Genomic DNA, 56418 nt, shown 5'->3' with positions numbered 1-56418 from the left:
ATGATGACCTTGTGATAGCGCAGCTTGTCGATGTTGAATTCGTCGCGCCCGATGCCGGTGCCAAGCGCCATGACAAGATTGCCGATTTCCTGACTGGACAGCATCCGGTCGAACCGCGCGCGTTCCACGTTCAGGATCTTGCCCTTCAGCGGCAGGATCGCCTGCGTGCCACGGTCACGGCCGGTCTGGGCGGACCCACCGGCGCTGTCACCCTCCACAAGGAACACTTCGGTCTTGGACGGGTCCTTTTCGGAACAATCCTTGAGCTTGGAGGCATTGAAATTCACATCCATCGCCGATTTACGGCGGATTTCACGGGCCTTGCGCGCGGCTTCACGGGCGGCAGCAGCCTCGACGATCTTGGAGATGATCGCTTTGGCGGTGGCGGGGTTTTCCTCGAACCATTCGTTCAGCTTTTCGCCCATCAGGTTTTCGACGGCAGGCCGCACCTCGGAGCTGACAAGCTTGTCCTTGGTCTGGCTGGAAAACTTCGGATCGGGCACCTTGACCGACAGCACGCAGGTCAGACCTTCGCGGGCGTCGTCGCCTGTCAGCGCGATCTTTTCCTTTTTGGTGATGCCGGTTTCGGTCGCATATTTGGTGATGGCACGGGTCAGCGCGCCACGGAAACCCGCCAGATGCGTGCCGCCATCGCGCTGCGGAATGTTGTTGGTGAACGGCAGCACCATTTCGTTATAGCTGTCGTTCCACCACATCGCGACCTCGACCCCGATGTCATCGCGTTCGCCGGTCACATAGATCGGCGTCTGCATCAGCGGGGTTTTGGACCGGTCCAGATATTTGACGAATTCGCGCACGCCACCTTCATAGAACAGGTCCGTACGCAGGGGTTCGGCTGGGCGCAGGTCTTCCAGAATGATCCGCACGCCGGAATTCAGGAACGCCAGTTCGCGCAGACGCTTTTCCAGAATGTGGAAATCGAAATCGCGGTTGGAAAAGGTCGTCAGCGCGGCAAGAAAGGTGATCTCTGTGCCTTTGCGGCCATCGGCATCACCGACCACACGGAGGGATTCCACAGTGAAGCCACCCTCGAACCGGGCGTAATGCTCCTTGCCCTCGCGCCAGATGCGCAGTTCCAGAAAATCCGACAGGGCGTTGACGACGGACACGCCGACGCCGTGCAGACCGCCCGAGACCTTGTAGGAATTACTGTCGAATTTACCACCCGCGTGCAGCTGGGTCATGATGACTTCGGCGGCGGACACGCCTTCGCCTTCGTGGATGCCGACAGGAATACCGCGCCCGTTGTCGCCCACGGTGACAGAGCTGTCGGCGTTGATCCGCACATAGACATGATCGGCGTGACCGGCCAAAGCCTCGTCAATGCCGTTGTCCACGACCTCATAGACCATATGGTGCAGGCCGGACCCGTCGTCAGTGTCACCGATATACATGCCGGGACGCTTGCGAACAGCCTCTAACCCTTTGAGAACCTTAATGGAATCGGCGCCATATTCTTCTTGTTTCTTGTCGTCATCGGCCATGGGGTCAGTCCTGTTCATCTATCCGCAAAATATATGCGGAATATGCGGGGATGTCACGCGAATGGCACCATATTTTGTGGCATTTCAAAGCGCTTAGCTGACGGCGATCACGCCGCCGACGGCCACCAGCAAACAGCCCGCCACGATATTGATCCGGCGCAGCGTTTCAGGCGACTTGAGCGCGCCGCGCATCCGCCCGATAAAGCCCGCAAGCACCAGATTGCCCACCAGCGGCACCATGAAGCTGAGCGTGCAAATCACCACGATATCGGCCAGCGTCACCCGCGTCAGATCAAAGAAGCCCGGCAGCACGCCCATGTAGAACAGCACCGCCTTGGGGTTGCCAAGGATTACCGCAACGCCCGCGACAAAGCCCGCCCAGCGCCCCGGACGTGTCAGGCGACTGTCCGCGCTGAGCGTGTGCCCGCCCGACCGGATCAGCCCGATCCCCATGACGATGAACACGGCGACGGCGATCCATTTCATCACCAGCATGACCTCGGCAAAGGCCGAGACCAGCCATGTGACCCCGAGGATCGCGACCAGCGGCCAAAAGATATCACCCAGCGCAACCCCCACCGCCAGGGGCCATGCGGCGGTAAACCCACCCGACAGCGAGCGCGCGAGCAGCGCGACCCAGACCGGACCGGGGGTAATGAACAGGATCAGCAAGGCACCGGCATACAGCACAAGGCCCGAGGCGGTAACGGTCATAGTGAGTCTTTGCGTTCCACTGCCGACTGGCCGTGCGTTTCGGTGACTTCGGCGTATTGCGCGCGGGACCCCAGTTCGGCGAACAATTCCGGCCCGGTGCCTGTCATGAACGCCTGTGCGCCCAGCGCGCAGATTTCGTCATAGAGCGCGGCACGGCGGGTGGCGTCAAGATGGGCTGCGACCTCGTCCAGCAAAAGGATCGGCGGCGCGCCGAAATCCTGCGCCAGCGCGCGCGCATTGGCCAGGATCAGGCTGATCAGCAGGGCTTTCTGCTCTCCGGTTGAACAATCGCGGGCGGGCACGTTCTTGTCAGCGTAAACGGCGTCAAGATCGGCGCGGTGCGGCCCCAGCAACGTCCGCCCCGCCGCCATGTCGCGGCTGCGATGATCGGCCAGTGCCGCTTGCAGATCATCGGGCAGCGGGTCGGCATAGGTGAGCGACAGCAGCGCAGTCGGAAAGGCGCTGACAGCCTCGGCCTGTGCGGCTGTCAGCGCCGCGATGGCCTGCGTGCGGTTCGCGGTGATCTGGGCTGCGGCCTCGGCCATCTGGCCTTCGATCGCGGCATACCAATGCGGGTCGCGCACCATGTCTTTGAGCAGGCGATTGCGTTCGCGCATCGCCTTTTCATAGGTCAGCACGGCATCGGCATGGCTTGGCTCGAAACTCAGCGTTGCGCGATCCAGAAACCGGCGCCGCCCATCGGCCCCTTCGATCCAGAGCCGGTCCATCGCGGGCACCAGCCACAGCACCCGCGCGATCCGGCCCAGGGCCACCTGCGGCGCTGTCTTGCCGTCGATGCGCAACTGGCGCGGCTGGCCTGTTTCGGCCCAGGATTCGACTTCGTGGACCTGATACAGCGATTGCAGGACGCCCGTGATCTTCCACCCCAGCGCCTCTGGCCTGCGCGCCAGATCGTCAGCCCCCGCACGGCGCAACCCGCGCCCCGGCGACAACAGCGAGACAGCCTCGAGGATATTGGTCTTGCCCGCGCCATTCGGCCCGTAAATCGCCAGTGGGCGTGGATCAAGGTCCAGCACCGCGCGTTTATGCGACCTGAAATGCGACAGGGTCAGTTGCGAAAGCGCCAGCCGGGTCATGGCCAGCGCGAAGAATTTTCACGAAAATTCTTCCCCCGGCAAAATTCTTCGCGAAGAATTTTGCGCCCCGTCACACGCGCATCGGCATGACGACATAGATCGCCGACATGTCGTTGCCTTCGCGCATCAGGGTCGGATCGCCCGAGGAATTGAACATGAAAACGGCGTTCTCGCGGTCTACCTGGCTCGCGATTTCCAGCAGGTATTTGGCGTTGAACCCGATTTCGAGCCGTTCGTCGGAATAGGCGACGGCCAGTTCTTCCTCGGCGGCACCGGAATCAGGCGAATTGACGGACAGGATCAAGCGGTCTTCGTCCAGCGACAGTTTCACGGCGCGCGACCGTTCGGACGACACGGTCGCCACGCGGTCCACGGCGCGGGCGAATTCGCTGGCGTCGACTTCCAGCCTGCGCGTGTTGCCCTGCGGGATGACGCGGGTGTAATCGGGGAAGGTGCCGTCGATCACCTTGGAGGTCAGCGTGATATCGGGCGTGGCAAAGCGGATCTTGGTTTCGGACACCGACACCGCGATCTTCATGTCGTCATCATCCAGAAGCTTGCGCAATTCGCCCACGGTCTTGCGCGGCACGATCACGCCGGCCATGCTTTCGGCACCCATCGGCAGTTCCGCGTCGATCCGCGCCAGACGGTGGCCGTCGGTCGCGACACAGCGCAGCACCTTGCCGTTTTCGCCATCGGCCACATGCATGTAGACGCCGTTGAGGTAATAGCGTGTTTCTTCGGTCGAGATCGCGAATTTGGACTTGTCGAACAGCCGCCGCAGCACGGGGGCCTTGGCCGAGAAATTGGCCGCGTAATCGGACGAGGCCATCACGGGGAAATCTTCCTTGGGCAGCGTCGCGAGCGAGAAATTGGACCGCCCCGCCTCGATCGTCAGGCGGCCTGTCGCGCTTTCCTCGGTCAGGCTGACAAGCGCGCCATCGGGTAGCTTGCGCACGATCTCGTTCAGGGTCACTGCCGATACGGTCGTGGCACCCGCGCGTTCGACCTTGGCGGGTGCCTTGTCGACGATTTCGATATCAAGGTCGGTGGCGCGGAAATGCACTTCGTCGCCCTGCGCCTCGATCAGCACGTTGGCAAGGATCGGGATCGTGTTGCGCCGTTCGACGACGGATTGGGCCTGCGCGACCGCCTTGAGCAATACCGCGCGTTCAATGCTGAATTTCATGTCCCAATCTCCGCCTATCCTGTTGCCGGACAAGGCCGGGACGCGAAATCTACTGCATTCCGGCGCGGCCTCAAGTGTTTTGTTTCTGATGCAGGTCCCAGCGTCAAGCGCGGCTATGCTTCCAAGGCACGGCGCAGCAGTTCCAGATCGTCCGCGATCTGGCTGTCCAGCTGTTTCAGTTCCTCGATCTTGCGGACGCCGTGCATGACGGTCGTGTGGTCGCGGCCGCCGAACCGCCGCCCGATTTCCGGCAGGGACCTGTTGGTCATCTGCTTGGCCAGATACATCGCCATCTGCCGGGGGCGGGCATAGTTGCGCACGCGCTTTGGCCCGATCATGTCGGACAGGCGGATGTTGTAATGTTCGGACACCTTGCGCTGGATTTCCTCGACTGTGACCTTGCGATCCGACGCCTTCAACACGTCGGACAGGCAATCCTGTGTCAGTTCCAGATTGATCTCGCGGCCGACCAGGGATGCGAAGGCGAATAGACGGGTCAGCGCGCCTTCCAGCACGCGCACGTTGGTCGAAATGCGATGCGCAAGGAATTCCAGCACACCGGGGGCGACCGCGAGACCGGGGTATTGCGCCGAGAACGCCTCGACCTTGGATTGCAGAATGCCAAGGCGCAATTCATAGTCGGTCGGGTGCAGATCGACAACCAGCCCGCATTGCAGGCGCGACCGGATACGGTCTTCGAGGTCCTTGATCTCGCCGGGCGCGCGGTCGGCGGAAATGATGATCTGCTTGTGGCCGTCCACCAGCGCGTTGAAGGTGTGGAAAAACTCTTCCTGCGTGCTGTCCTTGCCCGCGATGAATTGCACGTCATCGACCATCAGCACATCGACGGACCGGAACAATTGTTTGAAATCCATCATCTTGCGTTCGCGCAGCGCGGTAATGAAACGGTACATGAATTGTTCAGCGGACAGGTAGAGCACGTTCAGTTCCGGCGACCGGCGCTGCAATTCATGCGCGATGGCATGCATCAGGTGCGTCTTGCCCAGCCCGACGCCGCCATAAAGAAACAGCGGGTTGAAGGTCACAGGCCCGCCATCGGCCACGCGGCGCGCGGCGGCATGGGCCAATTCGTTGGGCTTGCCGACGACAAACGTATCGAACGTGAACCGCGCATCCAGAGGTGAGCCAGAGATTTCATCGACGCTGGCAGTCCGCGTCGCAGGCTTGGGCGCGGGTTTCGGGGCCGTCTGCGCCATCGCAGGCACCTTGAATTGCAGGCGCTGCACGTCTTCGCCCTGCTGGCTCAGATGGTATATGATCTGGTCCCCAAAATTCTGGGACACGTAATTGCCGATGAAATTGGTCGGGACATGAAAAACGGCGACACCTTCCGCCAAGCGAGAGAATTCCAGGGGTTCGATCCAGTTGGAGAAATTATTGACCCCAAGGGCCCCCTTCAGTGAAAGCAGCACCTTTGCCCAGATATCGTTCGTCATTCTTTTCTTTACCCTAAACCCCGCACAACCCCACCGCAGAGCCGCACACCTTTAAACGACCACACATCGCACCCGGCAAAAGCGATCCGTACGCTCGGAGTGTCCCTCTCCGACCGGAATACGCTTTGCCAAACTACGGTCCATTGACGGCACGCGACGTCAGGTCGCGGCCATAACGGCAGATGAAGAGAGACATGATAGCGATGGTCATCAAGGAGCAGCCCCTAATGACCAAGCAGACACAAATGTCGGGCGCCCCCCGCTTGCGCAGATTACCCCTGTCACATTTGCATGGGGTCGGTCCCCGAATACCTGACAGCCGCAGCCCAAAGAACGGGTTTCAGCGTATCAGATCGGACCGATCCCCCCATGTCCCCCCGGAACGATGTGAATCGCATCGTCAAGCTAGCAAGGGGTTTGGGGCCGCTTCAACAGAACAACGTGCTTGACTCTGACTTTGCCTGAAAAGAATCTTCGTCCGCTTTGTTTTCCGCCAAAATCTCGGCAGTGGTGCAACACCTGCATAAAAAAAGACGCACCCGAATGGGGCGCGTCTTCGTCGATTCTGGTCGGATGTGGCCCGTGGATCAGCCGATTGCCTTGACCCGTGCGGACAGGCGCGACATTTTCCGCGCGGCAGTGTTCTTGTGAACGACGCCTTTGGTCACGCCGCGCATCAGTTCTGGCTGCGCCGCGCGCAGAGCTGCGATCGCTGCGGCCTGATCGCCAGAGGTGATCGCCTCTTCGACTTTGCGCAGGAATGTGCGGATACGCGAACGGCGCATCTTGTTAACCTGGAAACGGGCGTCGTTCTGACGGGCCCGTTTTTTGGACTGTGGTGAGTTTGCCATGGGTCTTTCCCTTCGTCGGGTCAAAATGTTCTGTTAAGCGCAAAAAGCCCCGACCGGGTTCAGTACCGGTGATTCTGGCCTAGGCGGGCCTCTCGCGCATGTGCGCTTCGCCTTAGTGCAGTTTTGCCCCGAAGGAAACCCGAAATCTTAGCGGTCGCGGAACTGCGCCTCGCGCTTTTCCAGAAAGGCGGTCATGCCTTCGGTCTGGTCGTCGGTCGCGAACAGCGACTGGAACAGGCGGCGTTCGTATTGCAGCCCTTCGGCCAGCGTCGTCTCATAGGCGCGGTTGACGGCATCCTTGGCGGCCATCGCCGCGATCAGGGACTTTGCGGCGATCTTGGCAGCCGACTTGCGCGCTTCGGTCAGCAGATCCTTGGCAGGGACAACGCGGCTGACCAGCCCGCTGCGTTCAGCCTCGGCGGCATCCATGAAACGGCCGGTCAGATGCATGTCCATCGACTTGGCCTTGCCCACGAAACGGGTCAGGCGCTGCGTGCCACCAAGGCCCGCGATGACGCCAAGGTTGATCTCGGGCTGGCCGAATTTTGCGGTATCGGCAGCGATGATGAAATCGCACATCATCGCCAGTTCACACCCACCGCCCAGCGCATAGCCCGCAACAGCAGCGATGATCGGCTTGCGCGTGCGGTTGAAGCGGTCGGTTTCATTCTCGAAGAACCGCGTGGTGTAGAGGTCGACGAATGATTTATCCGCCATCTCGGAAATATCCGCACCGGCCGCAAAGGCCTTTTCGGATCCGGTGATGATGATGCAGCGCACCTTGTCGCTGGCGTCAGCCTCTTCCAGCGCGGTGCACAATTCGCGCAGCAGATCGCCGTTCAGCGCATTCAGGGCATCGGGCCGGTTCAGCGTGATGGTCGCCACGTCGTCGCGCATATCCACGATGATAGTCTCATAGGCCATGCTGCCGTCCTTTTGCTGATGGTCAGACCTCTGTGCTTAACAAAGGCTGCGCATCGTTCAAGTTATCTTTGGCATTGCGCACAAAAGAAAGACGACCGACCCGATTGCACGACTCGGCTGATCGGCCTGCCACAATCAGGCGTGAGGCAAGGGGCGCCTTCGCGGTCATAGACCTGAAACCCGTGCTGGAAATAGCCCAGTTCACCGTCGCTTTGGCGGTAATCCCGCAAGCTGGACCCGCCCGCCGCGATCGCCTCGTTCAACACGTCGCGGATCAAGGGCACCAGCGTCGCCACACGGCGCGCCGCGATTTGGCCCGCCTTGCGCCTTGGGTTAATGCCCGCGCGGAACAGCACCTCGCAGACATAGATATTGCCCAGCCCCGCCACGATCCGCTGGTCGAGCAGGGCCGATTTGACCGGCGTATTGCGCCCCTTCAGCCGTGCGATCAGATAGGTTTCGTCGAACGCATTGCCCAAGGGTTCCGGCCCCAGATCGCGGATCAGCCAGTGATCGTCCTGTGCCGCCGTCGGCATCAGGTCCATCGCGCCGAAACGGCGGGCGTCGTTGAAGGTGATCCGCGCGCCGCCGTCCATATGCAACACAACATGGTCGTGTTTCGCGGGTGCCGGATGCGGGTGATAGAACGCACCCTGCGCCGCCCCCGACACCAGCATCCGCCCCGACATGCCCAGATGGATCAGCAACGTCTCTGCGCTGTCCAGATCGACAAGGATGTATTTCGACCGCCGCCGCAGGCCAAGCACACGCCGCCCGGTCAGACGATCCGCCATGTTTTCAGGAAACGGCCAGCGCAGATCAGGGCGGTTAACCTCGGCCCGCGCGATCACCCGCCCTGCCATGACGGGGGCTATTCCGGCCTTGACGGTTTCAACCTCGGGCAATTCGGGCATGGCGCACTTTCTATCGGCGGGTCGGCGTTGTAAGCCTCTCTCTGCGCCCTATAGTTGGGACGAGCGCAAAGGACCACAAGCCCCGATGACCGACGAGACAGACAAGACGACCCATTTCGGTTTCGACACCGTCCGCGAAGATGAAAAGGCAGGCCGCGTGCAGGGCGTGTTTTCCTCTGTCGCCAGCAAATACGACATCATGAACGACGTGATGTCCGGCGGGATCCACCGTCTCTGGAAAGACGCGATGATGGATTGGCTGGCCCCGCGGCCAGGCCAGCGTTTGCTGGACGTCGCAGGCGGGACCGGCGATGTGTCGTTCCGGTTCCTCAAACGGGCAGGGCGCGGGCATGCGACCGTGCTTGACCTGACCGAACCCATGCTGATCGAAGGGCGCAAACGCGCCGAGGCGGCGCAAATGTCCGACAGCCTTGACTGGGTGGTGGGCGACGCGATGGCGCTGCCGTTCGAGGCCAACACCTTCGACGTCTATACGATCTCCTTCGGGATCAGAAACGTGACGCGGCCGCAGGATGCCCTGAAAGAAGCGTACCGCGTGCTGAAACCCGGCGGGCGGCTGATGGTGCTGGAATTCAGCCAGATCCCCAACCCGATGATGCAGGCGGCCTATGACGCCTATTCCTTCAACGTGATCCCCCGGATGGGCCAGATCATCGCGGGCGATCGCGACAGTTACCAGTATCTCGTCGAATCGATCCGACAATTCCCCGATCAGGACACGTTCCTTGGCATGGTCCGCGACGCGGGCTTCGGCAATGCGAAATACCGCAACCTGACGATGGGCGTCGCCGCCCTGCATTCGGGGTGGAAACTCTAGGGTGCGCGGACCTCACAACATCATCCGGCTGATCAGGACCGGCGCCACGCTGGAACGCACCGGCGCGATGAAGGTGATCCTTGACGCTTTCGACGTCGGTCCGTTCCTGCGTGCCACCCTGCGGTCGCTCGTCTGGCCGTTCCAATGGTTGGGCTACAAGGGCGATCCGGCCATGCCGCCCGCGCCCCGCGCGCTGACGGCGCTTGGCCCCGCCTATATCAAATTCGGGCAAATCCTGTCGACCCGGCCGGATGTCGTCGGCGATGACATGGCGGTGCAGTTGCGCGTGCTGCAGGACAAGATGCCGCCCTTTTCGATGGCCGAGGCGAAGGCCGAAATCCAGCGAGAGCTGGGGATGCCGGTGGAAAAACTGTTTTCCACCTTCTCCGCCCCTGTTGCCGCCGCATCGCTGGCGCAGGTCCACAAGGCCCATCTGGCTGACACCGGCGAGGCCGTCGCCGTCAAGATCCTGCGCCCCGGCATCGAACGCGCGTTTCGGCGCGACATCGACGCCTTCTACTTTGTCGCCCGCACGATCGAGGTCCTGTCGCCATCGTCGCGCCGGTTGCGGCCAATGGATGTGATCGCGCATTTCGAAGGTGTGGTGATGGGCGAGCTTGACCTGCGGCTGGAAAGCTCTGCCGCCGCAGAATTCGCCGCCAATACAAAGGATGACGCCGGTTTCACCGTGCCGCAGGTCCGCTGGCATCTCTCGGGACGCAGGGTCATGACGCTGGACTGGGCCGAAGGGATCGGGATCGGTGACAATGCAGCCCTTGATGCGGCGGGGCATGACCGGCGGGTGTTGGCGAACCGCGTGCTGGGGCTGTTCCTGAATCACGCGCTGCGCGACGGCTATTTTCATGGCGACATGCATCAGGGTAACCTGAAGGTCAGCGCTAATGGCGACATCATCGCCTATGATTTCGGGATCATGGGGCGGATCGACGAATATACCCGCCGCGTCTATGCCGAAATCCTGTTCGGGTTCATCCGCAAGGATTACCAGCGCGTCGCAGAGGTCCATTTCGAGGCAGGCTATGTCCCGCCGAACCGCGACGTCGATGAATTCGCCCGTGCCCTGCGGGCGGTGGGTGAGCCGATCTTCGGCATGGATGCCAGCCGCATTTCGATGGCGCGGCTTTTGTCCTATCTGTTCGAAGTGACCGAACGCTTTGGCATGGAGACCCGCACCGAACTGATCCATCTGCAACGCACGATGGTGGTGGTCGAAGGTGTCGCGCGCTCGCTTGATCCGCGGATGAACATCTGGGAAGTCGCCAAACCCGTGGTCGAGGATTACATCAAGCAGAGCATCGGACCAAAGGCGCTGCTGCGCGATCTGGGGCGCACGGCGATGATCCTGTCACGCTTTGGTCCGCAATTGCCGCGTTTGGCGGAACAGGCCCTGATCCGCCTGAATAACCCCCCGCCGGAACCGAAACCGCAACGCGGCATTGCGCGGCTGTCGTGGATGGCGCTTGGCGGGGTTCTGGTGGGCGGCGCGATGTGGCTCGGCCAGATAATCTGATCCCAATACAGCGCAAAGCCGCAGCCTGTCGCTGCCCTGGCCGATGCCTCACGATGCGCGATTGCGCGCGGCCCTGCAAAAGAAAGCACGGCGTTGCCTTGCGCACCGGCGGGGACAGACAGCCGCCACAGCCCCGGCTCGTGATCGGTCGGTCTTTTCGTCGCCCGCGCTGCGCATGGACAGTGCTTAAGACCGCGGGCGTTGCGCGTGACATCCTCGGCATCTCTGGAAATGTGCAGGGACAGGTCACGATCCCGACGACATCATGCACCGTGAGCGACGTGACGCCTGCCAAAATCAGTGCATCATCGCTGCCCCCGACGACGATTGCAGGGATGACCCGATTGGCCGGAATTGTCCGACAGGGTATCTGATCGGCACTGCCGTGAAGCGCGACGCCCGCGATGCAAGTGTTCTTCTTGCGTTTCTTGCCGCAAGCGCGATGCGCATCATCCTGCGTCGATGTGCCGAGCGCCGGGATGGCCAAGGGCCTTCGCCAAAAGGGTCAGGACAATGCGCGCAGCGCTGTGACGTCACCCGCCGGTATCGCAATACCCCCTTTGACGATCAGGTTTGTCTGTCCACCTTCAGACCGAACCTCTGTCACTCGGCTATAGACGTCCACAGCAGCCTCACCCATTGGTTGGCCATCGATCTTGCTGACATAGACGAAATCATACACGCCCGGCGGAAGTGGAAAGCCGCCCGCCCCAAGACCGTTCCATTGCACCGGGTCCGTGGTGGGCGGGGACGCAAAGCGCTGTACCTCCATCCCGCTGGCGTCGCGCACCACGATTTCGCCGGCATCGGCAAGGATCATGGGGTTCGGGTAAAGTGTGACGGGGGTCCCGTCAAAATAGGCTGGTGAGGCAGCGCGCACCTCCTTGCCTACCCACCCTGCAAGATCGGCAAGCCCCGCGACACCCATCTGCGCCGACAAGGCTTTGAGCAGGTCATTTGTCAGCACGGCCTGTTCGACACCGGAAAAGGTCGCCAACTGGGTTGCGAAATCGCTGGATTCAACAGGATTGAGCGGATCCTGATTTTTCATCTGTGCTGTAAGCATCCTGAGGAATGTCTCGAAATCGGAACTGATCTTCGTCTTTGCTGCCGGTTGGACCGGATCGATTGTCACAGGGCGGGCGGTCTGGGCGATTTCCATCATCTCTCCTTACAAGCGCAGATCAAGGCCGACGGTCACCCGCCGTGTTGCGGTGGGTTCCGGTTCAACGGTGCCAGACATATTGTCGGGGTGTTCGGTCAGCGGGTCTGCATCACGGCCATCCTGGCCCGGCTTCCGGCCGTCGCCGAAATCAAACGTGATGTCGTTATACCCCAAGCTGCGAAATTCTTGCGCCAAGGTATCAATGTGGCGGCGCAACAAGTCTGTCGTTTCAGGCCGATCCGCAGTGATATGCAACATCAGGGTGCCATCGCTCGTCGACATGCTCATCCGGACACGACCCAGTTCTTCCGGGTTCAGGGCGATTTCCGTGGGTTGCCCCGCAGTCTGCGTCACGGTGACGGCGATCTGCTGGGCAACATGGCGCGCAACAGTCGGCGCACCATGCAAGTCCCCGGTCTTTGCCGCCCCGACGACCGACGCCGTGTCGGTGGAAAGACCGAATGGCGTGTCCGACGGGTCCGCACCCATCGCAAGGCCGACCTTGGGCGCCGGCGGTTTCACCGCTGCGACCGCCGGTTCGGGGCGCTGCATGCCGGCGACGACGGGCAGCGGCTGTGTCGGTTGGTCGTGCACGGCGACAGGTGGTGCCGATCGCGGTATGTCCGGTTCTGGGGGAACTGCGGGCGTCGGTAACGCGATTGATGGCGCAGCGAGAGCAGCTGGCACCGCGACGGACGGGATCGCAGGAACCGGTGGGGTGGCGGCTTTGGCCGTGGCGCCGGGTTGCGGGGCATTGCCAGCAGCCTCATCATGCACCCCGCCCCGCGCGGTTTTGTCCGTCAGCAAGCCCTGCTGCAACCCGGCCAATGACCCGGAAGGCGACACAGGCAATGTCCTGCCGTCGACCTGCTGCGTCGCCGCGGCAACCGGCCGGTCGAACATCATCTGGACCAAAAGATGCTGCGTCATTTTCATCGGCATCCGCGGGTCGTCGGCCGACCGGTCCGGCAGCGCTGCTTTCGGAAGGATGTCTGCCGGAACAGGCGTCACATTGGCGACGGTCACGCGTTCAGGCGCCGGCATTTCAGCGGCGCCATCACTATCGTCGAACGGGAGGCGCTGGGTCGGATCAAGCGCCGGAAAATCGGTTGGATCGGGCACGGGCAACGCCGCATCGGCACCAAGGGGCTGTTCGGGCACAAGCGCGTCAACCAACGCGTCATAGGCAAGTTGAAAACCGTCTTGACCGTCGGCGGCAACGGCCCCGGGCGGCGGAATTTGCGGGGCAGGCGCAGAAGGCACCAACAGAGGCACTAACATTCGGTTTCCTGTCCGATGTGGTCACGCGCTGTTTTTGGCACAAGAAACTTACTGAATGTTTACAGCTTTGCCGCAGTCTGAAAAAAATTCCAGACGGAGCCGAACATGACCGCCATTCCTGTACTGCCGCCCCCCCGCTGGCCGGTGTCGCTGCCAGAATCGCTGAGTGCTGACAACAAACTACGCGAAGCCGCCCAAAAGCTGGAAGCGACGTTTCTGGCAGAAATGCTGAAATCTGCCAGTCTTGGTGCCAGCCGTTCCGCGTTCGGTGGGGGAATCGGTGAAGACCAGTTTTCGTCCTTTCTCCGCGACGCCCAATCACTTGAACTTGCGAAATCAGGGGGCATCGGTCTGGCCGAATCCCTGTTCAACGCGATGAAGCTGTCCGCCGATGCGTGACGACTCATTGGCCGATCTGGTGGCATTGCTTGAAACCGAAACCGCAGCCATCATCGCGGGGGAGTACGCGGTGCTTGATGACCTTGCTGGGCGCAAGCAAGATTTGTTGACCCATCTGCAACACATACCAACGGCGACTGGCGACCTGCAAACGATCGGGCGGTTGCTTGCCAGGAACCAGTCCCTTCTGGCTGCCGCAATCAAGGGCATCAGCGCAGCCCGGGTACGGCTTGCTGCATTGCAGGCGGTGCGGGACGGGCTGCAAGTCTACGATCAGTCGGGGCAGTTTGCCGTTGCCCCGGTTTCGCGCCCCGAATTGGTGAAAAAGGCATAATTTCATTCAAATGGGCTGAATTTCCACCTTTGGCGTTAATCCGTTGTTCAGGCTACGGCGCTTAAGTCCAAGGCACTGCCCGAACGGCAGGTGACGGACACCGCGGTGACCGAAGCAACGTCAGAATGGCGCGTCAACCTGCAAATCTGCAGATTTCTGAACCAATCAGGCGCAAAGCGCCCCCTAAAGGACCGACATTCATGTCCAGTATTCTGACGAACAACGGCGCGATGGTCGCGCTGCAAACCCTCAAATCCATCAACAACGACCTGACCAAGACACAGTCGATGATCTCCACCGGCAAAGAGGTGGGATCAGCAAGAGACAATTCCGCCGTCTGGGCAATCTCGAAGGTCATGGAATCCGACGTTCGTGGCTTTAAAGCCATCTCTGAGAGCCTTTCGCTCGGGCAGTCTTCGGTGGCTGTGGCGCGAAACGGCGCGGAAACGGTGACCGACCTACTGACCTCGATGAAAGAGAAAATCGTCGCCGCACAGGGCAAGAACGTGGATCGGAGCAAGTTGCAGGCCGATATCACGGCTTTGACCGACCAAATCAAATCTGTGGTTGGTGCAGCGCAATTCAACGGCCTGAACTTGCTCAAAGGCTCTGACGATGTCGACGTGCTTTCCTCGCTCGACCGCGCAAGCGACGGAACTGTGACGGCAAGCAACATCACGGTGGCGCGGCAGGACCTGAGCTTTGATGCCGGTGTTTACGGTACAGGTGCCGATCTTGGAGGCAACGTAACCACCACGCTGGGGGGTAACATTGCGCCCGGCGGAACAGGCGATGCATTCTCCAACGGCGCGAACCAATTGGCGGCAACGGTCGCCGGCACGATCGTCGCGGGAGAGACATACACCTTCCAGGTCGCTGGCAAGACGGCAACGTTCGTGACGACAACAACCGCCGTCAACGATCTGGCGGCCGGTCTGACGGCAGCAATCAACGCTGCTGGCATCGAAGGGGTCAGCGCCGGTGTCACAGGTGCCGTCATCACGATCGATTCGGTATCCAAATTCGACGACGTCACCGTGAACACCAGCGGAAGCGGAGCAGCAACATTTGCGTTGCAGGCGAATGGTGTCACGGCTGCAGCCGCGACCACCAACACCCAAACCATTACAGCGCGCGCATCGGAACTTACGTTTTCGGCGACCGCCGGCGTGGCAGAGGGCGACGGGTATCGCGCAAGCATCGGCAGCATGAACTTCGACTATATCGCCGGAAAAGGTGAGACGTTCGAAGACGTCGCGCGCGGCCTGAAGTCGATCATTGATGGCGCTGGCCTGGCCGACATCAGCACGAACGTCCGTCAGGATGCAACGACCGGCGCTTGGTCGCTGCAAATCGACAATGACGGTACTGCGCTGACCCTCTCAGACGCAGGGGCGGCCGGTGGCACCGCAACCGGCGGCCTGGTCGGGCTCAACAAGCTGGACGTGACGGAGGAAAGCAAGGTTTCAGCGGCACTCTCGAACATCGAAACGATGATCAACACATCAATCGATGCAGCCGCGGCGTTTGGCTCAAGCCAGGGCCGGATCGACACCCAGTCCAACTTCATCTCGCAACTGACGGATTCGCTTCGGTCGGGCATCGGCGCATTGGTCGACGCCAACATGGAAGAGGCCTCTGCGCGGTTGCAGGCTTTGCAAGTGCAACAGCAGCTTGGTGTTCAGTCGTTGTCGATTGCGAACCAAGCACCGCAGACCATCCTGTCGCTGTTCAGGTAAGGCCGCACAAAGGGCGGTGCCGCAGCAGCGGCACCGTTACCCCGTTACTGCATGAAAACAGCAGATTGTTCAGCAAAGTCCTGAAAGGACCTCCCCTGTGAATGTTATTGAACAAGCCCGGCAAGCCTATGCCCCGACCCAGATGGCTATTCGAACGGACCGTGCGATCGAATCGCAGCTGCTCAGCCAAGTCACTGCTCGGTTACGCCGCACCCTGTCGGATGATGTCGTGAATTTCCCTGCACTTGCCTCCGCGATTTATGATAACCGGCGCATCTGGGCCGCGCTTGCCGCGAGTGTCGCTGATCAGGATAACCACTTGCCGCCTGATTTGCGCGCGAAACTCTTCTATCTTGCTGAATTCACGGATCGGCACAGCCAAAAGGTGCTGGCAGGGAAAGCTGATGTCCAGGCGTTGGTCGACATCAATGTGTCCGTGATGCGCGGCTTGAACGGTCAGGTTGAACCTTGATGTCGGGCCTCGTTCTCAAACTCAACCCGCGCGAACGGATTTTGGTGAATGGCGCAGTTATCGAAAACGGCGATCGGCGCACACGTTTGTCGATATTGACACCAAACGCGAACATCCTGCGTTTGCGCGACGCCATCCGCCCTGACGAGGTCAATACGCCGGTGCGACGAGTCTGTTACATCGCACAGCTTGCCCTGTCCGGGGACGCCACCCCTGTCGACGCAAGGCGGCAGTTGTTGCTGGGCATCGAACAATTGAGCCAAGCCTTGCGTGACGACGACAGCCGGGCCAGCCTGACCGCAGCGACCGTTGCCGTTACCGAAAACGATTTCTATCGGACCTTGAAGTCCCTCCGCAATTTGCTGCCACGCGAAGCGCGGCTTCTTGCGGCGTCTACATGATGAGTTTCCAACCGGTTGTTCCACTGACGGGATATGTCGGTTGGCGTTTTCTTGAACGTACGCTGGAACCTCAACAGGCGGCCTTTGCAAAAAGCCAACCCGTGGTACGCGCGACTGATTACTTCCGCGAGAATATCGGCAACGTCACCAGCGCAGCTGACCTTGTCAATGATCGGCGGCTTCTGTCCGTCGCCCTTGGCGCATTCGGCCTTGATGACGACATCAACAACAGGTTTTTCATCCGTAAAGTGCTTGAGGATGGCACGATCAAGGACGACGCCCTCGCAAACCGCCTGGCTGATAATCGCTATGCGGAATTCAGCCGCGCTTTCGGATTTGGGGACCGTCCTGTTCCGCGTACGATTCTATCCGGTTTTGCCTCGGAAATGACGACCAGGTATGAAAAACGCCAGTTCGAAAGAGCGGTCGGCGTACAGAACAACGACCTGAGACTGGCTTTGAACCTGCAATCGGGCATCGCCGATATCGTTTCACGCAACTCCAGCGATGGGGCACAATGGTTTTCAATGATGGGCAATACGCCGTTGCGCAAAGTATTCGAAACGGCGCTTGGCCTGCCCGCGAGCATTGCCAGCATCGATATCGACAAGCAACGAGACATCTTCAAATCGCGGGCACAGGCGAACTTCGGGACTCAGACGATGGCTGATTTTTCGGACCCGGCACAGCAGGAAAAGCTTATACGCATGTTTCTGGTCCGATCCGAAGCATCACAATCTGCAGCACTGTCCGGCGCATCCGCTGCGCTGAGCCTGCTTCAGTCGATGCCACGGGTGGGCCGCTTGGCCTAGGGCTGCCGCATTTCGCAATGGCCGCAGGATCGTTCGTGGTAATCATGCCGTTGCACATCACAGTGACAGCGCAACAACGACGATCTGAGGTGAAACTGTCGGAGCGCGGCTACTGACTCGGGAACCATCTCGCGCACTCGCAAGCGTCAGAACCTCAGGCAGGCTCTTTTCGACCCGACCGCGTCGCAATCAGCAGATTGTAATCTTTGCTGCCGCTGTCGAAAAGCAACCGGATCGCCCCCAGCTTCAAGACCAGGGCGGATCCACCCACCCAGGTTACGACACGTTGTCCGTCCGGATGGGCTAGATCAAGCACGCTTGCCGACGTCACCAAATGTTGTCTTCATTTCACCGCCATTGCCCGCCATCGCCTGGCGCAGTTTTGCGAAATGGGCCAGCGTTCCGCGGCCGTCCTTGATTGTAAGAAAACTGTCCAAGGCTGGATAGCAGGCAATTGCAGCATCAATCGATTTGTCCGAACCCGGTGCGTAAAGGCCTGCCTGGATCATCAGCGCCGATTTTTCATAGACCGCCAGATGTGACCGCGCCTGCGCAATCATGCTGTTTTCCTGGGGCGTTGCTGCCGCAGGCAAAGCACGGGACACCGACCGCAGCACATCAATAGCCGGAAAACGGCCACGTTCGGCAATTTCCCGATCCATCACGACATGCCCGTCAAGTACACCGCGCAACATATCGGCGACGGGTTCATCCATATCCGACCCCGCGACCAGAACCGAAAAGACAGCCGTGATGTCGCCCATGTCGCCGGCACCGGGACCCGCGCGTTCGCAAAGGCCCGCTATCGCGGCGCCGGTCGAAACAGGATAGCCGCGCAAATTGGCGGGTTCGCCTGCGGCGACCGCGACCTCACGATGGGCTTCGCAGAACCGCGTCACCGAATCGATGATCAGCAGAACCTGTTTGCCGGCATCGCGAAAATGCTCTGCCAATGTCATCGCGGCCCATGCGCAGCGACGCCGGACCTGCGGGGCGCGGTCCGACGTGGCCGCCACAATAACCGATTTCGCCATGCCTTCGGAGCCGAGTACGTCATCGACAAAATGCCGCAATTCGCGCCCCCGTTCACCAACCAGCCCGATCACGATGACATCCGCCGAATTGCCGCGCACCAGATCGCCCAAAAGCGTGGATTTGCCAACGCCAGACCCGGCGAACAGGCCGATCCGCTGGCCCTGAACGATAGGCAAGAGCGTGTTGAAAACCGCGAGATCCGTTTCCAGACGGACACCCAAGCCCCGGCGATGATGCGGTGCAGGCGGCGCGGATCGCAACGACCGCGGCAGCGGCCCCGGCAGCAAGCTGCGCGCATCCAGCGGGTTGCCGTCCGGGTCGATCACGCGCCCGATCCAGCTATCATCCGGCGCGAAAGCCACCGGAGGATCAATGATCACGCGGTCACCGATCGACACGCCATCGACCGCGCCATCGGCCAGCACATGCGCGGATCCAAGATCAAGCCGCACGATTTCCCCCGACAGATTGATTGGTCGTGCGAGAATGCGGACACGATCGCCGATCTGAACATGCGACGGCAGGGCGCCGATCTGGACAGTCCCACCCGCGACACCACAAACACGGCCACCGGCATGGACCGGATCAAGCCGGCCGACCGCATTGCGGACCTGATCAAGCAGATAATGTGACATGAAGGCTTCCTTTGGATGAACTGCACACCTGTTCTTAAGGAATCGCCCTTAATCAATGATTGAAACCAGCAGAGGAGAATCCTCGATGTATCAATCACTGGAGCTGTTCCAGACCGCCGGCGCGATGGCCCGTCATGCAGGGGCACGTCAGGCCGTTGTCACGCGCAATATCGCGAATGCCGACACGCCGGGTTACCATGCGCAAGAGATCGCCCCGTTCCGCGACGTGTATGGCAGTAATCCCGCACCGACCTTGCGCCAAACACGGCCCGGGCATCAGGCTCCTGACGTTACGCCAATAGCCGCCCGCCCTGTCGCGGGACGCAGCGAACCATCCCCGAACGGCAACAACGTGTCACTGGAAGACGAAATGTTGGCGTCGGTTGCGGTCGCGCGTGAACACAGCCGCGCGCTCGCCATCTATCGGCATGGCATGACGATTCTGCGCACAACGCTTGGTCGGGGGTGACGCGCATGAACGATTTCTCAGATGCCATGTCCGTTGCGACCAGCGGCATGAAAGCCCAAGCAAACCGTTTACGGCATGTGTCCGAAAACATCGCGAACACCGATACACCCGGTTTTCGTCGCAAGATCGTTTCGTTCGAGGAACAGGTCACCCAAGGGCAGCGCACCGGATCGGTGACAACGGGCCCCATGCGCCTGGACCAGACCGACCTCGCGCGGATCTACGATCCGGCACATCCGTTGGCCGACGGTAGCGGCTATTACCAAGGGTCCAATGTCAACCTGCTGCTGGAAATCGCCGACGCACGAGAGGCGCAGCGCAGCTATGAAGCCAACCTCAAGATGTTCGATCAGGTCAGGCAGATGTCCTCGGCCTTGATGGACCTTCTTCGGAAATAAGGAGATTCAGAATGGAACTCAGCGCACTTGTTGCCCAGAATTACGCCGCCAGCAAATCCGCAATGGCGCCGGATCCAGGGTCATCGGGCGCGGCTTTCGCAAGCGTTGCGCAGGATTTCATGGCCACATTGCGGGCCGGCGAAACCATCGCAATGCAGTCCATGACCAGCGGGGCCGACCCACATGCCCTTGTGCAGGCCTTGGCCCAGACCGAATTGGCGGTGCAGACGGCAGTGACGGTCCGTGACCGCGTGGTCGAGGCGTATCAGGAAATCCTGCGGATGCCGGTATAATGTCAGAGGCATTGTTTTACGACACCCTGCGTCAGGGACTTTGGGTCGCCTTCGTGATCTCTATCCCCATTCTGACCGTCGCTTTGGCGGCCGGGCTGGTTGTTGGCCTGTTCCAGGCGCTGACATCGGTGCAGGAAATGACGCTGACCTTCGTCCCGAAACTGGCCGCGATCATCGGGATTTTCTGGATCACCATGGCGTTCATGTCCGAGACCCTTGTCGACCTGTTCAAGAATACGCTCATCCCGATCATTGCCGGAGGCTAGGCATGGACAATGCGACGTATACAACGCTGACCCGGCAATCTGGTCTTTTGCAGGAAATGCAGGTCATTGCGAACAATATCGCCAATGCCTCGACCACCGGGTACCGCGCAGAGGGCATCCTGTTTTCGGAATACATCACGGCGCTGGGTCCCGGTAACGAATCGCTGTCGATGGCGACAGCGCGGGTTCGGGATACTGTCATGACCCAAGGAAGCCTTGCGCAGACAGGCGGCACCTTTGATCTTGCGATCGAAGGGGATGGGTTTTTCCTGATCGAGACACCGCAAGGGCAGCGCCTGACGCGGTCCGGCGTCTTTGGCCCGAATGAGCTTGGCGATCTGGTTACCGCGGACGGATATCAGGTGCTTGATGCAGGGGGCGCACCGGTTTTCGTGCCTGTCGGTGCGGGGCCCATCGGGATCGGCGCGGATGGCACGATCAGCGCCGATGGGGCGCCCATCGGGCAGATCGGTCTGTTCACGCCCGCGGATCCCAACCAGATGATCCGCGAAAGCGGGACTCTGTTCGATCCCCGTGGCGGGATCGACGCCGCACCGGATGGGCGCATCCTGCAAGGGTTTCTGGAAAGCGCGAACGTCAATCCGATCCAGCAGATCAGCCGCATGATCGAAGTCCAGCGCGCCTATGAGCTGGGTCAAAGCTTTCTGGAAAAAGAACATGACCGCATTCGTAGCGTGATCGAAGCGATCCGGTCGTAAAGGAGAAAAGACATGCGTGCCTTGAAAATTGCCGCTGCGGGCATGACGGCCCAGCAAATGCGGGTCGAGGTGATTTCCAACAACCTCGCCAACATGAACACGACGGGCTACAACGCCCGCCGCGCGGAATTCGCCGATCTGCATTATCAGCAACTTGTCCGGCCTGGCACGATCAACGCCTCGGACGGAACCGCCGTGCCGACCGGCGTGCAGCTTGGCCTTGGCGTCCGGGCAAGCGCGGTGACCGTGATGCTAAGTCAAGGCGCCCTCGGCGCGACCGGCGGCGATCTGGACCTTGCCATCGAAGGTGACGGGTATCTTGAGGTGACGTTGCCGAACGGTCAGGCCGCCTTTACCAGGGATGGCGGGCTGAAGTTGACCGGCGATGGCCTGATCGTCACATCCGACGGCTACCCCGTTGTGCCCGACATCACGGTTCCCCGCGACACGCGGTCGGTTGCGATCAACGCCGAAGGCGAGGTCTACGGCTTTTTCGACGACCAGATCGAACCCCAATTGTTGGGGCAATTCACGCTGGCCGGCTTTACCAACCCAAAAGGATTGGAGGCGATCGGATCGAACCTGTTTCTTGAAACCCCGGCATCCGGTCCGTCCGCGGTGGGCACCCCCGGCGAGGATGGGTTGGGCGCGCTACGACAGGGCTATCTTGAAAACAGCTCCGTCGATCCGGTGCGTGAAATCACCGATCTGATCGAGGCGCAGCGGGGCTACGAACTCAACTCCAAGGTGATATCCGCCGCCGACCAGATGCTCGGGTCCATGGTCCAACTGCGATGAGGCCGTACATCCTGATCATGGCGCTGATTTCGGGGCCAGCAACGGCCGAGACGTTGCTGGCCGCGCGCACCATTCCCGCCCAATCCATTATCACCGCCGAGGATCTGGTGGCCTCCAACCAGGTCATCCCCGGAAGCGTGTCAGACCCAACAAGCATCATTGGCATGGAAACCCGCGTCGCGCTTTATGCCGGACGCCCGATCCGTCAGGGTGATGTCGGTTTTCCCGCAGTCGTGGAACGCAACCAGATCATCATCCTGACCTATCAACACGACGGATTGTCAATTTCGACCGATGGCCGCGCGCTTGGCCGGGGCGGGCCGGGCGACCTGATCCGCGTCATGAACCTGACCTCGCGCGCGACGGTCACTGCGCGGATCGGCCTCGATGGTGCGGGATATGTGTCGCAATGATGAAAGGACATCGTATGCGCCCTGCTTTTGTGTTGCTTGTGTGCCTTGCTGGGTGCAGCACCACGCCGATCGGTGCGCCGCCGCCTTTCACACCGCAGCAGTTCAACTCGGAACGCGATGCGATGATCAATCCGGGCATGCCCGAGATCGTGTCGACCACCCAGCTCGGTCCGTCACCGCAGGCATCCTTGTGGACCGGAGAGCGCGGATCATTGCTGGGCGACAACCGGGCCCGCCAGCGCGGCGACATCATGACCGTCGTGATCGAGATCGACGACAGCGCATCGATCACCAATACCTCCAACCGGTCCCGGTCGGCGTCGCAGCAGGCAGGCGTGCCGCAACTTTTGGGCATCCCACAGCGACTTGGGCCGCGTTTGCCGGACGGCGCCACGTTCGGGTCGCTTGTGGATCTGAATTCGCAAAGCAACGCAACCGGCAACGGGACCGTGCGCCGCAACGAACAATTGACCCTGCGCGTCGCCGTGACCGTGACGGATGTGCTGCCCAATGGCGTCCTGGCCATCGTCGGACAACAAGAGGTTCGCGTAAATTACGAATTGCGCGAATTGATCGTCACCGGTTTTGTCAGGCCAGCGGACATCAGCCGCCAGAACGAGATCACCTATGACAAGATCGCCTCGGCGCGGATTTCATATGGCGGTCGCGGCCAGATCACCGACATGCAGCAACCCAGATACGGCCAGCAGACACTTGAAAGATTGCTACCGTTTTAAGGAGACACCATGAAAGCCATTCTTATTCCGGCGATCCTGACCCTCGTCGGTACCGGGGCTGGTATCGGCGCCGGCCTGATGTTGCAGCCCGATGAAAAGGACCTTGCCCTGCAGGAAACAGGGCCTTGCGGTGACATTTCGGAAGGCCACGCCGCCACCGCAGCGGCCGAACCGGACATCGGACCGGCACGCGAATATGCCCGGTTGAACAACCAGTTCGTCATTCCGGTCGTAGAGAATGGCCGCGTCGCGGCGATGGTGGTCTTGTCGCTGAACCTTGAGGTCGTTCCAGGCAGTATCGCGAACGTCTTTGCGGCCGAACCGAAACTCCGCGACGGGCTTTTGCAGGACATGTTCGACCATGCCAATATCGGCGGGTTTTCCGGTAACTTCACCGAAGGCACCAATATGCGGGCTTTGCGGAACGAATTGCTACAGACAGCCCGCAGCGTGATCGGCGATGACGTCACCGATGTGCTGATCATGGATATCGTCCGTCAGGATTCGTAGTCTGTGGCGCGCCGCATCAGCCGCATACGGTCCTTCCGCACCTGGTCGGCCAGTGCGCGGGCGGCTTGATCCCGACCGAACAGGCCACGCAAGCGCCGCTGGCTGTTGTCGATCAGCGCCATGACTTGTGCCAGCTCGGCATTGATCGCGGCACGGCGCTGATCCACCCAACGCTGCCACCGCAAATCTGCCCCTGCGACCAGCGCCGGGTCATGCAAGGGCCGCGGATCACGGGTCTTTTGCCCCGACAAAGCAATCAGGTTCTGGCGCAAATCCGCTTCTTTGGCCTTGAGCGCGGCCAAATCGGCCTGCGCCGCCCGCAGCGCAAGATCTGTGAGATTTTGCAGGTCGGTGATCCTGCCAAGACGTCGGGTCACCGCTTACGCGCCTTCTGACGGATAGCCTCGGCAAATCGGATCGCGGCAGCAACCGCTTGATAATGATCGGGTGCGATTTCCTGGCCGATTGCGACAGCGGCATGCAGTGCCCGCGCGGTCGGCGGGTCGGAATGGACGGGTACTGCATGCTCGTGCGCCAATTCCCTGATCCGCGCGGCGATTTCGTCCACACCTTTTGCCACACAGACCGGCGCGGAGGCTGCCTGTCGATCCCATCGCAGGGCGACAGCATAATGGGTCGGATTCACGATGACGACGTCGGCTTGGGGGACATCCGCCAGCATTTTGTTCATCGCGATTTCCTGACCCCGCATGCGGCGCTGCTGCTTCATCATCGGATCGCCTTCGGATTGCTTGAGCTCATCCATCATTTCCTTGCGGCTCATCCTGTTCTTGCGCAGGTGTTCGCCCGCCTGCCACAGATAGTCGATTCCCCCCATCAGCAGCGCGACAACACAGACGATCCCGACCAGCAGAACCACCATGTCGCCCAACGTCGCCATGACCAAGGCAGACGGCAAATGGACCGATCCGATGATCACGTCGATCTGCGCATAGAGAAACGCACCCATGATCACCGTGTAGATGATCAGCTTGACCATGCTCTTGAAAAACTCGAACAACCCCAGACGCCCGAACTTGTTCTTGATGCCGGCCAAAGGCGAAATTCGACTAAGCTTGGGCGCGATCTTGGACGGGGTAAAAACCAGTGCGCGCTGCGCAACGACCATCAGCAACGCCAGCACCGCGGGCACCGCGAACCACGGCAACACGGGGGCCGCTGCCGACCAGATGATGCCCCCGATGATCGCTGTACCTGATCCGTCAAAGACCAATGCCGCGGTTTCCGTGGATTGTTCCAGCATAACGAGCATCGAATCGCCCAGCGCCACAAGCGTGACCTGACCGATCGACAGGCAGACCAGAAAGAAACCGCCGTACCCCGCAGCTGCCGTCAGATCGACGGATTTTGCAAATTCGCCTTTGGCACGGGCGTCGTCCAGTTTTTTCTGGCTTGGTTCGAACGGTTTGTCAGCGCCTTCTTCATCATCGCTCATCGGGGGGTCCCAAACGGGTTGCTCATGAAATCTGTGAACGCCAGGATCCAGACGCTCAGCATCAAGGGCGCGGCCAGAAGCAGCAACAGCAATCCGCCAGCGGTCAAGGCGGGCGCACCGACGAAAGACACCATCAGTTGCGGCATCGCGCGGTTGATCACGCCAAGCACGACATTATAGATCAATGATGCAATCAAGAACGGCGCGGCCAGTGAAAAGCCAAGGCTGAACGTGCGGGCGACCTGCTCTACCCCGGTTTGCGCGACAAGCCGCGGGTCCAACCCGGTGCCGAATGGGACCAGCATATAACTGTGGATCATATAGGCCGCCGCCTGAACATGCAGACCCGACAATGCCGCAAGGGCGGTACCCGCCACGACAAGCATGTGCCCGATGGCAGGTTGCGGGTCGACACCTGCGGTGCCCCCGAAAATCTGGGATAACGACGTGGCCTGTGCAGCGATCGAGCCCGCGATTTGCAAGACCAGAATAAAAAAACGCAAAAACAAACCAAAAAAAAGCCCGGTCAGGACTTCAGGTGCCAGCAAGATCACCGCAGCAGGCATCGTCGCAGGCAAAGATCCGATACCCTCGCTGACCGCCGGTGCTACAATCAAGGTAAACATGATCCCCAACACCAGACGCACCCTGATCGGAACCGGCTGATCACCAAACGCGGGCAACACCGCCATCATCGCCCCGACCCGGATGAAAACGGCAAAGCCCGCCCAAAGATAGGCCTGCGAAAACGGGACCAGCGGTAGCAGTTCCGCGATCATGCAGGCACCAGGCCCACAAGCGCCGGACGTGCATCTATCCCGATTTCCTCAAAGGACAAAACAGGGTTCATGATGCCCTTCGCCGTCATCACTGTCCGCAGAAACCGCCGCCGCCGCATGGTCGTGACCACTGCGGCATAGGCCCCGGCACTGGCCGCCTGCCCCAGCTTTTCGGCCAAGCCGTCGGCAAGTTCGTTGAACCGTTCCGGTGGCAGGGCCACGTCCCCGGCGGCGCGGTCAGACCGGATTTCGAAGCTGGTGAACGTGTCCTCCCATTCCGGGGCGAGCTGGATCAGCGGGATTGTTCCATCGGGGCGGCGCAGCGCAGCGACAAGCTGAAAACCAAGCCGCTGGCGCACATGTTCCGTCACGCCGTCAACCGACGGATACATCTGCCGCCCTTCTGCCGTCGCCTCGATGATCAGGGGCAGGTTACGAATTGACACCCGTTCTTCCAGAAGAAGGCGCAAGACGGACAACAACACATCAACGGGCACTTTGTCGGGTATCAGCTCGTCAAGCATCTTGCGGTTGGCATCGCCGCGCGCCCTGTCGGTCAGGTTGACCATTTCGTCCAACCGCCGGCGCAGGGCCTTGAACGTCAACAATCGGGGAAAGTTCCGTTTCACGATTTCGAGCAGGTGCGTTGCCAGTACTTCGGTCGGTTGCACTGTCGTCAGATTGTTCAGTGCCGCGATGTCTTGTCGGCTGGGGTCAATCCAACGGGCAGGCGCGCCATAGACAGGCTCCTTCACGGTCGTGCCCGGCATGTCGGGGCCGTCCGTGTCGTTGAGCAACGCCAGAATCAGACCGGGACGCAAGACGTCGCGCACCTGTTCAACACCTTGAATCTTGATCACATAGCATCCCGGCGGCAAAGCGGCGTTGTCGGTCAGCCGGATTTCGGGCAGGAGCACGCCAAAGCTGGTCGCGACATGATTGCGCATATTGACGATCCGGGCATCAAGGCCAGTACCCGGATCAAGCACCATATTCACGAGATCTGGCGCGAATTCGACATGGATATCGTCCAGATCCAGCATATCGCCGATGGATTCCTGTATCGTCGCCTGTTCTTTCGTCGGTGCGTGCCCGTCTGCTTGGGCCGATTTTCTTTGTGCCGCCGAGGCCAGCGCATAGGCGCAGCCGCCGAGGACCAGGCCACCAGTAATGAACGGAACGAACGGCAAGCCCGGCACCAGGGCGAAAAGGACCATCAGGACAGCCACAGTCGCAAGAGCCGCAGGATGGCGGCCCAATTGCGCCACCAGCGCGAGATCCGTCGCGCCGGTTGCACCGCCGCGCGCAAGCAAAAGCGCCGAGGCAATTGAAATGACGACGGCCGGAATCTGCGATACCAGACCGTCGCCGACCGTCAGGATTGCATAGGTTTCGAAGGCAAGCCCAAGCGGCATGTCATGGACCGTGATGCCGATGATCAGCCCCATCACCAGGTTCAGGGCTGTGATCAGCAGACCGGCGATCGCATCGCCTTTTACAAACTTGGACGCACCATCGAGAGAGCCGAAAAAAGTTGTTTCTGCCTGTTCACGTTCCCGCCGCGCTTTTGCCTCCTGGTGATCAATGGCCCCTGCCGACATATCGCTGTCGATGGCCAGCTGCTTTCCGGGCATGGCATCCAACGCAAACCGTGCACCCACTTCGGCCATCCGGGTTGCCCCCTTGTTGATGACGACGAAGTTCACGATCAGCAGCACGCAAAACACGACAAGCCCCAACAGCACATTGCCGCCCATCACGAACATGGCGAAGCCTTCGATCACCTCGCCGGCGGCATCGGTGCCGGTATGTCCTTCGCCGATAATGAGCTTGGTTGATGACACGTTCAACGACAACCGCAGCATCAAGGACGCCAGCAGGATTGTCGGGAATGCGGAAAAATCCAATGGGCGGTCTATGAAAAGGGTCACAGTGAATATCAGGATCGCCAGCGCGAATGATGCGGCAAGACCGATATCAAGCACCCACGCGGGCATCGGCAGGATCATCATCACGATGATCGCCATCAAGGCCAGAGCCAGCAGGATAGTCGGCTGAAAAATGTCACGCAGCGTCAGACCAAGCAAACTGGTGTTCCTTTTTGGATGTCGCGGCGGTGACTGTGCGAGCAGCCACCCGTCCTTCTGTCCAGACTGACCGGAAATGGTTACCAAACGATGAGGCCAGAGCGTCAGAAATCGTCCGGCGGCATGAACCTGTCCAGCAGGCCATCAAGCAGAATGCGGGATTGGGCCGCGTCATCAAGCAACGCGCGACCGCTTGCAAGCGGTGCCTGATCATCAAAGGCCAGACCATCGGTATTCAGCACGGCCGCGACGGTATCTCGGATCAGTGGGTCATCGGCGTCCGCGAGACCGGCCCAGTTCCCACTTCGCCAATCGGATCTGATATCGTCGGTGACCGTACGGGGCGACGTCGGCGTCGCATTGCCCGCCCGTACGGACCGTGCCACCGCGCGCAGGTCGCTTGCGCGATCCGTTGCATCGTCGCGCAGGACGCGCAGCGCCGCGTCTGGATCATTCAGGTCAAGCAAAGCAGCGGCGCGCAGATATCTCGCGTTTCCCTGCTGCTGTTCCGCCGTGGCCGGTCCGAGCACGCGCAAGGCCTGGTCGGGAAATCCCAATGACAGCAGGCGCTGCGCCACATCTTCGCGCAATCCCAACGCCTCCTCAGGCAGATGCCTTGCAAAAATGTAGGCCAGGAATTCCGCGTCCGGCATCCGTGCGACGGCTGCCAGATCAATGTCCATCTGCAAATCGGCAAATCGGGCCGCGTCCAACGTTGGCTTTATTTCATCAAGAAGAAGGATCGTATCAGCGAACACATCTGCGGCAAGATAGGCACCGATCTGCGCGGCGGCGATGTCCTCGGCGAGCGGCGTCGCGGCATGTTCGAAACGCAATGCATCCGCAGTGATCATATCGGCGTCGGGTACAGGGACTTTTTGGCGGGCGGATTCAACCAGAAACCTGATCATCGCCTCTGCCGTGATCCTGGGGTCTGTTCGGGCAAGCATGGTCAATGTCTCAAGCTCCGCTAGATCATCGCCAAGACGCGCCGCAAGGGTCGCGGCCACAAGAATTGTGTCGATCTCGTCGGGTGCGTCGCGGCGCGCCATGCGCAGCGCCTGATCTGCCGCGTCGTCGTCGCCGATTGCCGCAAAGCGTTCGGCAAGCCGGGGTCCAAGATGGCGTTGCAGAAACGGCGGCACATCCTTGAACGCGCGCAGGATAGCGGCACGGTCACCAGTGGTCCCGACCCCACCCACCGGGGTTGCGAGAAAGGCCCAGAGCGCAATATCCGACGAACATGATAATTGCAGGCTGACATCCGGGAAGCTGATGGGATCGTCGTCGATGATCTGCGCAAGCAGGCGCAGATAGGTGCGCTCCATCGACCCCGCCCCGTCAAGCTCAAGGGTCTGGATCGCTTCGCGACCAAAGCCGAAATGCAGATACAGACGCGCCAGACCAAGTATGACATCGGGGTCCAGGCGGTCGAATTCCTGCACCAAAGCAGACCTTTTGGCGGCGATCTGATCACCGAAAGACCGATCATCGGCCCACGCGGCCAGATCGACCATGGAATTCGGAACGCAGGCCGTCCCGTCTGCGGCCACAGGCGGCGGTTCATCCGCTGGCAAGGCTGCTCGGTCGATGCCGGTAGTCACCGAAATGCCAGGCAAAGGCAGGTCAGGGGCGACCTGCGGCGGTCTGACCGGGGCAGCCGCATTCCTGATGATATCAGGCTCCAGCACACCCGTCGTCAATCCGCGACCCAAACTTTCGATAACGAGCCTCTCAAGCGCGTCGAGTTCATCTGTCACGTCTGAGGCGATCGGTTGAACAGGCGCCACCGGGGCCAGCAAGGGAAGCGCGACAGGCAGCGCGGGTTCCGCGGACTGATCATCAGGGAAAACGATAGGCAACAACCCAGGACCAGACAAAGACGGCCGTGAAGATGCCGTTTCGCCGTCGATGAATTGTTCGAACGGCGACGCGGGGTCTGCGGGGCCATCTGCGATATCGATGACGAGAAAGCGGGGGGAAATGAAAAACACATCGGCCCGGCATATGCAGGAGACGGCAAGCCGCAGTTCACCCGATGCGGCATCCTGCGACACCGCCGTGATCCGCGTTTTCGGGATGAGGTCGAAAAAACGTCGCAGATCGTATCCCTCGGTCACCGGCAACCGCAGCACATAGCCATCCGCGCTCCGACCAAAACCCCATTCCGCCTCGGCGGGCAACCGGACCACGACCCGTGAAAAGTCGGCATGTTCGCCGGTCTGAACAGCGACCGGCTGCGCAACAACAGCCAGAGGCAGCAAGGCAACCAGCACGGTAAGGATGAGATACCTCATGCGGCGTCCTGCTTGGTGGCTTTCAGGGCGTCTTCCATTTCGGCAAAGCTGGGGCGGTAGTGGCTCGGCATGTTCTGGCGCCCCACTTCGACGCAGATGTTGGGCGCATGGGCGTACAGGTTGGCGATCAGAACTTCGCGGATCAATTGGTGAAAATGCGCATCATCTTCAACGACAACCCTGACCTTGTTCGAAAAAGGTCCGACAAAACCATAGGCCAGAAAGACGCCAAGGAACGTGCCCACGAGGGCACCACCAATCAGCTTGCCCAAGACTTCGGGGGGCTGGTCGATCGACGCCATCGTCTTGATCACGCCCAGGACCGCCGCGACAATTCCCAGGGCCGGCAATCCGTCCGCGACCGTCTGCAGGGCGTGCGAGGAATGCAGCTTGTGGTGCAATGTCGCCTCGATCCTTTTTTCCAAGATTTCCTCGACCTGATGCGGATCGTCATAATTCATCGACGCCGACCGCAGCGTGTCGCAGATCAGCGCGATAGCTTCGCGGTCACCAAGGATCTTGGGATATTTGCCGAAAATCGCCGAGGTTTCAGGTGCTTCGATATGACCTTCCAGCGCGACGGGATTCGTGCGCGCGACGCGAATCAACTCGAACAGCAGACACAGCAGATCGCGATAATCGTCCGCATTCCATTTGGGACCTTTGAAGACCTTACCCAGATCCTTGATCGTCGCCTTGACCGTGGATTTGTCATTCGCGATAGCGAAAGCGCCGACCGCTGCACCCAGAATCATCAGCATTTCGAATGGCAGCGCCTTGAGGATGATGCCCATCTTGCCGCCAGCCAGCAGATAGCCTCCAAAAACCGTTGCAAATACAACGACGATGCCGATCAGACCAATCATGACGCCCCTGTCCTTTGAATAAATGCAATGGCAACCACAGATCTAAAGCCCAAGTGTTAATGTTCCCTCACCGTCTATTCGGTGGGCGCGTTCGCATTCCGCCCAGCCAGCACGACGCTGAAGGAATAGGCGACCGCCGGAGGCAGTTCAGCCATGATCAAAGCAGAAGCTTCCGGCCGCATCATACCCAGAAATCCCGCTGCGAACGGGGGCGGCATTTCGACAAACAGGGCGGCTGCATCCTTTGGTTTCATGTTTTCATAGACCGCGCGCAGCAGGTCAAGATCGGTGGCGGATGCAGTTTCCGCGCGGGCAATCGTGGCGCTCAGCGATTCTTCAGCCTGCCGCATCGCCTGCATCTTTTCGGCAATCTCGATCTCTGCGACACGGAGAGCCTGGAGCCGGTCGCGCAACTGGCCTTCCCGTTCGACAAGACGCGCCTCGCGTGCCTGAAAGGCCGCCAAAAGGTCGGCGGATTGCATAGTCGGCCCGGTATCCGCGAGAATCGGGGCGGGCTGTTCAAGTTCCTGCGCAAATGCGGGATCGATATGCGCACCGGCGCGAAAGATGGCTGACAGCATCAGAAGCCCGGCGAGGACATGCAATGTCCCGCGATTGCGGCGACGCAGGGTAGATGCCGTCATTGTGGGGCCCGTCCAACCGTATCGCGCCGGGCAAACACCGGGGTCTGGGCGGGTGCCTGGCGAGCAGGTTCAGGCAGATCGTGCATCGACGCGACCAGCAATTCGAGCCTTTGCGCGGCTGCCTCTGCCCGCTGGCTGACTTCGGCCAGTGTTTCCACAGATCCTTTGGCGGTGGCCTGCGCGCGGTTCAGCGTCTTGGTCAAGTCGTCGACCTGCGCCGACAATACCGCGACCGCCCCACCCACGCCTTGTTCAAGATCGGTGAACCTGCGCAGCCGGCGCGCTAGCACAAGACAATAGAACCCTGCACCGAACGCCCCCGAAACGAGCAGCATGTCTGAGATCAAATCCATGCGTCTTATCCTTCTTCAGCTGAGAACGAATTCCATGATCAGCAGGTCGCTGATCCGGCCATCACCAGCCACGACCTGGACCCGACGCAGCATCTGGCTGCGCATCCGCGCCAGTGCTGCGGGATTTTCCAGTTCGGCCAGCGCGACCGCACGCAAATATCCATTCAACACATCAACGATGCGCGGTTTGATCGCCTCGACCTCCGCGACGTAGGCATGCGGAACCTCGAGCTGGGCCGAAAACCGCAGATGATCGCGCCCGTTGGTGGCAGGTAATGAGATGACCAGCGGATCCAGCGCAACAAAGGCGACGTCCAGGGGGGCCATCGTCGACTCGGCATGATTCGGCGTGTGTTCCGCCCCTGCACCGCCAGCCAGCAGCCCGGATTGCACAACGAAGAATCCGCCACCGCCACCCACCAAAGCCAAGGCCAGCCCGATGAACAAAGGCTTTTTGCTGCCTTTGCGGGGCTCAGGGGCGGGATCGGCTGCAGCGGTCATGGGTGTTCCTCTCGGGCTTTTTCAAAAAACGTCATAGCCCAAGAAGCCCTAACCGATTGTTAAGGCTCATCGGTCAAACAAGGGCATCGGCAGAATGCCCCTCAGGTTGGAGAACCACTTTGCGCAGTTTAGGCTCGGTCTGGTCAGCACTCGACAGTTCACGGCGCATCCTTGTGATCGCGGCAAGCGTCGCGGTGTTCGTCGCGGTCCTGTTCATCGCCCGCGGGGCGGGCTCGCAGGACATGGGGTTGCTATACGGTGGGCTAGAAGCGCGCGCCGCTGGCGATGTGATTGCCGCACTCGACCAGCGCGGGGTGATGTACGAAGTACGCGGGACCAATATCTATGTTCCGACTGCGCTGCGGGACAGTTTGCGCATGGGTCTGGCAGGCGAAGGTCTGCCTGCAACCGGCAGCCAAGGATATGAACTGCTTGATCAGCTGTCGGGGTTCAGCACCACATCGCAGATGTTCGACGCGGCATACTGGCGCGCAAAAGAGGGCGAACTCGCACGTACGATCCTTGCCAATCCGAACATTCGGGCGGCACGTGTGCATATCTCGACACCGTCGAACCGCCCGTTTGACCGCGACCAGACCGCAACCGCAGCAGTCACCGTCACGACCAGCGGCGGTACGCTCGCTGCGTCACATATCCGCGCGTTGCAGTTTCTTGTCGGCGCGGCGGTACCGGGGCTTGCGCCTGAAAGGGTGGCTGTGATCGACGACAATGGCGGGCTTTTGTCCGAAAGCGATGGGCAGGACAGCATGCCGGCAAGCGAGGACCGGGCTGCGGCCTTGCGGTTGCGGGCAGAACGTTTGCTTGCCGCGCGCGTCGGCATCGGCAATGCGGTCGTCGAAGTCGCGATCGACACGGTCACCGAAACGGAATCGATCACCGAACGACTTGTCGACCCAGACAGCCGCATCGCCATCAGCACCGACATCACCGAAAGCAGCGGCGCATCCACCGACAGCCGCAACGGCGGTGTGACCGTCGCCTCGAATCTGCCTGACGGCGATGCCTCTGGCGGCAACGGGGCGTCCAGCAACGAAAACAGCGAGAGCCGGACGCTGACCAATTACGAGGTGTCGGAAACCCAACGCCAGTTGCTCCGCGAACCCGGCGCGATCCGTCGCCTCACGGTGGCCGTGTTGATCAATGACCTGACGACGACAGCGGCCGACGGCACGGTCACCACTGCGGCGCGCAGCCCGGAAGAACTCGCGTCGCTGCAAGAACTTGTCGCGTCTGCCGTCGGGCTGGACGCGGGGCGCGGTGACGTCATCACGCTGAAATCGATGCGTTTCGATCCGATCGCACCGTTGGGAACAGCGGCAGAGGCCGGGGTCGCGGGCCTGCCGCTGGACCTGATGCAACTGATCCAGATCGGCGTGCTTGCAGTGGTGGCCTTGATCCTAGGCCTGTTTGTCGTGCGGCCCATCCTTGCGCCATCACGGTTGCTGCCGCCACCGCGGGACGTCAACCTCATCGAAGGCACCAGCGAACCCGGCCCGTCGATGGCGATGGCGATGGCTGTCAATGACGACAACATGGCCGATTTCATGACCGGTAGCTTTGATATGGCCGAAACCACCGACGATCCGGTAACGCGCCTACGGAGGATGATCGCCGACCGTCAGCCAGAAACGATCCAGATTCTGCAGGATTGGATCGAAGATCCGGCGCCAGCAGGGCGTAGCTGATGCGCGGTTCGTTCAGCCTCGAATCCTTTGACATGACCAAGGTCGCTGATCCCGGGCCAAGTCAGGACTATCACGATGGCTATGCCGCAGGATTTGAGGCCGCCACAGATGCCGCCAATGCCGACGCAGACCGGCTCAGCCAGGATCTTGTCCAGTCATTGACTGACATGACCTTCACCTACCGAGAGGCGCAGCGCGATGTGATGGAATCATACGGCAGCTTGGTCACGGCTCTTGTCGATTTTGTTCTGCCGCAATGCGTCAAACTGGGGATTACCCAACAAATCGCTGATCTTGTCATGGCCCGCCACGCTGCCGATCAGGGCGATGCGATCATTGTTCATGTCCACCCCGCGCAACTGCGCCCCGTCCGGGAGGCGACGGCCGCAATCGGCGCGCGTGTCAGCGTTGTGGCCGATGCGACACTGACGCCCCATGCCGCCTGGATCGGACAGGCAGCCGGTGACACCTATCTCGATATGGATCGCTGCCTGGCCGATATCGCGCAGATTCTTTCCTCTTTGCAGCATCAAAATCATAGGATTAGCGAAAATGGATGAAACCCACCCTGCCCATCGGTTAGGAGCGGACGATCACCCCCTCAACCGGATCCCGATTGAAATCTCCGTGTCGGTTGGAAAGGCGCGGCCTTTGGTCAAGGATCTGCTTTGCCTTGCGGAAAATGCCGTGCTTGCGCTCGACAAACGGATCGACGACCCTGTCGAACTCTACATCGGAGACCGGCTGATCGCACGAGGCGAGCTTCAGGAACTCGAAGGCGGTGAGCCCGGTCAATTGGCCGTGCGTCTGACCGAAGTGGCGAACGATGCCGGCGATCTGGGTTAAGATGCGCGGGTTCTGGCTGGCTGCCCTGCTGATCCTCGCGGCAAGTGCCCCGGTGGGCGCTCAGGATTTCGCGATCACCTTGGGGGATGACGGGTCACTGGCGACCCGATCAGTGCAATTGCTGGTCCTGATCACGGTCCTCAGCCTCGTACCGGGCATCGCGATCATGGTCACTTGCTTTCCTTTCATCGTGACGGTCTTCGCGATTCTGCGCCAGGCGATAGGACTGCAACAATCGCCCCCGAATATGCTGCTCGTCAGTCTGGCTTTGTTTCTGACCTATTTCGTCATGGAACCAGTCTTTGTCGAAGCCTGGGCTGGCGGCATCGCGCCACTGATGAACGACGACATGCCGCTGGACGAGGCATTTCTGCGAACAATGGACCCGCTACAGCGGTTCATGGCGGCGCGGATCGAACCCGATACGTTTGCCACGCTGGCCGCGTTGCGTCCGGACATTGATGCTGCGGTATCGCCGATTGACGCACCGCTGTCAGTTCTGATTCCATCGTTCCTGCTCAGTGAAATGGAACGCGCTTTTCAGGTCGGTTTCCTCATCTTCATTCCATTTCTGATCATCGATCTTGTCGTCGCTGCGGTCCTGATGTCGATGGGCATGATGATGGTACCGCCCGCCATCGTGTCGCTACCTTTCAAGCTCGCCTTCTTCGTTGTCGCGGACGGTTGGGGCCTGATTGCATCCAGCCTCGTGCGCAGCTACGGCTGACCAAGGATCGACGCAGGCCGTGGCATCCGGCGCATGCCACCCCCCCACCGCCCTCCAGCGCACCGGACATCAGGACATCAGGACATCAGGACAAGCCCGGTGGGGCGGGCCTTCGGGCCTGCAAGGTCAACTTTCGGTCGGGGCAACTGGCAAAAGCCGATGTCCAGCCACCATTTCCAATCTTGTGCCCGCAAGTTGCATTGGGGATCCGGGCTGTCACAACCCACACAGGCTCACCCTTGCTGGACAAGGCTTTGTCGCGGCACTTGTCATTTACTCAATAGACCGTCGGAGTGTTACGAAACCACGGAAGAACCTGCGCTGGCTTCAGCCTGATCTGGGACGACACATGTAGCGGCTGCGCGGCGCAGGGGCTAGCGCACGATGAATTCCGCGTGCAAGGCACCGCTTGCCTTGATGCTTTTCAGAATGTCGATCATGTCACGTGGCGCGACGCCAAGTGCATTCAACCCGGCGACGACCTCGCTCAACGATGTACCCCCGGAAACTTCCGCAAGTCCGATCCCTGGCTCTTGTTGCAGGTCAACCTCCGTGCGGGGCACAATGACGGTCTCTCCGGCGGCGAATGGGTTGGGCTGCACAACCAGAGGTGATTCCTGTATGCGTAGGGTCAGGTTACCTTGACTCACGGCGACACGGCTGATCCTCACATCTTCGCCCATGACGATGGTCCCCGAGCGTTGGTCGACAACGACGCGGGCGCGCCGTTCCGGTTCCACCATGATATTCTCAATCCGGCCAAGAACATGGGCGGGCGACGACATGCGCGTCGCTGCGATGTTCAGTTCTACGGTCCCGGCATCCGTCATCAAGGCGACATGCCCACCAAAATGATGGTTAATCGCTTGTTCGATGCGACCCGCTGTGGTGAAATCCGGCGTCCGCAGGGCAAGGCGCAATCGCGTCAACCCGGTGAAATCAAAAGCGACCTCTTTCTCGATCGTGGCACCGGACGGAATAACGCCAGAGGTTGGCACACCCGCGATCACGGCAGCCCCATCGCCCGTTGCTGATGCGCCACCTGCGATGATCGTACCTTGCGCGACAGCATAGATGTCGCCGTCGGCCGCGTTCAGCGGCGTCATGATCAGGGTGCCCCCCAGCAAGCTGTTTGCATCACCAATAGCGGATACGGTTACATCCATCGGACTTCCGGCCCGTGCGAACGGAGGAAGACTGGCGGTTACAAGCACCGCCGCAACATTCTTTGGCCGAAACTGTTCACCGGAGACATTCACGCCGAGCCGTTCCAACGTGTTGCTGAGAATTTCTTCTGTAAAAGGAGCATTGCGGAGGCCGTCGCCCGTGCCGTTCAGCCCTACGACAAGCCCATAGCCGACCAAGTCATTGGACCTGACGCCGTCAAATTCAACCAAGTCCTTGATCCTGATCGGCGATGCCCACAGCAACTGCGGCAGGATCGCCCACGCAAGAACAACGCACAAAGACAGCGCCCGCATCAGATGAACCTCAGCAAGCTGAGTTGCGACAATCGTCCTACAACGCTGTAGTGGGTTTCAAGTTGCAGTTGCACGCTTTGCAGGCGCGTCGCCGTATCGAATGGATCAACCGAGATCAGGTCATTGACTGCCATCTGTAAACCTGTTTCCTGCGCCGTCATCTCGGTCTGCGTCTCCGCAAGGACAGCTTGCGCAGACCCGATCCTCGATTGCATCGCCACAATCTGCGAGGCGGCCTCGAAAAGGAGCGCCCCTGACGTTTGAACGAGGCGGAGTTTCGCCTCGCCACCCAGCCCGGGCAAATCCGCGGCAACGGCGGCTAACGCGACCGCCTTGAGCGTCTCCCTGATCGCTGGATCATCGGCACGTGCGGACACGTCGATACGCTGATCCTCGGAGACCTGCCGCTTCAGAGTGGCGCCATTGTCCCCCATGTAGCCGGTAGTCGCAAAACCACCGGCCGGGTCGTCGAACCATGCGGTCACCGCTGCGCTGATTCCCGCGACCGACCGGTCTGCGCCGATGGCGGCCTGCAGGTCCGCCAAGATCGCGTCAGCGGCCAAGAGCGGCGTCGCGTCGACCGCTCGACCGCTCAATAAGGCCCGGTCAGCCAGACGTGTGTTCAGCGCGCTGACAATCGTGTCGAATGCGCCCTTCGCCAATCGCGCAGAATCGTCTACCTGTGCAGAGGTGCTGCTGTCACTGACCAAAAGCAGCTGACCTGCCAGTTCCGACCGCGCGGAATTAACCCGATTCAAAACCGTCTGGATGCCATCCAGCATTTGCCCTGTCTCACGCCCGACAAGACGAAACCCCTCAATCTGTGCCAGCTTGTGCGTTATTCCGGTGAACCGGGCCGTTTCGCCGTTCAGATGGCGCGGAATGTCGGCGACGCGACCGGAGGACAGGCTGTTCGACAGTCGCGACAGATCAGATTTGATCGCCCCTCCGGCACGCTGTGACAAGAATTGTTGCGCCATATCACCTACACTTGTCACAGGCATGGTCAGATCTCCATCAGGCGTTGCATCATCAGGTTGACGGTCTCGATGACTCTGGCATTTGCGGCATAAGCTTGTTCGACGCGCAAAAGCACTTGCAGTTCAAAGTCAGTGTCGACCCCGTTAGCGAGTTCCGCTGCGCGCAAATTGTCCCACTTCGCTGCCGAGAAGCTGACGGCTTCCTCGGCAGCCAGCCGTCGCATACCGATGTCGGCGGTAAAGTCGGCAATCCGCCCCGCGGCGGACCGCGTGGCGATACCGGGCACATCGGACCTTGGGGTGGTCAGGGCGGTCAGCCATTGATCCAGTTGAGCGCTGTTGCCAATGGGACCTGGCAGAGCGGCGTACAAGCCATCCCGCAAAAGGGTCGGATCGCCACCTTTGGTCGGATCGATCGAGGTCGCCACGACAATTCGTCCGGCAAGGCCGGTCAGATCAGCCAGATCCAGAACGCCACCTTCGTCGGTCAGAAGGCCCGGCAATCCGCTCACAATCGTCGCGTCATTCGCCGAATTCTGAAAACGCGCGATAAGATCAGCGGCGATCTGATCCAGGCCCATCTGGGTTTCGACCAATGTCACGTCGCGCATAGTGAAGGCTGCGCCAAGTGAGCCGCCACCAAGACGTCCGACCCCCGTCACCGGATCAAGCGGTACGTTGTCCAGTGTCACGCCGGACAGCGCCCCCGACGCAAGGGTCATGTCAGCGGCGATCGTCGGTGTTCGGGCAAAGCCGAACTGGACCGGACGGCCGTCCAGAAGTGTAGTGCCATTTGTCGTCATCAAGGCAATCGTGCCGTTGTCGCGCATCGATTCCCGCAGCGGAACTATCGTCGCGATGTCGTCGACGATCTGTTGGCGCGCATCTACAAGGCCCGATGTATCGTTCCCAGAAGCCTTAATTCGCAGAATATCCTTATTCAGTTCCGCGACATCGCGCAGACCCCGGTTAAGCCTGTCAATATCGCTTGCAATCGCTGCATCCGCCTCTTGGCGAAGAGATTGGGTGCTGCGGGTCTGGGCCTGCAATGTCGTCGCCACGTCTGAAAGGCGCGAAACTGCCGCTGTCAGACGTGTCGTCGACGAAGGGTCACTGCTGGCGCTGATGAGGGCCCGCTCGAAAGCGGCGTAGCGCGCAGCCAGACCTGTCACGCCATCGGCACCGCCAAAGCTGCTTTCCAAGCGAACGAGTGCATTTGCGCTTCGCTGTTCGCCAGTCAGGGCTGCATCGGCAAGCCGCCGGTCCGCCAACAGACCCGGGTCGGAGAAACGGGTGATCCCATCAATCCGGACGCCACCGCCCTTGCCGCCGACCTGTGCAGCCGACAGGCTGACATCACGCCGCCCGTACCCTTCCGTAAGCGCGTTTGACAGGTTCGACGACACAACCTCGGCCAGCCGCGACGACGCGGTCAGGCCTGTTACTGCATTGTTGAGGGCGCTTGAAATGCTCATGCCGAAGAATCCTGAAGGTTAACGTTTGATATTGGTGGTTTCCTGCAGCATCTCGTCGACTGTCTGGATGACCTTGGCGTTCGATGAATACGCCCGCTGTGTCTGGATCAGTGCAGTCAGTTCGCCAGCAACGTCGGTGGCGGATTCTTCTCTGGCGTAGCTGACGATATCGCCGGTAGGTCCATCACCCGCGTCCCAAAGGAAAAATGTCCCGCTGTTGGGCGTGACGCGGAAACTTTGCTGATCAAGCGTTTCGAGCCCATTCACATTGGGTACGTCAACCAGCGGAATCTGGTACAAGACGCGATTGATCCCGATGTCGAAGGACGCGCGAACAAAGCCGTTCCGGTCCACCTCAACAGAGGTCAGACTGCCCACTGGCGTCCCGTTCTTTGAAATGGAGACCGGCGCGAAAGCATCCGACAATTGCGTCAGGCCGATTGAACTGCCCAGCTCCCCGATCACAATCTCCATTGGACCGCCATTGACGGCGATCGTCAGACTGCCGGAGGCCGGATCATAGGGGCCGCCGATCGCTGCGGCGGTGTTCGCGACACTTGCCAGTGTGCCGCCACCCCCGCGGGAGGCGTCGAAGACGAGCGTGTATTCGGCGACGAGATCGGGAATGCCGTTGGCGTCCAGATCGCTTTCGCTGTCGCGTATCTGCATCGTCCACGTATTCGACGCGCCATTTGTAGGAACCGTCGGCGTGAAGTTGAAAGTCAGGTTGGAAGATGCCCCAAGGTTGTCGAAATACTCGACCGAAAGCGTTTCGATATCACCTGCTGCCCCCTCTCTTGTGGAGGTGGCGGGAAGGTTCACGGCAAGGCTGATTCGCGTCGTCGCTTCACCAGCGAACTGGTTTGCGTTGATCTGGACCGGAACAAGTCCGTCGATGGAATCGCGCGGGTAATTCGGGATCGTGCCGTCGGCGAGCGCGGGCACACCCAGCAGGACAAGCCCGCCCGGGCTGACCAGATATCCTTGCGCATCTGGCCGGAACGACCCCGTTGTCGTCAACAAAAGCGGGTTTTCCCCGTTGCCGACCGCGACCGCAGTTGCGGTAGTGACCGGCAACATGCCCCGCCCTCGCACGGCGAGGTCAGTTGGGTTCGTTGTTGAAACCAAGGCGCCGCGTTCGTCGATCAGGCGCGACACGCTGGTTCGCACGCCACCGGCGGAATAGGTCCCACGCCCGCTTTCGATGACCATTGATTCGAAATCGGTGACCGCCCTTTTGTAGCCGAAAGTTGATGAATTCGCGATGTTGTCGGAAATCGTCGCAAGGCGCGAGGCATTCGCAGCGAGACCCGAAACGCTCGCGTTCATGGAGGAGGATATGCTCATTCAAGGGGGCCTTTCCGACACATGAGTCAAACTTGTTCCTAGGAGATAAAGGCGTGGCCTTAACATGGCCCTAATGTCTAAAATGCAATCGGTATTTCGTCAGATGTCCGATCGCAGCAGGATCACCTCGATCCGGTTGTTGCGTGCGGCAGTCGGATCCGCGACTGCGGGGCGACGATCGCCTGCCGCAATCTGGCGCACGATGCGCAATGGGTTGAGTCCGCCGCCTTGCAGCATCTCGCGCATCTGGGCGGCGCGACCCGCTGACAGATCCCAGACGCCATTGTCGCGCATCGGGACGGGCCGCGCGCTGAGGTAGGCGGCGACCGTGACAGGATTGCTGACACTGGCGAAAAGCCGCGCAAGAAGCGCCGATATTTCGCGCATGACCGGATTGGGGTCGCTTGTGTTTTCCACGAACAATTGTGCCTCCGGCAGATCGAAAATCTCGATGACAAGCCCTTCGTCTGTCAGGCGGGTCACGACGTGCCGCAAGGCAAGTTCGGAGATCATGCTTTCGCCGCCATGGCCCATGAGGATCGCCTCGATCTCTTGCAAGGCGGCGACCTGGGCGGCAGCGGCTGCGTCAAGCTCTGCCTCGTCTTCGGTCCTGACGGGGGTCATGCCGATCGTCGGCTGCGCCGCGCCTGTCCCGCTTTGGGCGAGCGTGTTGTCGGTGAAGATATTGTCGCCGCCAAAGGCGCCGCTGCCGCCGCCCGACACCCGGTTGATGGGAATGGTCGGGGCAAAGTAATCAGCAAGTCCCTTGCGCTGCTGTTCGGTCGTTGCGTTCAGCAGCCACATCAGCATGAAAAAGGCCATCATCGCCGTCACGAAATCTGCATAGGCGACCTTCCATGCGCCGCCATGGTGACCGCCGCCCGCGATCACCTTCTTGCGCTTGATAATCGTCGGAGTGTTCGTGCCTTTTGTCATTGCGTACCTCTGCCAGCCGACGCACCGTGTAGAAGGCAAGGTGTGAAGGCGGCATTAATGCAGCAATATGATTAAAATAGGCGGAATCAGGCTTCTGGTTCGCGCAGCAGGTCAGCCGAAGGCAACGCCCCGAGGCGCGAAAAGCACTGGTTGATGCCGTCGCGCGCCTCTTCGGCCGATGTGATGGCCGCCAGCATCCCCTGCGACAAGGCCACGAAGGCCGCGCCGTAATCCTTGCGCGCGTCAAAGGCCTGCAGATCGCGCACAAGCGTGGCCAGATCCCTGCGCGCGGTGCCAAGCTGCCGCGTCAGCGCATTCAGGTTATCATCGGGCGGCATGATCCGGTCCGCCAGACGCGACAGCAAAGCATGTTTGCGGGTCAGGTCGGACCGGACATGGGGATCGTCGGCGGTTTCCATGCGCAGCTGCAAAACCACGATCCGGTCGATAAGATCGGCAGGGTCGGCCGGGACAAGAATTTCGTTCATCAGAACCGTTCCACCTAGGGTCGCGTCAGTTGGCCGTTCGTGCGGATGCAAGCACCGCGCTGCGACAAGACCGTAAACCGATATTCTTGTCAAAAGACCCACCGTACGGTGGGTCGCGTGACGGGACTTGATCGATCGGCGGTTTTGTGTAATCCGCGCGCCGGCCGACGCGACCGATTGGCGCAGTGTCAGCTTTAGTTTACACTTGCCTTGGCATCAACTGTCACTTTAGACTGACAGTATGAGCGTTATGTCCGATCTTAGCCCAAGCCATCCGCCCCGTCGCTGGCCCGAACCCCGGGCCATGCTGCGGCTGATAAAGCCTGTGACGTGGTTTCCGCCCATGTGGGCGCTGTTTTGCGGGATCGTGTCGTCGGGTGTCGCTCTCTCGGGTAACTGGACGCTGGTCGTGCTCGGCGTGCTTCTGGCGGGTCCGATCGTCTGCGGCATGAGCCAGGCCGCCAACGACTGGTGCGATCGTCATGTCGATGCCATCAACGAGCCAGACCGCCCGATCCCGTCGGGGCGGATACCGGGGCGCTGGGGTTTGTGGATCGCGCTCGCGATGACGGGGCTCGGGCTTGGCATAGGGTATCTTCTGGGGCCATGGGTCTTTGGTGCGACGATCCTCGCGACTTTGGCCGCATGGGCCTATTCGGCGGAACCCGTCCGCGCCAAGAAATCGGGCATCTGGGGGCCCGCGCTCTGCGGGCTGGCGTATGAGACGCTGCCATGGATCACGGGTGCCGCGCTCCTGACGTCCGGCGCGCCATCCGTGCCGATCATCGTTGTCGCCGTTCTTTACGGGCTGGGCGCACACGGCATCATGACGCTCAATGATTTCAAGGCGGTCGAGGGTGACCGCGCGATGGGCCTGCGATCCTTGCCGGTGACGCTGGGGCCTGACCGCGCCGCCCGCGTCGCATGCTGGGTGATGGTGGTGCCGCAAGTCGCGGTGATCGGCCTGATGGCATATTGGGGGCATCCTTTCCATGCATGGGGCATCGTCGCCATGCTGGCCGTACAACTGGCCGCAATGCGGGTGCTGCTGCGCGATCCCCTGGGCAAGGCGCAATGGTATCAAGGTATGGGCATCCTGTTCTATATCAGCGGCATGATGATCGCCGCGACGGCATTGGGGTCTATGGCATGACGTTGACATGGTTCCAGATATTCAGGCTCGGCTTGGTGCAGATGGCGCTGGGCGCGATCGTGGTGCTGATGACATCGACACTGAACCGCCTGATGGTGGTCGAACTGGCTTTGCCCGCAGTGATCCCCGGCCTGCTGGTGGCGTTGCATTACGGCGTGCAGATGTCGCGGCCCAAATGGGGGCACGCGTCCGACGCCGGCGGCCAACGCACGCGCTGGATCATCGGCGGGATGGTGGCACTGGCTTTGGGTGCAATGGCCGCAAGCCTCGGTGTACTGGTGCTTGAATCTTCCCTGCTCTGGGGAATGGCGCTGTCCATCGCCGCCTATGCGATGATCGGGCTGGGTGTGGGCGCGTCCGGAACATCGCTTCTTGCGCTTCTTGCAACAACCACAGCGCCACACCGGCGCGCTGCTGCGGCGACGATCACCTGGTTGATGATGATCTTCGGAATCGCCATGACTGCCGGTATCGTCGGCACGCTGATCGACCCCTACACCCCGCTGCGCCTGATCGAGATTGTCGCCGCCGTTGTCCTGATCGCCATCGCGGTCACCTGCATTGCGGTCTGGGGCGTCGAGCGGGGCCTGAAAGTCACACGTGAACCCGACCCGACCCCCTTCCGCGAAGGGCTGGCAGAGGTCTGGGCCGAACCAAAGGCGCGCAATTTCACTTTGTTCGTCTTTCTGTCGATGACGGCCTATTTCATGCAGGAACTGATCCTTGAACCTTATGCCGGGCTGGTCTTTGGCCTGACGCCAGGGCAGACCACATCGCTGTCGGGCGCGCAGAACGGCGGCGTGTTCATCGGGATGCTGACCGTCGGGATCATGGCCACAGGGCTGAAAATCGGCGCGTTGCGCAACTGGGTGATGGCCGGTTGTCTGGGGTCGGCGGCCGCATTGGCCATGATCACGCTGCTGGGGCCGATCGGACCGGGCGCACCGATCCTGCCTGCTGTCGTCACTTTGGGTTTCTTCAACGGTATGTTCGCCGTCGCCGCCATCGGGTCGATGATGGCGCTGGCCGGTCAAGGCCGCGAGCGGCGCGAAGGCACGCGCATGGGCCTTTGGGGCGCCGCGCAAGCCATCGCCGCAGGTTTCGGCGGATTGCTCGGGGCCGCGATGGCCGATACGCTCCGCCTGATCTTTACTGATACCCAAGCCTTTGGCGCTGTCTTCCTCTGCGAGGCCAGCCTTTTCATTGCCGCCGCTTTCATGGCGGTCAAGATCATGGACCGCACCATGCCGTCCGCAACCCTCGTTCCGGGAGAATAGCCAATGCAATATGATGTCGTCGTCGTGGGTGCGGGGCCTTCCGGGGCCACTGCTGCCGAAGATCTGGCCCGATCCGGCCACAAGGTCGCATTCATCGACCGGGAAGGCCGGATCAAACCCTGCGGGGGCGCGATACCGCCGCGGCTGATCGCAGATTTCTTCATTCCCGACGACCAGATCGTTGCCAAGGTGAACACCGCGCGGATGATCTCGCCCACCGGACGGCAGGTCGATATCCCGATCGAAAACGGTTTTGTCGGGATGGTCGATCGCGAATATTTCGACGCTTTCCTGCGTCAACGGGCGAAAGATGCGGGCGCGCATCGTTATGCCGGGACATTCACGCGGATCGAACGCGACGCCGACGGCACCCATGTCATCTATCGCGACAAGATCAGTGGCAACGACATGCGCCTGACCACGAAGCTGGTCATCGGGGCCGATGGCGCGCGTTCCAACGTCGCGCGCGCTGAAATCAAGGATGGCGACAAGATCCCCTATGTCATCGCCTACCACGAGATCATCGAAGCCCCCGCAGCCAATGCAACCTATGACCCGATGCGCTGCGACGTGGTCTATGACGGCAAGATTTCCCCCGATTTCTATGGCTGGGTTTTCCCGCATGGCGCGCATGCGAGCGTCGGCATGGGGTCGATGATCAAATCGGTCGACGTCAAACAGGCGACGGCCGATCTGCGGACGGCATCCGGATTGACCGATTGCAAGACGATCCGCCGTGAAGGCGCACCGATCCCCCTGAAACCGCTCGATTGCTGGGACAATGGCAAGGATGTCGTATTGGCGGGCGATGCCGCTGGGGTTGTCGCGCCATCATCGGGTGAAGGAATCTATTACGCGATGGTCGGCGGCCGGGTTGCTGCGACTGCGGCGGCGGCCTGTCTGGCGTCTGGCCGGGTCAAGGACCTGCAACTGGCGCGCAAATTGTTCATGCGGGAACACAAACAGGTTTTCCGGGTTCTCGGCGCGATGCAGAACGCCTATTACCGCAGCGACGAACGGCGTGAGCGGTTTGTCTCCCTGTGTCATGATGTCGACGTGCAAAAGCTGACGTTCGAGGCCTATATGAACAAGAAACTGGTAAAGGCACGCCCCTTGGCTCATTTGAAGATCGGCATCAAGAACCTTGCGCATCTGACGCGACTGGTGTCGCCGCTGCGCACGTGACGATCATGATCCCGGCCTGGGTCAACGGCACATTGCAACCCGTGGAAAAGCTCGAGGCGCACCAGCGCGGCTTGAAACACAAGGCGGTCAGCGTGTTTGTGTTGAACCGCGGGCGCGTGCTGATCCAGCAGCGCGCGCTGTCGAAATACCACACGCCGGGGCTTTGGGCCAACACCTGCTGCACCCATCCCGAATGGGACGAAGACCCGACCGATTGCACCTTGCGCCGGCTTGACGAAGAATTGGGGATCACCGGCCTTTACCCCACGCATCGTGACCAGATCGAATACCGTGCCGATGTCGGCAACGGCCTGATCGAACACGAAGTCGTCGAGGTGTATGTCGCCGATGCGCCCCAGACCCTGCGGATCGCACCGAACCCCGCCGAAGTGATGGCCACGCGCTGGGTAGATTTCTACGATCTGTCCGCAGACATGACGCGCCACCCCGAACATTACACGCCGTGGCTGCGGATCTATATGCAGGATTATCAGGATGCGATCTTCGGTGACCTGATGCGCGCGGTCTGAGCTCTTTCCGTCGCGGCCCAAAACGTGTTTATGGGCGTGACAGGGAAGGACGGTCATATGGCGCTTTGGGTTTTCGGATATGGGTCGCTGCTGTGGAACCCCGGCTTTGCGCCGGTCCGGCGCATCAAGGCGCGCTTGCCCGATTATCACCGCAGTTTTTGCATGCTCTCTGTCCATCATCGCGGCACGCCGGAGCACCCCGGCCTTGTGCTCGCGCTCGACTATCAGCCCGGCGGCCAATGCACGGGCGCAGCCTTCGAAGTAGCGGCCGACGATGAAGCCACCGTGCTGACGATGTTGCGCGAACGCGAATTGGTTTCCTCCGCCTATGTCGAACAAGACGTCGGCCTGACATCCGACACTGGAGACAGCATCAGCGCGCTGGCCTACCTCGTGGACCGCAACCATATCCAGTATTGCCAGTTCGACCTCGAACGTCAGGCGCAGATGATCGCCCATGCGGTGGGCGGGCGCGGGCCGAATACCGAATATCTCTACAACACCGCCGCCCATCTGACCGAAATGGGGATCAAGGATGCCGACATGACATGGCTGACAAACCGGGTCCGTGCCTTGACGGCAACATAAGATTGCCGCGATTTTGTTAGGGTTGGTCCCTATACCGCCATATGCTGCTATGGGTGCAGTGAACGACGAACAGATGAGGATGAACCTCCGTGTCAGACAAACGGGCAGCCAAGGCAGCGCCACAGTTTTCCCAACCGATCCGCCAGCTTTTGTTCATGTTGATCGTGATCGGGCTGCTGGGCGCGGGGATCTACCTCGGGCTTGACCAGATCAGGGCGATCTACCTGTCGAACGTGTATCTGAACGGGGTGATCCTTGGTGTTTTCGTGCTGGGGGTGCTGTCCTGCTTCAATCAGGTGTTCTTGCTGATGAATTCGGTCCGTTGGATCGAACATTTCGCACGCGAAACCGGCGGGCACAACTTCACCGCCGCCCCGTCGTTGCTGGCGCCCTTGGCGACATTGCTACGGTCCCGCGGCGCGCGGACGCAGATTTCATCCAGTTCGGGCCGCTCGATCCTTGATTCCGTGGCCCAGCGCATCGACGAAGACCGCGAGATCACGCGCTATATCGGGAACGTGCTGATCTTCCTCGGACTTCTCGGCACGTTCTACGGCCTTGCCACCACTGTGCCCGCGCTGGTCGAAACGATCCGGTCGCTGAACCCGACCGAGGGCGAATCCGGGGCCGATATCTTTGGCCGCCTGCAAGACGGGTTGGAAAACCAGTTGGGCGGCATGGGCACGGCCTTTTCCAGCTCTTTGCTGGGTCTGGCGGGGTCGCTGGTCGTCGGTCTGCTCGAACTTTTCGCAGGGCACGGGCAGAACCGGTTCTACCGCGAGCTGGAAGAATGGATGTCCACCATCACACGCGTGGGCATCGACGGCGACGAAGGCACAGGCAGCGGAGGTGCGGCATCCTCGGCCATCGTCGAGCAGATGGGCGAATTGATGGACACGATCCAGCTGCTTCTGGCGCAGACCGAGGCCGACCGCACCGCCACCGACAGCCGGTTCCAGTCTCTGGCCGAGGCCATTGCCACGCTGACGCAGGCGACGACGATGAACGACACATCCGCCCATCTGGCGCGCGTGGCCGACGGACAGGCCGCCTTGATCCAGAAGCTCGACGACAGCGGCATGGACGGGATCGACGCTGAAAGCCGGATGCGGCTGCGGTCGATCGACGTACAACTGCTGCGGATACTGGAAGAATTGTCCGCCGGTCGTCAGGAAAGCATCGGCGCGCTGCGGCAGGATCTGGCCGCGCTTGCCGGCGCGATACGGGACCGGGGCTGATCCATGGCGCTGAGCCGCAGATCATCCAACCGCTTTCAAAACGCGATCTGGCCGGGTTTCGTTGATGCGATGACGGGCATCCTGCTGGTGCTGATGTTCGTGCTCAGCATCTTCATGGTAATCCAGTTTACCCTGCGCGAAACGATCACCGGGCAGGAATCCGAACTTGACGTGCTGTCGGGCGAAATGGCCGCCCTGGCCGCGACGCTGGGGCTGGAGCGGGAACGGACCGCCACGCTGTCCGCCGATCTGGACGCGGCCAACGCACAGGCCGCACGGCAGGCGGGCCAGATCGCCAGCCTGATCGTGGAACGCGACGCACAGGATCAGGCGCTGGCACAGGCGCAAAACCAGATCACCGGATTCGAGGCGCAGGTCGCGGGCCTCCTCGCCGACCAGCGGCAAAACCGCGATACGATTGCCAGCCTTGAGGCCGCGCAGGACCAGCTTTTGTCCGAACAAGAGGCGCTGAACCTTGCCCTTGCGCAAGCACGCACCGAAATCGACGCCGGAGAGGAAGCCGCGCGCCTTGCCGCCGCCCGCCGCGAGGCGCTGGAGGCGTTGGTCGCCGATCTTGAGACCGTGCGCGACGAAAACGCGGCCCAGATCAGCACGCTCGAAGCCGCGCGTCTGGCCGATGCCGCCGCCGCTGCCGCCCTACGTGACCGGCTTGAAAACGCGGATGCGGAATTGACCGCGATGACCCTGAACCTGGAACGCCAGCGGCAAGAGGCGGAGGAGACGCTGACCCTGCTCGCCGCCGCCCGCGCGGCACAGGCCGAGCTTGACGCGGCGCGCGCCGAGGCGCTGACCGAAGCCGAACGGCAGGCCGCCCTGCTGGCCACAGCCAATGCCGCGCTGTCCGAACAAGAGGCGCAGTCAGAGGCCGGCCAGCGGCAGGTCGCCGTGCTCAACGAACAGATCCTTGAGTTGCGCAATCAGGTCGGCAACTTGCAATCCCTGCTGAATTTAGCCGAAGACGCCGATCGCGCCGCGCAGGTCCAGATCGAAACACTGGGCGCGCAGTTGAACACCGCCTTGGCGCGGGTCGTGTCCGAAGAACGGCAACGTCTTGCCCTTGAAGAGGCCGAACGCATCAGGCTTGAAGAAGAAACAGCGCGTCTTCTGGCCGAGGCGGAAAACCTCGAACGGTTCCGGTCGGATTTCTTTGGCCAGCTGCGCGAGGTGCTCGAAGGGCAGGACCGCATCAGGATCGAAGGCGACCGTTTCGTGTTCTCCTCCGAAGTGCTGTTCGAGGTCGGGCGCGCAGACCTCTCCCCGCAAGGCCGCGCCGAAATCGCGAATGTCGCGGGCATCCTGAACGACATCGCCGACGACATCCCCGACAGCATCGACTGGATCATCCGCGTCGACGGGCATACCGACGATATCCCGATCACGCCGGGCGGGCGCTTTGCCGACAACTGGGAACTCAGTCAGGCGCGCGCGCTGTCGGTGGTCCGGTTCATGGCCGAGGATCTGGGCATCCCGCCGACGCGCCTGGCCGCCAACGGCTTTGGCGAATACCAGCCGCTGAACCCTGCGGATACCGCAGAAGCCCGCGCCCAGAACCGCCGGATCGAGTTGAAGCTGACGGAAAGGTAGGGCGGAATTCACCCCGCCATGGTGTGGGTGTAGCGGGAAATGGTCGGGGAGAACCCCGACCAACGGTCGCAAAAAAACGGGCGCTGGCATCACACCAGCGCCCGCTTCATTTCACCCTAAGGCCTTAGTCTACTGCAGCGCCTGATCCGTGATCAGATGCGTCCAGGCGCCCTCGGGTTCTGCCGAGATCACCGGGTCGGACCCGCCGCCCAGCAATGTCGCGACGGTGCGTTCATAGTCGGCTGGGTCCAGCGCGCCGTTCGATCCGGCGGTCAGCTTGGCGACTTCCTGCATCATGCGGATCTGTGCGGCCTCGGATTGGGCACCGGTTTCATCGTATTCGATGATGATGGCACCTGCCGCTTCGGGATTTTCCTCGGCCCATTTCCAACCACGCATCGAGGCGCGTACGAAACGGACCATCTTGTCGACGAATGCGGGATCTTCGAGGTTCTCTTCCAGCACCCAAATCCCGTCTTCCAGCGTGGCGACGCCCTGATCTTCGTACATGAAGGTCACGAGTTCCGCTGGATCGACGCCCGCATCCAGCACCTGTCCGTATTCGTTATAGGTCATGGTGGAAATGCAATCCGCCTCGCGGTTCAGCAATGGGTCGACGTTGAAACCCTGGCGCAGCACGGTCACGCCATCCTCGCCGCCTTCGGTCGGGATCCCGGCCTGCGCCATCCAGCTCAGGAACGGATATTCATTACCGAAGAACCACACACCGATGGTGCGGCCACGGAAATCCTCGACCGATTCAATGCCGGTGTCTTTCCAGCAGGTCAGCATCAGGCCCGATGTCTTGAACGGCTGCGCGATGTTGACCACCGGCAGACCGCGTTCGCGCGCGGCCAAGGCGGATGGCATCCAGTTCAGCATCGCATCGGCACCGCCACCGGCCAGCACCTGTGGCGGCGCGATATCGGGGCCACCGGGCAGAATGGTGACGTTCAGCCCTTCTTCTTCGTAATACCCCTGATCCAGCGCCACGTAATAGCCCGCGAACTGGGACTGCGTGACCCACTGCAACTGCAGCGTCACGTCGTTGTCTTGCGCGTGTGCGACACCGCCAAGACCGGCAGCAAGCGCCGCCGCGATCATCGTTTTCTTCATTTTGACCTCCAAGTCAGTGTGATGCCCTCTTGCCGGGGCTTGTTATTTGCGTTGCGATGGGTGCCAGAAAGTCACCCGCCCCTCGACCCATGCGACAGCACCGTAAAGCGTGCTGCCGGCAATCGCTGCGACGACAATTTCGGCCCAGACCATATCCAGCGCAAGCCGTCCCACCGATGTGGATATCCGAAAGCCCATGCCGACCGTGGGAGAGCCGAAAAATTCAGCAACAATCGCCCCGATCAGCGCCAAAGTCGTCGCTATTTTCAATCCGTTGAAGATGAACGGCATCGCGGCGGGCAGGCGCAGTTTGAACAGGGTCTGCCAATAGCCCGCGCCATAGGTGCGCATCAGATCGCGCTGCATGGCGGATGTGTCGCGCAGGCCTGCCACGATATTCACAAGGATCGGGAAAAACACCATCACCGCCACGACCGCCGCCTTGGACTGCCAGTCGCTGCCCAGCCAGCGCACAAAGATCGGCGCGATCCCCACGATGGGCAGCGCCGCCATGAACCCGCCCACGGGCAGGATGCCGCGCGTCAGGAAATCCGACCTGTCGGCTAGGATCGCCACTGCAAAAGCGCAGATCATCCCGATGACATATCCGGTCATCGCGCCCTTGATGATCGTCTGCTGGAAATCCGCCCAAAGGATCGGCAGCGAATTGGCAAACCGCTCGGCGATCATGCTGGGTGGCGGCAGGACAATGGGGCTGACGCCCGTCATCCGCACCAAGAGTTCCCAGATCAGCACGAATGTCAGCCCGAAAATCACCGGCACCAGCAGGCGCACAATACGCGTGTCCGCCACACGGCTGGCGGCCAGCTGCGCGTTGATGAACCAGCCCACCGCCCAGACCGCCAGAACAGAGATCAGCGCCGGTCCCGTCATGCGGCCGCCATCCCCATTCGGCGCAGTGTCAGCCGCTCCATCGCGGTGAAGATCGCGACGAGTGCTGCCGCCGTGATCGCCGCAGCGAACAACGCCGCCCACGTCACCAGCGGATTGCCATATTGATCCCCCACCAGCATCCGCGCGCCGAAACCAGCCCGCGCGCCTGTCGGCAATTCCGCCACGATGGCGCCGACCAGCGCCGCCGAAATCCCGATCTTGAACGACGCGAACAGATAGGGCACCGAGGCCGGCAACCGCAGTTTCCAGAACCCCTGCGAGGCACTGGCATAATAGGTGCGCAGCAAATCCATCTGCATCGCATCAGGGCTGCGCAGCCCTTTGACCATGCCGACGACGACGGGGAAAAAGCTCAGATAGGCGCTGATCACCGCCTTGGGCAGCAGGCCCTGAATCCCGAACTGCCCCATCATCACGATAATCATCGGGGCGAGCGCCAGAATGGGAATGGTCTGGCTGGCAATCGCCCAAGGCATCACGCTCATATCCATGGCACGGTTATGTACGATCCCGATGGCCAGCAGGATACCCAAGGTCGTGCCGATCACAAAGCCGACCAGCGTCGACGACAGCGTCACCCAGCCATGATAAACCAGCGACTGGCGCGAGGTCACGTTGCGCAAGGCAATCGTGTCCCACATCTCGCCCGCCACCTGATGCGGCGAGGGCAGGCGCGGACGGTCCAGATTATAGGTCAACGGGATCAGATCGGGGTTTGCAAAACTCAGCCCCAAACCGGAATAGCCCTGCCGTTCGGCGGGTGTGGCGGGTGTGACGACCAACCCGTCGCGCTGGGCCTGATCGGCGGTCAGATGCATGTTCATCGGGATCACCGCAACGACCCAGATCAACAGGATCGCACCCACGATCGTGAGGATCGGCAACACCGATTTCATCCCCGGCCCCCCCTCTCTTCCGAGCCCAAATATCCCCGCCGGAGGCAGCGCCTAGTCATCCACATGCCCCGCCCGCAATCCTTCACGCACACGGTGCGCAATGTCGATGAATTCCTTGCTATCGCGAATATCCAGCGGCCGTTCCTTGGGCAGCGGGCTGTCGATCACATCGGTGATCCGGCCGGGGCGCGGCGACATGACGACGATCTTGGTGGACAGATAGACCGCCTCGGGGATCGAATGGGTGACGAAACCGATGGTCTTTTCTGTCCGCGCCCAAAGTGCGAGCAATTGTTCGTTCAGATGGTCGCGCACGATTTCATCCAGCGCGCCGAAAGGTTCGTCCATCAGCAGGATATCGGCATCGAACGCCAGCGCGCGCGCGATACTGGCGCGTTGCTGCATCCCGCCGGACAATTGCCAGGGAAATTTCTTCTCGAACCCCGCAAGGTCGACCAGCGCCAGCACACGCGCGACCCGCTCGGCCTGTTCGGCCTTGGAAAACCCCATGATCTCCAGCGGTAGTTTCACATTGCCGCCGATGGTGCGCCACGGATAAAGCCCCGCGGCCTGAAACACATAGCCATAGGCACGCGCTCGGCGCGCCTGATCCGGCGTCATGCCGTTGACGGTCAGGGTGCCGCCCGTCGGCGTCTCCAGCCCCGCGATGCAGCGCAGGAACGTCGTCTTGCCGCAGCCCGAGGGGCCGATGAAGCTGACGAATTCGCCCTTGCGGATATCGAGATCGACATCCTTCAGCGCATGCACCGGGCCGTCATTGGTCTGGAACGTCAGGTTCAGCCCTTGCGCGCTGATCACGGTATCGGCGGTCATCAAACCCCCGTCGCGGGAATACCCGTCCGCTCGACAGGGCGGGGGGCCGTCAGTTCTTTCCACTTGGATAGGGCGGTGTTCGTCGGCGTGTTGGGCGCGCGCTTGACGAATTGGCCATGCCCTTCGCGCGTGCGCATCTCACCGTCATGCACCGCGACATGGCCGCGTGTCAGGGTGAAACGCGGCAGGCCGGTGACTTCCTTGCCCTCGAAGACGTTGTAATCAATGGCGGATTGCTGCTTGGACGCCAGGATCGTCTTGGATTTCTCTGGGTCCCAGACCACCAGATCGGCATCTGCGCCAACCAGCACAGCACCCTTGCGCGGATAGCAGTTCAGGATCTTGGCGATATTGGTGGATGTGACAGCGACAAATTCGTTCATCGTCAGCCGCCCCGTGCGCACGCCATGCGTCCAGAGCATCGGCATCCGGTCCTCCAGCCCGCCGGTGCCATTGGGGATCTTGGTGAAATCGCCCACGCCATAACGTTTCTGTGCCGTGGTAAAGGCGCAGTGATCCGTCGCCACCACCGACAGACTGCCCGATTGCAGACCGGCCCACAGACTGTCCTGATGCATCTTGTTGCGGAAAGGCGGCGACATCACGCGCCGCGCGGCATGGTCCCAGTCCTGGTTGAAGTACTCGCTTTCATCCAACGTCAGATGCTGGATCAGCGGTTCCCCCCAGACGCGTTTGCCCTGCATCCGCGCGCGCCGGATAGCCTCGTGCGCTTCTTCGCAGGATACATGCACGATATAGAGCGGCACGCCGGTCATGTCGGCGATCATGATGGCGCGGTTCGCAGCCTCGCCCTCGACCTGCGGGGGGCGGGAATAGGCGTGCGCCTCTGGCCCCGTGTTGCCTTCGGCCAACAGTTTGGCGGAGAGTTCCGCGACAACATCGCCGTTTTCGGCATGGACCATCGCAATAGCCCCGAGAGAGGCGAGACGGGCGAAAGACGCGTACATCTCGTCATCATTGACCATCAAGGCGCCCTTATAGGCCATGAAATGCTTGAAGGTGTTGATACCACGATCGCGGACGACGCTTTCCATCTCGTTGAAAACCTGCTCGCCCCACCATGTCACCGCCATGTGGAAGGAATAGTCGCAGGACGCGCGGCCCGACTTGTTGTCCCACATCTGCAAGGCATCGTGCAGACCCTGACCGGGGGCCGGCAGCGCGAAATCGACGACCATCGTGGTGCCGCCCGATAGGGCCGCGCGCGTGCCGGATTCGAAATCATCCGCCGAATAGGTGCCCATGAAGGGCATTTCCAGATGCGTATGCGGGTCGATCCCGCCCGGCATGACATAACAGCCCGTTGCGTCGAGCTGTTCGTCGCCCGACAAGTTCTGCCCGATCTCGATGATCTTGCCCCCGTCGATCAGGACATCCGCCTTATAGGTCAGGTCCGCCGTGACGATGGTGCCGTTCTTGATGACTGTGGTCATTGGTCTCTCCCTGTCTTCACCCGTCCCGGCCCAAAGCCGGGACCTGTGCCCGGATCAGACAGGGATATGGATGGTGATGTCCTGCCACTGCGGATTGGCCGTGTGGATCAGTTGGTTTTTCCAGGCACGCCGCCACCGCTTGATCGCGCGTTCGCGGCGCAGGCTGGTGTCGAAATCGTCGTGCGTTTCGAACCAGACCAGCGTCTTGATCTTGTATTTCGCGGTGTGGGCGGATCGTCCGTCGCGGTGGTGTTGCACGCGGGACTGCAGGTCGCGCGTGCGACCGATGTAGATCGCGCCATTCGGGCGTGAGGCCATGATGTAAACAAAGTGGGTCATGCCGCGAAGATCGCGGCAAATGTTGAACATCCTGTAAAAGCTCAACACACCCCGGACTTGATCCGGGGCCTCTCGTTACCCCATGGACGAGGCCCCGGATCAAGTCCGGGGCGTTCTGTTGCGTCACGCTCACCCGACAATCTCCGCCGTTTCGACCACTGCATGAAACAGCACGTCCGCCCCCGCAGCCGCCCATTCGGGCGAGATTTCCTCGGCCTCGTTATGGCTCAACCCGTCCACGCAGGGGCACATGATCATCGCGGTTGGATACAGGTCATTGATCCAGCAGGCATCATGGCCCGCACCCGAGACGATATCCATGTGGCTGTAGCCCAGCCGTTCTGCGGCATTGCGTACGGCGGCGACACAGGTTGCGTCAAAGGCTGGCGGGTCGAACTGGCCCACAATCTCGGCCTCGAAGGA

General features: G+C 61.0%; 61 protein-coding genes (2 of these 61 only partly in view). 28 read left to right on the top strand and 33 right to left on the bottom strand.

Features of this window, described 5'->3' with window-relative positions; all coding sequences use genetic code 11:
• From gyrB to mutM, 8 genes are all read right to left on the bottom strand, one after another.
• Positions 1-1505: the 5' portion of a DNA topoisomerase (ATP-hydrolyzing) subunit B gene (gene gyrB, locus H147_RS0111745; protein WP_019955570.1), read on the bottom strand. The gene continues 910 nt to the left of window position 1, outside the view; the window shows 1505 of its 2415 coding nt (coding positions 1-1505); the start codon lies at positions 1503-1505; its stop codon lies off the left edge, out of view.
• Positions 1506-1598: 93 nt separating this feature from the next.
• Positions 1599-2219: a LysE family translocator gene (locus H147_RS0111740; RefSeq protein WP_019955569.1), complete on the bottom strand. Its 621-nt coding sequence runs from the start codon at positions 2217-2219 to the stop codon at positions 1599-1601.
• The gene (recF, locus tag H147_RS0111735; protein WP_019955568.1) at positions 2216-3316 is read right to left on the bottom strand and encodes a DNA replication/repair protein RecF; all 1101 of its coding nucleotides are present in this window, start codon (positions 3314-3316) and stop codon (positions 2216-2218) included. The genes H147_RS0111740 and recF overlap by 4 nt, the downstream gene beginning before the upstream one ends.
• A gap of 70 nt (positions 3317-3386) precedes the next feature.
• Positions 3387-4505, bottom strand: a complete 1119-nt coding sequence (gene dnaN / locus H147_RS0111730) for a DNA polymerase III subunit beta (RefSeq protein WP_019955567.1) — start codon at positions 4503-4505, stop codon at positions 3387-3389.
• Positions 4506-4618: 113 nt separating this feature from the next.
• A complete protein-coding gene (gene dnaA / locus H147_RS0111725; protein ID WP_019955566.1) occupies positions 4619-5962 on the bottom strand; it encodes a chromosomal replication initiator protein DnaA in 1344 nt (447 codons plus the stop codon).
• 587 nt (positions 5963-6549) lie between these two features.
• Positions 6550-6813: a 30S ribosomal protein S20 gene (gene rpsT / locus H147_RS0111720; RefSeq protein WP_019955565.1), complete on the bottom strand. Its 264-nt coding sequence runs from the start codon at positions 6811-6813 to the stop codon at positions 6550-6552.
• A gap of 147 nt (positions 6814-6960) precedes the next feature.
• A complete protein-coding gene (locus H147_RS0111715) occupies positions 6961-7737 on the bottom strand; it encodes an enoyl-CoA hydratase (protein ID WP_019955564.1) in 777 nt (258 codons plus the stop codon).
• 62 nt (positions 7738-7799) lie between these two features.
• Positions 7800-8651: a bifunctional DNA-formamidopyrimidine glycosylase/DNA-(apurinic or apyrimidinic site) lyase gene (mutM, locus tag H147_RS0111710; RefSeq protein ID WP_019955563.1), complete on the bottom strand. Its 852-nt coding sequence runs from the start codon at positions 8649-8651 to the stop codon at positions 7800-7802.
• An 85-nt stretch (positions 8652-8736) separates the two neighbouring features.
• Between mutM and ubiE the strand changes: the two genes are divergently transcribed.
• A complete protein-coding gene (gene ubiE, locus H147_RS0111705) occupies positions 8737-9489 on the top strand; it encodes a bifunctional demethylmenaquinone methyltransferase/2-methoxy-6-polyprenyl-1,4-benzoquinol methylase UbiE (RefSeq protein ID WP_019955562.1) in 753 nt (250 codons plus the stop codon).
• A 1-nt stretch (position 9490) separates the two neighbouring features.
• Positions 9491-11020: a 2-polyprenylphenol 6-hydroxylase gene (ubiB, locus tag H147_RS0111700; RefSeq protein WP_019955561.1), complete on the top strand. Its 1530-nt coding sequence runs from the start codon at positions 9491-9493 to the stop codon at positions 11018-11020.
• A gap of 505 nt (positions 11021-11525) precedes the next feature.
• Here ubiB and H147_RS0111695 read toward each other — a convergent pair.
• Together H147_RS0111695 and H147_RS0111690 are read right to left on the bottom strand one after the other, a co-directional pair.
• Positions 11526-12182: a flagellar hook capping FlgD N-terminal domain-containing protein gene (locus H147_RS0111695; protein ID WP_051108207.1), complete on the bottom strand. Its 657-nt coding sequence runs from the start codon at positions 12180-12182 to the stop codon at positions 11526-11528.
• Positions 12183-12191: 9 nt separating this feature from the next.
• The gene (locus tag H147_RS0111690) at positions 12192-13466 is read right to left on the bottom strand and encodes a flagellar hook-length control protein FliK (RefSeq protein WP_081625851.1); all 1275 of its coding nucleotides are present in this window, start codon (positions 13464-13466) and stop codon (positions 12192-12194) included.
• A 105-nt stretch (positions 13467-13571) separates the two neighbouring features.
• Between H147_RS0111690 and H147_RS0111685 the strand changes: the two genes are divergently transcribed.
• From H147_RS0111685 to H147_RS0111660, 6 genes are all read left to right on the top strand, one after another.
• On the top strand, positions 13572-13865 hold the full coding sequence (locus H147_RS0111685) for a rod-binding protein (RefSeq protein WP_019955558.1): 294 nt from the start codon (positions 13572-13574) through the stop codon (positions 13863-13865).
• A gap of 7 nt (positions 13866-13872) precedes the next feature.
• A complete protein-coding gene (locus H147_RS0111680) occupies positions 13873-14199 on the top strand; it encodes a flagellar protein FlgN (RefSeq protein WP_245541138.1) in 327 nt (108 codons plus the stop codon).
• A gap of 200 nt (positions 14200-14399) precedes the next feature.
• A complete protein-coding gene (locus H147_RS0111675; protein ID WP_026352455.1) occupies positions 14400-15938 on the top strand; it encodes a flagellin N-terminal helical domain-containing protein in 1539 nt (512 codons plus the stop codon).
• Positions 15939-16035: 97 nt separating this feature from the next.
• A complete protein-coding gene (gene flaF, locus H147_RS0111670) occupies positions 16036-16410 on the top strand; it encodes a flagellar biosynthesis regulator FlaF (protein ID WP_026352454.1) in 375 nt (124 codons plus the stop codon).
• On the top strand, positions 16410-16811 hold the full coding sequence (gene flbT / locus H147_RS0111665) for a flagellar biosynthesis repressor FlbT (protein ID WP_019955554.1): 402 nt from the start codon (positions 16410-16412) through the stop codon (positions 16809-16811). The genes flaF and flbT overlap by 1 nt, the downstream gene beginning before the upstream one ends.
• Positions 16811-17623, top strand: coding sequence for a DUF1217 domain-containing protein (locus H147_RS0111660; protein WP_019955553.1), 813 nt, complete (start codon positions 16811-16813; stop codon positions 17621-17623). Before flbT ends, H147_RS0111660 begins: the two co-directional genes overlap by 1 nt.
• Positions 17624-17931: 308 nt before the next feature.
• Here H147_RS0111660 and H147_RS0111650 read toward each other — a convergent pair whose 3' ends face one another.
• The gene (locus tag H147_RS0111650) at positions 17932-19293 is read right to left on the bottom strand and encodes a FliI/YscN family ATPase (protein ID WP_019955551.1); all 1362 of its coding nucleotides are present in this window, start codon (positions 19291-19293) and stop codon (positions 17932-17934) included.
• A gap of 85 nt (positions 19294-19378) precedes the next feature.
• Here H147_RS0111650 and H147_RS0111645 point away from each other — a divergent pair, with 85 nt between their 5' ends.
• The 9 genes from H147_RS0111645 to H147_RS0111605 are packed head-to-tail and all read left to right on the top strand — an operon-like array spanning position 19379 to position 23896.
• The gene (locus tag H147_RS0111645) at positions 19379-19762 is read left to right on the top strand and encodes a FlgB family protein (RefSeq protein WP_019955550.1); all 384 of its coding nucleotides are present in this window, start codon (positions 19379-19381) and stop codon (positions 19760-19762) included.
• Positions 19763-19767: 5 nt separating this feature from the next.
• Entirely contained in the window at positions 19768-20160 is a 393-nt protein-coding gene (gene flgC, locus H147_RS0111640) for a flagellar basal body rod protein FlgC (protein WP_019955549.1), read from the top strand.
• 11 nt (positions 20161-20171) lie between these two features.
• Positions 20172-20453: a flagellar hook-basal body complex protein FliE gene (gene fliE, locus H147_RS0111635; protein ID WP_019955548.1), complete on the top strand. Its 282-nt coding sequence runs from the start codon at positions 20172-20174 to the stop codon at positions 20451-20453.
• Entirely contained in the window at positions 20450-20719 is a 270-nt protein-coding gene (locus tag H147_RS0111630; RefSeq protein WP_026352453.1) for a flagellar biosynthetic protein FliQ, read from the top strand. The genes fliE and H147_RS0111630 overlap by 4 nt, the downstream gene beginning before the upstream one ends.
• Before the next feature lie 2 nt (positions 20720-20721).
• Positions 20722-21438 carry a flagellar hook-basal body complex protein gene (locus H147_RS0111625; RefSeq protein ID WP_019955546.1) on the top strand — a complete coding sequence of 239 codons (717 nt, stop codon included), beginning with the start codon at positions 20722-20724 and terminating at the stop codon, positions 21436-21438.
• Positions 21439-21450: 12 nt separating this feature from the next.
• Positions 21451-22236: a flagellar basal-body rod protein FlgG gene (gene flgG / locus H147_RS0111620; protein WP_019955545.1), complete on the top strand. Its 786-nt coding sequence runs from the start codon at positions 21451-21453 to the stop codon at positions 22234-22236.
• On the top strand, positions 22233-22649 hold the full coding sequence (gene flgA / locus H147_RS0111615; RefSeq protein ID WP_019955544.1) for a flagellar basal body P-ring formation chaperone FlgA: 417 nt from the start codon (positions 22233-22235) through the stop codon (positions 22647-22649). Before flgG ends, flgA begins: the two co-directional genes overlap by 4 nt.
• Before the next feature lie 14 nt (positions 22650-22663).
• Positions 22664-23386, top strand: coding sequence for a flagellar basal body L-ring protein FlgH (flgH, locus tag H147_RS0111610; protein ID WP_026352452.1), 723 nt, complete (start codon positions 22664-22666; stop codon positions 23384-23386).
• Between the two features lie 9 nt (positions 23387-23395).
• Complete coding sequence (locus tag H147_RS0111605) at positions 23396-23896, top strand: flagellar basal body-associated FliL family protein (protein ID WP_019955542.1); 501 nt, start codon at positions 23396-23398, stop codon at positions 23894-23896.
• On the opposite strand, the gene H147_RS19660 is transcribed toward H147_RS0111605, so the two are convergent.
• From H147_RS19660 to H147_RS0111560, 9 genes are all read right to left on the bottom strand, one after another.
• Entirely contained in the window at positions 23884-24273 is a 390-nt protein-coding gene (locus H147_RS19660; protein ID WP_019955541.1) for a hypothetical protein, read from the bottom strand. The genes H147_RS0111605 and H147_RS19660 overlap by 13 nt on opposite strands.
• Positions 24270-25352, bottom strand: coding sequence for an EscU/YscU/HrcU family type III secretion system export apparatus switch protein (locus H147_RS0111595; protein WP_019955540.1), 1083 nt, complete (start codon positions 25350-25352; stop codon positions 24270-24272). Before H147_RS0111595 ends, H147_RS19660 begins: the two co-directional genes overlap by 4 nt.
• Positions 25349-26131: a flagellar biosynthetic protein FliR gene (locus tag H147_RS0111590; RefSeq protein WP_019955539.1), complete on the bottom strand. Its 783-nt coding sequence runs from the start codon at positions 26129-26131 to the stop codon at positions 25349-25351. The genes H147_RS0111595 and H147_RS0111590 overlap by 4 nt, the downstream gene beginning before the upstream one ends.
• Positions 26128-28158: a flagellar biosynthesis protein FlhA gene (gene flhA, locus H147_RS0111585; RefSeq protein ID WP_019955538.1), complete on the bottom strand. Its 2031-nt coding sequence runs from the start codon at positions 28156-28158 to the stop codon at positions 26128-26130. Before flhA ends, H147_RS0111590 begins: the two co-directional genes overlap by 4 nt.
• A gap of 164 nt (positions 28159-28322) precedes the next feature.
• Positions 28323-30515: a hypothetical protein gene (locus tag H147_RS0111580; protein WP_019955537.1), complete on the bottom strand. Its 2193-nt coding sequence runs from the start codon at positions 30513-30515 to the stop codon at positions 28323-28325.
• Positions 30512-31381 carry a flagellar motor stator protein MotA gene (gene motA / locus H147_RS0111575; RefSeq protein WP_019955536.1) on the bottom strand — a complete coding sequence of 290 codons (870 nt, stop codon included), beginning with the start codon at positions 31379-31381 and terminating at the stop codon, positions 30512-30514. Before motA ends, H147_RS0111580 begins: the two co-directional genes overlap by 4 nt.
• 74 nt (positions 31382-31455) lie before the next feature.
• Positions 31456-32025 (bottom strand): MotE family protein, encoded by a 570-nt coding sequence (locus H147_RS0111570; protein ID WP_019955535.1) that lies wholly within the window; start codon positions 32023-32025, stop codon positions 31456-31458.
• Positions 32022-32378, bottom strand: a complete 357-nt coding sequence (locus tag H147_RS0111565; protein ID WP_019955534.1) for a hypothetical protein — start codon at positions 32376-32378, stop codon at positions 32022-32024. Before H147_RS0111565 ends, H147_RS0111570 begins: the two co-directional genes overlap by 4 nt.
• A gap of 15 nt (positions 32379-32393) precedes the next feature.
• The gene (locus tag H147_RS0111560; RefSeq protein ID WP_019955533.1) at positions 32394-32879 is read right to left on the bottom strand and encodes a flagellar basal body-associated FliL family protein; all 486 of its coding nucleotides are present in this window, start codon (positions 32877-32879) and stop codon (positions 32394-32396) included.
• Positions 32880-32998: 119 nt separating this feature from the next.
• On the opposite strand from H147_RS0111560, the gene fliF reads away from it, so the two are divergent.
• Genes fliF through fliP form a run of 4 tightly spaced genes read left to right on the top strand, consistent with a single transcriptional unit; the run spans position 32999 to position 36158 of the window.
• Entirely contained in the window at positions 32999-34585 is a 1587-nt protein-coding gene (gene fliF, locus H147_RS0111555; RefSeq protein ID WP_043699813.1) for a flagellar basal-body MS-ring/collar protein FliF, read from the top strand.
• A complete protein-coding gene (locus H147_RS0111550) occupies positions 34585-35145 on the top strand; it encodes a FliH/SctL family protein (protein ID WP_019955531.1) in 561 nt (186 codons plus the stop codon). Before fliF ends, H147_RS0111550 begins: the two co-directional genes overlap by 1 nt.
• Positions 35138-35431: a FliM/FliN family flagellar motor switch protein gene (locus H147_RS0111545; protein ID WP_019955530.1), complete on the top strand. Its 294-nt coding sequence runs from the start codon at positions 35138-35140 to the stop codon at positions 35429-35431. Before H147_RS0111550 ends, H147_RS0111545 begins: the two co-directional genes overlap by 8 nt.
• 1 nt (position 35432) lies before the next feature.
• Complete coding sequence (gene fliP, locus H147_RS0111540) at positions 35433-36158, top strand: flagellar type III secretion system pore protein FliP (RefSeq protein WP_019955529.1); 726 nt, start codon at positions 35433-35435, stop codon at positions 36156-36158.
• A gap of 374 nt (positions 36159-36532) precedes the next feature.
• Here fliP and H147_RS0111535 read toward each other — a convergent pair whose 3' ends face one another.
• The 6 genes from H147_RS0111535 to H147_RS0111510 all read right to left on the bottom strand — a co-directional run bounded on the left by H147_RS0111535 (position 36533) and on the right by H147_RS0111510 (position 42865).
• Positions 36533-37639, bottom strand: a complete 1107-nt coding sequence (locus H147_RS0111535) for a flagellar basal body P-ring protein FlgI (RefSeq protein WP_019955528.1) — start codon at positions 37637-37639, stop codon at positions 36533-36535.
• A complete protein-coding gene (locus tag H147_RS0111530; protein ID WP_245541137.1) occupies positions 37639-38421 on the bottom strand; it encodes a flagellin in 783 nt (260 codons plus the stop codon). Before H147_RS0111530 ends, H147_RS0111535 begins: the two co-directional genes overlap by 1 nt.
• Positions 38422-38645: 224 nt before the next feature.
• Complete coding sequence (flgK, locus tag H147_RS0111525; protein ID WP_019955526.1) at positions 38646-40094, bottom strand: flagellar hook-associated protein FlgK; 1449 nt, start codon at positions 40092-40094, stop codon at positions 38646-38648.
• 18 nt (positions 40095-40112) lie between these two features.
• Positions 40113-41441, bottom strand: a complete 1329-nt coding sequence (locus tag H147_RS0111520) for a flagellar hook protein FlgE (protein ID WP_026352450.1) — start codon at positions 41439-41441, stop codon at positions 40113-40115.
• Positions 41442-41540: 99 nt separating this feature from the next.
• Entirely contained in the window at positions 41541-42377 is an 837-nt protein-coding gene (locus H147_RS0111515) for a flagellar motor protein MotB (protein WP_019955524.1), read from the bottom strand.
• A gap of 86 nt (positions 42378-42463) precedes the next feature.
• Positions 42464-42865, bottom strand: coding sequence for a hypothetical protein (locus H147_RS0111510; protein WP_019955523.1), 402 nt, complete (start codon positions 42863-42865; stop codon positions 42464-42466).
• A gap of 241 nt (positions 42866-43106) precedes the next feature.
• Between H147_RS0111510 and chlG the strand changes: the two genes are divergently transcribed.
• From chlG to H147_RS0111475, 7 genes are all read left to right on the top strand, one after another.
• Positions 43107-44018 (top strand): chlorophyll synthase ChlG, encoded by a 912-nt coding sequence (gene chlG / locus H147_RS0111505; protein ID WP_026352449.1) that lies wholly within the window; start codon positions 43107-43109, stop codon positions 44016-44018.
• Positions 44015-45295: a BCD family MFS transporter gene (locus tag H147_RS0111500; protein WP_019955521.1), complete on the top strand. Its 1281-nt coding sequence runs from the start codon at positions 44015-44017 to the stop codon at positions 45293-45295. The genes chlG and H147_RS0111500 overlap by 4 nt, the downstream gene beginning before the upstream one ends.
• A 3-nt stretch (positions 45296-45298) precedes the next feature.
• Positions 45299-46480: a geranylgeranyl diphosphate reductase gene (locus H147_RS0111495; protein WP_019955520.1), complete on the top strand. Its 1182-nt coding sequence runs from the start codon at positions 45299-45301 to the stop codon at positions 46478-46480.
• Positions 46477-47010 (top strand): isopentenyl-diphosphate Delta-isomerase, encoded by a 534-nt coding sequence (gene idi / locus H147_RS0111490; protein ID WP_019955519.1) that lies wholly within the window; start codon positions 46477-46479, stop codon positions 47008-47010. The genes H147_RS0111495 and idi overlap by 4 nt, the downstream gene beginning before the upstream one ends.
• A 57-nt stretch (positions 47011-47067) precedes the next feature.
• Entirely contained in the window at positions 47068-47598 is a 531-nt protein-coding gene (locus tag H147_RS0111485) for a gamma-glutamylcyclotransferase (protein ID WP_026352448.1), read from the top strand.
• 155 nt (positions 47599-47753) lie between these two features.
• Complete coding sequence (locus H147_RS0111480) at positions 47754-48836, top strand: hypothetical protein (RefSeq protein ID WP_019955517.1); 1083 nt, start codon at positions 47754-47756, stop codon at positions 48834-48836.
• Positions 48837-48839: 3 nt separating this feature from the next.
• A complete protein-coding gene (locus tag H147_RS0111475) occupies positions 48840-50441 on the top strand; it encodes a peptidoglycan -binding protein (protein WP_019955516.1) in 1602 nt (533 codons plus the stop codon).
• A gap of 129 nt (positions 50442-50570) precedes the next feature.
• On the opposite strand, the gene H147_RS0111470 is transcribed toward H147_RS0111475, so the two are convergent.
• The 7 genes from H147_RS0111470 to H147_RS0111440 all read right to left on the bottom strand — a co-directional run.
• Positions 50571-51557, bottom strand: coding sequence for an ABC transporter substrate-binding protein (locus H147_RS0111470; protein ID WP_019955515.1), 987 nt, complete (start codon positions 51555-51557; stop codon positions 50571-50573).
• A 42-nt stretch (positions 51558-51599) separates the two neighbouring features.
• Entirely contained in the window at positions 51600-52451 is an 852-nt protein-coding gene (locus H147_RS0111465; RefSeq protein WP_019955514.1) for an ABC transporter permease, read from the bottom strand.
• On the bottom strand, positions 52448-53368 hold the full coding sequence (locus H147_RS0111460) for an ABC transporter permease (protein WP_019955513.1): 921 nt from the start codon (positions 53366-53368) through the stop codon (positions 52448-52450). Before H147_RS0111460 ends, H147_RS0111465 begins: the two co-directional genes overlap by 4 nt.
• A 51-nt stretch (positions 53369-53419) precedes the next feature.
• Entirely contained in the window at positions 53420-54202 is a 783-nt protein-coding gene (locus tag H147_RS0111455) for an ABC transporter ATP-binding protein (RefSeq protein ID WP_019955512.1), read from the bottom strand.
• Positions 54202-55656 (bottom strand): dihydropyrimidinase, encoded by a 1455-nt coding sequence (hydA, locus tag H147_RS0111450; protein ID WP_019955511.1) that lies wholly within the window; start codon positions 55654-55656, stop codon positions 54202-54204. Before hydA ends, H147_RS0111455 begins: the two co-directional genes overlap by 1 nt.
• A gap of 54 nt (positions 55657-55710) precedes the next feature.
• On the bottom strand, positions 55711-55995 hold the full coding sequence (locus H147_RS0111445) for a GIY-YIG nuclease family protein (protein ID WP_043699827.1): 285 nt from the start codon (positions 55993-55995) through the stop codon (positions 55711-55713).
• A gap of 129 nt (positions 55996-56124) precedes the next feature.
• Positions 56125-56418 carry the 3' portion of a Zn-dependent hydrolase gene (locus tag H147_RS0111440; protein ID WP_019955509.1) on the bottom strand. 957 nt of this gene lie beyond the right edge of the window, so the window shows 294 of its 1251 coding nt (coding positions 958-1251); the start codon falls outside the window, past its right edge; it ends in the stop codon at positions 56125-56127.

Origin of the sequence: Yoonia vestfoldensis DSM 16212 (genome assembly GCF_000382265.1) — a bacterium.
Lineage (GTDB): Bacteria > Pseudomonadota > Alphaproteobacteria > Rhodobacterales > Rhodobacteraceae > Yoonia > Yoonia vestfoldensis.
Note: the sequence above shows the minus strand (reverse complement) of the source record. Positions and strands in the feature narration are given on the sequence as shown.

Coding starts and splice junctions, on each gene's coding strand:
- fliE (WP_019955548.1), top strand. CDS start 20,172: ATGGAACTCAGCGCACTTGTTGCCCAGAATTACGCCGCCAGCAAATCC.
- ubiE (WP_019955562.1), top strand. CDS start 8,737: ATGACCGACGAGACAGACAAGACGACCCATTTCGGTTTCGACACCGTC.
- rpsT (WP_019955565.1), bottom strand. CDS start 6,813: ATGGCAAACTCACCACAGTCCAAAAAACGGGCCCGTCAGAACGACGCC.
- H147_RS0111740 (WP_019955569.1), bottom strand. CDS start 2,219: ATGACCGTTACCGCCTCGGGCCTTGTGCTGTATGCCGGTGCCTTGCTG.
- flgH (WP_026352452.1), top strand. CDS start 22,664: ATGCGCCCTGCTTTTGTGTTGCTTGTGTGCCTTGCTGGGTGCAGCACC.
- flgK (WP_019955526.1), bottom strand. CDS start 40,094: ATGAGCATTTCAAGCGCCCTCAACAATGCAGTAACAGGCCTGACCGCG.
- H147_RS0111465 (WP_019955514.1), bottom strand. CDS start 52,451: ATGACGGGACCGGCGCTGATCTCTGTTCTGGCGGTCTGGGCGGTGGGC.
- H147_RS0111550 (WP_019955531.1), top strand. CDS start 34,585: ATGCGCGGTTCGTTCAGCCTCGAATCCTTTGACATGACCAAGGTCGCT.
- flhA (WP_019955538.1), bottom strand. CDS start 28,158: ATGGCGATCATCGTGATGATGATCCTGCCGATGCCCGCGTGGGTGCTT.
- H147_RS0111715 (WP_019955564.1), bottom strand. CDS start 7,737: ATGGCCTATGAGACTATCATCGTGGATATGCGCGACGACGTGGCGACC.
- H147_RS0111515 (WP_019955524.1), bottom strand. CDS start 42,377: ATGACAAAAGGCACGAACACTCCGACGATTATCAAGCGCAAGAAGGTG.
- H147_RS0111470 (WP_019955515.1), bottom strand. CDS start 51,557: ATGAAGAAAACGATGATCGCGGCGGCGCTTGCTGCCGGTCTTGGCGGT.
- flbT (WP_019955554.1), top strand. CDS start 16,410: ATGTCGGGCCTCGTTCTCAAACTCAACCCGCGCGAACGGATTTTGGTG.
- H147_RS0111565 (WP_019955534.1), bottom strand. CDS start 32,378: ATGGATTTGATCTCAGACATGCTGCTCGTTTCGGGGGCGTTCGGTGCA.
- H147_RS0111625 (WP_019955546.1), top strand. CDS start 20,722: ATGGACAATGCGACGTATACAACGCTGACCCGGCAATCTGGTCTTTTG.
- H147_RS0111570 (WP_019955535.1), bottom strand. CDS start 32,025: ATGACGGCATCTACCCTGCGTCGCCGCAATCGCGGGACATTGCATGTC.
- H147_RS0111495 (WP_019955520.1), top strand. CDS start 45,299: ATGCAATATGATGTCGTCGTCGTGGGTGCGGGGCCTTCCGGGGCCACT.
- H147_RS0111660 (WP_019955553.1), top strand. CDS start 16,811: ATGAGTTTCCAACCGGTTGTTCCACTGACGGGATATGTCGGTTGGCGT.
- H147_RS0111580 (WP_019955537.1), bottom strand. CDS start 30,515: ATGAGGTATCTCATCCTTACCGTGCTGGTTGCCTTGCTGCCTCTGGCT.
- H147_RS0111445 (WP_043699827.1), bottom strand. CDS start 55,995: ATGACCCACTTTGTTTACATCATGGCCTCACGCCCGAATGGCGCGATC.
- H147_RS0111535 (WP_019955528.1), bottom strand. CDS start 37,639: ATGCGGGCGCTGTCTTTGTGCGTTGTTCTTGCGTGGGCGATCCTGCCG.
- H147_RS0111695 (WP_051108207.1), bottom strand. CDS start 12,182: ATGGAAATCGCCCAGACCGCCCGCCCTGTGACAATCGATCCGGTCCAA.
- H147_RS0111475 (WP_019955516.1), top strand. CDS start 48,840: ATGGCGCTGAGCCGCAGATCATCCAACCGCTTTCAAAACGCGATCTGG.
- recF (WP_019955568.1), bottom strand. CDS start 3,316: ATGACCCGGCTGGCGCTTTCGCAACTGACCCTGTCGCATTTCAGGTCG.
- dnaN (WP_019955567.1), bottom strand. CDS start 4,505: ATGAAATTCAGCATTGAACGCGCGGTATTGCTCAAGGCGGTCGCGCAG.
- H147_RS0111690 (WP_081625851.1), bottom strand. CDS start 13,466: ATGTTAGTGCCTCTGTTGGTGCCTTCTGCGCCTGCCCCGCAAATTCCG.
- H147_RS0111545 (WP_019955530.1), top strand. CDS start 35,138: ATGGATGAAACCCACCCTGCCCATCGGTTAGGAGCGGACGATCACCCC.
- H147_RS0111590 (WP_019955539.1), bottom strand. CDS start 26,131: ATGATCGCGGAACTGCTACCGCTGGTCCCGTTTTCGCAGGCCTATCTT.
- fliP (WP_019955529.1), top strand. CDS start 35,433: ATGCGCGGGTTCTGGCTGGCTGCCCTGCTGATCCTCGCGGCAAGTGCC.
- H147_RS0111530 (WP_245541137.1), bottom strand. CDS start 38,421: ATGCTGGATGGCATCCAGACGGTTTTGAATCGGGTTAATTCCGCGCGG.
- H147_RS0111485 (WP_026352448.1), top strand. CDS start 47,068: ATGGCGCTTTGGGTTTTCGGATATGGGTCGCTGCTGTGGAACCCCGGC.
- H147_RS0111650 (WP_019955551.1), bottom strand. CDS start 19,293: ATGTCACATTATCTGCTTGATCAGGTCCGCAATGCGGTCGGCCGGCTT.
- chlG (WP_026352449.1), top strand. CDS start 43,107: ATGAGCGTTATGTCCGATCTTAGCCCAAGCCATCCGCCCCGTCGCTGG.
- motA (WP_019955536.1), bottom strand. CDS start 31,381: ATGATTGGTCTGATCGGCATCGTCGTTGTATTTGCAACGGTTTTTGGA.
- H147_RS0111510 (WP_019955523.1), bottom strand. CDS start 42,865: ATGAACGAAATTCTTGTCCCGGCCGACCCTGCCGATCTTATCGACCGG.
- mutM (WP_019955563.1), bottom strand. CDS start 8,651: ATGCCCGAATTGCCCGAGGTTGAAACCGTCAAGGCCGGAATAGCCCCC.
- dnaA (WP_019955566.1), bottom strand. CDS start 5,962: ATGACGAACGATATCTGGGCAAAGGTGCTGCTTTCACTGAAGGGGGCC.
- H147_RS0111455 (WP_019955512.1), bottom strand. CDS start 54,202: ATGACCGCCGATACCGTGATCAGCGCGCAAGGGCTGAACCTGACGTTC.
- flgA (WP_019955544.1), top strand. CDS start 22,233: ATGAGGCCGTACATCCTGATCATGGCGCTGATTTCGGGGCCAGCAACG.
- H147_RS0111595 (WP_019955540.1), bottom strand. CDS start 25,352: ATGAGCGATGATGAAGAAGGCGCTGACAAACCGTTCGAACCAAGCCAG.
- hydA (WP_019955511.1), bottom strand. CDS start 55,656: ATGACCACAGTCATCAAGAACGGCACCATCGTCACGGCGGACCTGACC.
- H147_RS0111645 (WP_019955550.1), top strand. CDS start 19,379: ATGTATCAATCACTGGAGCTGTTCCAGACCGCCGGCGCGATGGCCCGT.
- flgG (WP_019955545.1), top strand. CDS start 21,451: ATGCGTGCCTTGAAAATTGCCGCTGCGGGCATGACGGCCCAGCAAATG.
- H147_RS0111520 (WP_026352450.1), bottom strand. CDS start 41,441: ATGAGCATATCCTCCTCCATGAACGCGAGCGTTTCGGGTCTCGCTGCG.
- H147_RS0111500 (WP_019955521.1), top strand. CDS start 44,015: ATGACGTTGACATGGTTCCAGATATTCAGGCTCGGCTTGGTGCAGATG.
- flgC (WP_019955549.1), top strand. CDS start 19,768: ATGAACGATTTCTCAGATGCCATGTCCGTTGCGACCAGCGGCATGAAA.
- H147_RS0111675 (WP_026352455.1), top strand. CDS start 14,400: ATGTCCAGTATTCTGACGAACAACGGCGCGATGGTCGCGCTGCAAACC.
- H147_RS0111560 (WP_019955533.1), bottom strand. CDS start 32,879: ATGACCGCTGCAGCCGATCCCGCCCCTGAGCCCCGCAAAGGCAGCAAA.
- H147_RS0111460 (WP_019955513.1), bottom strand. CDS start 53,368: ATGAAATCGGTGTTGCCGATCCTCACGATCGTGGGTGCGATCCTGTTG.
- H147_RS0111480 (WP_019955517.1), top strand. CDS start 47,754: ATGTTGATCGTGATCGGGCTGCTGGGCGCGGGGATCTACCTCGGGCTT.
- H147_RS0111605 (WP_019955542.1), top strand. CDS start 23,396: ATGAAAGCCATTCTTATTCCGGCGATCCTGACCCTCGTCGGTACCGGG.
- H147_RS0111685 (WP_019955558.1), top strand. CDS start 13,572: ATGACCGCCATTCCTGTACTGCCGCCCCCCCGCTGGCCGGTGTCGCTG.